The sequence below is a fragment of the Cupriavidus metallidurans CH34 genome, assembly GCF_000196015.1.
In the GTDB taxonomy this organism is placed as follows: Bacteria; Pseudomonadota; Gammaproteobacteria; order Burkholderiales; family Burkholderiaceae; genus Cupriavidus; species Cupriavidus metallidurans.
The window spans coordinates 3,260,567-3,316,704 of sequence record NC_007973.1; the positions used below are offsets into that span (position 1 = coordinate 3,260,567).

Consider the following 56,138-nt stretch of genomic DNA (forward strand, 5'->3'; position numbering starts at 1 on the left):
ATTGAACAACGATTGAACGGAGGGGGAATGCGGGTATTGCTTGTCGAAGACGATCCCATGATCGGTGACGCGATCCAGGGCGCATTGAAGGATGCGTCCTACGCCGCCGACTGGGTGAAGGACGGGCAGACGGCGCTCACCACGCTGGGCTGCCAGCATTACGACCTGGTGCTACTCGACCTCGGTCTGCCCGGAAAGGATGGGCTGGAGGTGCTGGCCAGCATCCGAGCCAAGGACAACCCGGTTCCCCTGCTCATCATCACGGCTCGCGATGGTCTGGATGATCGCCTGCGCGGCCTGGATGGCGGGGCCGACGACTATGTGTCCAAGCCCTTTCAGATGGCGGAACTGCTGGCCCGGATGCGCGCCGTCCTGAGGCGCAAAGGTGGCACGGCAGCTCCCGTGCTCAGCAACGGCGTGGTGACGCTTGACCCGGCCACCAAAGAGGCTTGTGCCAATGATGGCCCCCAAGTGCAACTGTCCAACCGCGAGTTCTCGTTACTGCAAGCCTTGCTGGTTCGGCCTGGTGCCATCCTTTCGCGCAGCGAACTGGAGGATCGCATCTATGGCTGGGGGGAAGAAGTCGAAAGCAATGCCGTCGAATATCTAATCCACGCACTGCGGCGCAAGCTCGGTGGCGAGGTCATCAAGAACGTCAGGGGGGTCGGATGGATGGTCTCAAAAGGCGCTTGAACGAATCAGTTCAGCTCAAGCTGTCCTTCACCTTGTCGCTGGCCATCCTCGTGGTGGCCGTTGTGGCGGGCGTATTCTCGTTCCTGTCCGCCTTCGATGAAGCGCACGAACTACAGGACGATGTACTGCGCCAGGTGGCGCAGCTCATGGATCGCCAGCGCTTGTTGCCTGCCGTGCCAACCACCGATATCCGTCTCAAGGATGTCGATGAAGAGTCGCGCGTGATCGTCCAGCGCTTGGGTGAGGTCAGTCCCTCTACGGTAGGCGTGGATGCAGGAGGCGTGCTCCCGCTCCCGGCGACCTTGGCGGATGGATTGCACACGCTGGAAGTTGGTGGCGAGACGTTTCGCGTGCTGGTCAAGACCACGGCGAGCGGCGAACGCATTGCTGTGGCTCAGGAGTCCGGTTTCCGCAATGAAATTGCCCGCGACGGGGCACTGCGCACGGTGATGCCTTTCTTGATTCTCGTGCCGGTGCTGCTGTTGATCGTTGCTGACCTGGTGCGCAAGATGTTCCAGCCCATCGCGGCGCTGTCCAAGGAAATAGACCAGCGGGCAGAGCAGGAACTGCATCCCGTCGAAGACCGCCACCTTCCGGTCGAGGTACGTCCGTTTGTCGTGGCGATCAATCGCCTGCTCGCTCGTGTCAGCCAGTCGATGGAATCTCAGCGCCGCTTTGTGGCGGATGCCGCGCACGAGCTACGTTCGCCGCTGACAGCCATGTCGCTGCAAGCAGAACGGCTCGCGGAAGCGGAAATGTCCAGCGTGGCGCGCGAACGGCTGACGGTTTTGCGCCAAGGGATCGAGCGCGGCCGCAGCCTGCTCGATCAACTCTTGACCTTGGCCAAGGCACAGTCGGCCACCGACCTGCCGAAGTCGCCTGTATCTGTCCAGAGCATCTACCGCCGCGTGCTGGAAGACCTCATGCCGCTGGCCGAGGCCAAGCACATCGACATCGGTGTCGAAGGCGCGCTGGACGCCGAAGTGTGGGCAAGCGAGCTGGACATGATCGCTGTGGTCAAGAACCTAGTCGATAACGCCATCCGCTACACGCCAGAGGGAGGGCGTGTTGATCTTTCTGTGGGTGTTTCGGAAGGGAAGGTCGTACTACGTATTCAGGACAGTGGGCCTGGCATTCCGTTGGCTGAACGGGATCGAGTGTTTGATCCCTTCTACCGCACGCTGGGGAGCGAGCAGATCGGCTCGGGTCTGGGACTATCCATTGTCCAGACGATTGCCAATCGCATCGGTGCTGAAATCCGCCTCGACTTCTCAGATCAAGAGAAGCAAACTGGCTTAAATGTTGCCGTTATCGCTCCCATGCGGTAGCGGTTTGAGAAACGCGGAGGCAGGCTAAATGGTTAATTCGGCGGGGTGGTTTTATTGGGCTTTGCTGTCCGCTATCCTTGCGGCACTGACGGCTATTTTTGCCAAGGTTGGCATTCAGGGAGTTGATTCCGATCTGGCCACCTTGATCCGCACGGCCATCATCATCGTCGTCCTGTCGGCGTTTGTTGCCTACACGGGGAAATGGACCAACCCCTTGGAGTTATCACCCAAGACATGGCTTTTTCTCGGGCTGTCCGGCTTGGCGACAGGGGCATCGTGGGTCTGCTACTTCCGCGCACTCAAGATTGGCGATGCATCCAAGGTTGCGCCAGTGGATAAACTCAGTCTTGTCCTGGTGGCGGTATTTGCTTTCGCCTTTTTGGGCGAACGCCCGTCACTGAGGGAGTGGTCCGGCATTTCGATGGTCGCCGGAGGCGTTCTGTTATTGGCGTTCAAGTGATAACAGGTAGGACATACTGACTCAACCAGTCGTCACGATTCGTCTACAGTAACCGCTGTCCTGTCATCAAATTTGACTGAGCAGTTTCTCGCCATCAAGGCGCAACTCGCCCTTCGGCGAAATGTGCCGATACAAGGTCTGTCTTGTGATGCCCAGTTCCTGACATAGATCGCCGACCTTGGTTTCGGGCTGCCCCATAGCGGCCATCGCCAGCCGCAACTTGGCGGCAGTCATCTTGAAGGGCCGGCCGCCCTTCCTACCGCGCGCCCTCGCCGAAGCCAATCCTGCAATCGTGCGCTCGGTAATCAGTTCGCGCTCGAACTCGGCCAGCGCGGCGAAGATGCCGAAGACCAACTTGCCGGCGGCCGTCGTGGTGTCAATGGCTGCACCGTGCCCAGTCAACACTTTCAGACCGATGCCTCGCCCGGTCAGGTCATGCACGGTGTTGATGAGATGCCGCAGATCGCGCCCGAGCCGGTCAAGTTTCCACACCATCAACGTATCCCCCGGTCGTAGCGCCTTCAGGCAGCTCAACAGGCCGGGACGATCCTCGCGTTTGCCCGACGCTTGATCCTCGTAGAGATGGGCCGGATCGACGCCGGCAGCGATCAGTGCATCACGCTGCAAGTCGGTGGCCTGTGAGCCGTCTGCTTTCGATACCCGCATGTAGCCAATCAGCATCTTGCACCTGTCACATATACGTTCGATTATGTGACAGTGTGCACCGGAAAGTTCTGGTCGTCAAAATTTGTCACTTAACCCGTCATTCTGTCTAAGACATGCAAAGGGTCCATCAGCCTCGTAATGTGACAGAAATTCCGGGGGAATGCCTTCCTTTGCAAAGGTGGCGCGCAACTGTTCCAGGGAAGCGGGATCGCGCCGACCATAGGAAGCCAACGCGAACAGCGAGCGTGCCGTCTCGGGGTCGTGCCGGGCTTCAATGATCGCCTCACTGATAGCTTGGACCGCCCGTTGCCAATGATTGACGGGTTCGGGCTTCGGCGGTTTCGCCGGCAGACCACTGGTGAACCCGGTTTGGAGCTCGGACCAGAACAGCTTTGCATGCTCGCCTGGCGGGCTGATATCCCTCACCTCGATCAAGCTGATTGCCGTTGCCGCCGCCTCCAGCATCTGCAACCGTATTGCCGGGTTCAGGGTTTCATACGGTCGCCACAGACTTTGCCCAGCACGCAGCGGATGCCCGCAGCCTTGCCAGACTTGGCGGAGATACCCCGCGTAGGTTCCGCACGCCGAAAGCGGGGTGTTCAGCTCATCGAGCAGCGTGCGTAGCAGTCGAAACCACAATCCAGCGTGGATGCGTCGGCACGGCAGTTCCACATGGCCGGTCGTCAGTGCCTGCCAGGTACGCCGGTCCATCACTGCAATCGCGTCGCTGGCGGTGCGCGACGCAGTGTCGGCGTTCTCCCAGCCGAGAAACCGCCCAGGCACGCCCCAATAGGATTCCAGCCAGCAGCCATGCAGCGGGCAGCTCAGCATCAGGGGCAGCTTCCATGCAAGCAGTACGGCTTGGTTTGCCGGGTCGTTCAGACAGAGAGGACAGGCGCGATGTATCGGCTGGCTGGGCAGCCAGGCACGCCAGCTCGTGATGGATCGCGTCCTACGGCGGAGTTTCGGCAGCAGCACCGAGAGCTGGAACGCATAGGTTTCCAATGCGTCTGGAATCTGATCATCAAGGCTGTCCAGTAGCCAAGGCACCCAGCCGGCGAAACTCATGCAACGCAGCCGGTCCGGCTCGATGCCGCTCCGCTGGGAGAGCATCGCCAACAGCGCCAGTGGTGGCGCGGTATCCAGGTCATCAACCTGAGCGTGACCAAGATCGTGCTCCAGCAGCTCGGACACCTCCATGTGATAGCAAAGGGCCACGCGGTTGAGCCACGAAGACAAGGCTTCGCCTTCTCTGGGGGCCGGATGCAGTGGCCAGCGTGGCGCTGGCTTCACATCAGTTCCCGCTCGAATTGCCGCCGCCGCTCGCTGGGACCGGTGTAATCGGCCATGCTCAGCGTGCGATGGTTGATCGCTTCCTCGCCGCTCTCCACGGCGACGATGGCCGCCGCCATCAGCAAGTGCGCCAGTTCGCCGATGGTGCCCTCGCTGCGTGTGAGCAGGTAGCGGGCCATGTCCAGCGTGGCAATCGACGAGGGTCGCCGCAGTGGAAGCGAAGCGGCGAAACTGGCCAGCAGTGAGCAGCAATCGTGATTGGCCTCCCATACCGGCAGCATCATCGGCTCGAAGCGATTTTCCAACTGGTCATCGGAGCGGATGGCCAGGTAGGCGTCGCGCGTGCCGACCCCGACCAGTGGGATGCGCAGTTCATTGCCGAGGAAGCGCAGGAGATTGAGGAATTCCCGGCGATTGACGCTGTTACCGGCCAGGACGTTGTGCAACTCGTCGATCACCAGCATGCGCACGCCGACCTTGCGCAGCAGTGCCAGCGCCAGTTGTTCCATTTCTGGCAGCCGTGGGCGCGGTCGCAATGGCGCACCCATCGCCGCGAGCAGCGCGACGTAGAAGCGGATTACCGACGGTTCGGATGGCATCTGCACGACCAGTACCGGAATGTGCTCCTGGTCGGCGTCGGCTCTGGCCGGATGCGTGCGCCGGAACTTCTCGACGATCATCGACTTGCCGTTGTTGGTCGGGCCGACCAGCAGCAGGTTGGGCATGCGTTGCTTGTTTGGCCACGTATACAGGATTTCCAGCCGGTTCAGCGCCTCGACTGCTCGCGGATAGCCGATCCAGCGGTCGGCGCGAAGGCGATGGATGCGTTCGTCCGCCGGGAGACGGGCCAAGCCCTGGGCCGCCGGCAGCAGGTGGGACAAGTCGATGATGGGATATTCTTCCACGGCTACCACTCCTCAATCTGGTCGAACGGTTTGGCCGGCGGCTGGTTGTCTGCCTGCTGCCCATCCATGTCAGCGCCCGGTGGTGGCGTGGTTTTGACAGGCGTTGCCGTTGCCTTGAGATGCTGGCGTCGATCCGCGTCGCGCCGCGCCTTGCGCGTAGCCTTCTGCGCGGTGGTAACGATTTCGCGCATCTGGCCGATCATGCGGAACAACGCCGACTCATCCACCTGTTCGCGCCCTTGCTGCCGCAATTTCGCCAGCGCCTGTCGTTGTTCCCAGAGGGTGACAGCCGGGTGCGACAAGGTACGGTAGGGAATTTCCAGGTAGTGCTGCCCCTCTGGTTCCAGCACCCATATGCGGCTGATGTCGCGCGGGTCGCGCCGGATCAGGAACGCAGGCAAGCGGTCCCGCCGAGCTATCCACGGCTTGAGCGCATCGGCGTAGTAGTGGATGTGGTCGATGACGAAGCCGGTGCGGGTCAGCGTGCGGCGGATGATGGGCAGAAAATCGACCAGAAAAGCCGTAGCGCGAGTGATGACGGTTGGCACGCCGGTCCGCGTGATAGCTTCGGCCCAGCGCGCGGCCGGCGGTTGGAGCAGGCCGTTGTGCACGGAGCCGTGATAGGTGCCGACCGCCAATGTGAGCCAGCGCTCCAGCTCGCGCAGTGTCAGGGCGGCCATCTTCTCGGAGGCGTATTCCCCGCGCTGGTCAGGATTGGAGAAGGTCGTCCCCGGCAATTCGTCGTGGATCATCTGCATCGCCGTGCCGATGATCCGTTCCACGATACCGCCGTAGTGCGGCTGCCCAAGCGGGCGATAGTCCAACCGGATGCCATGCTGCTCGCAGCCACGGCGCAGCGCCTCGCTCTTGAACTCAGCCGCGTTGTCCAAGTAGAGCAGTCTGGGCTTGCCGCTCATCGGCCAATCCATCTCTACGTTCAACCCTTCCAACCAAGGGCGCTTGTCGCAGGCGGCATGCACCAAGCACAAGCCGACCGAGACGGCGGACGGGGCTTCCAGCGTAACGACCATGCCAACCACGCAGCGGGTGAATACGTCGATGGCGAGGGTCAGGTATGGACGGCCAATCGGTTGCCGGTCGCGCTCGTCCACCACGATCAGGTCGATGACTGTGTGGTCGATCTGCACCTGCTCCAGCGGCGCGGAGACGGGTGGCGGAACACCACCAACACCTTGCAGGTCGCGGGCGGCATCTTGTCCTTCCCGGCGGTGAGTGACCTCGCGCGGATCGAGGCCGGCGATCCGCAGAGCCACCGTGTTGCGCGCCGGCACCCGCAGCTTTTGCAGCTTGCACGCCCGCACAACTTCGCGGTGGAACGCCGCCAAGCTACGCTTCTGCTTGGTCAGGAAGCGCTTTTGCAGTAACTCGCGGATGATTCGTTCGACCGACTCCGGCAAGCGGCCTTTACCTTTGCCACCGCTCGACTGCCCAAGAGCCAAGTCAGTGACCAGCCCCGATCCTAGCCGGGCACGGCGGATCAGGACGTAGACCTGCCGCCGGGACAGCCCCAATGCCTGGGCTGCCGCGTCGGCCGCTTCATGCCCAACCGTCTCCGACTGCGCCAACGGCCCAATGATCTCCGCGCGACGACGCGCACGCTCCCATGCCTGTTCTGGCAGGGTGGCCACGCCGTGCTCGGTAATCGGTGCGGTATCGGTCGCCATGCTCATCTCGCTTTGGTGCACACGAGTATTGAGCATAGACGAGTTTCGTGCAGAGGAGTCCTGATATCTGGCTGTCAGGAGCCGTATGCACAAGAGGCTTCAAACCGCGCTGAATGGTGCAGTCGTCTTCTGAAAATGACACGACCGAAGCAGGCACCGACAGGTACTGCCCCGACAGCCACAGCGCCGCCACGCCGCCGACCATGGCAAACGGCACGTTGCCGAGGATGAGCGCGGCCTGCCGCACCGAGCCGAAGGTCATGAACAGCACGAAGAAAATCAGTCCCAGGGCCACCGGCACCACCATGCCAAGGCGGGCCGCTGCGCGTTGCTGGTTCTCGAACTGCCCACCCCATTCGACGCGGTAGCCGGGCGGCAGCGGCACGTCGCGCACCACGGCGGCGCGCGCTTCATCCACGAAGCCGACCAGATCGCGCCCACTCACGCTGGACTGGATCAGCGCGAAGCGCGAGCCGTTCTCGCGCCGCACCAGCACGGGGCCATCAGTGGTGGCGATGCGCGCCAGCGAGGTCAAGGGGATTTCGCCCTGATCGCCACGGGCGAGCTGCAAGTCCTTGAACCGCTCGGCCGATCCGCGCAGCCGGGCATCCCCGCGCACCACGATGGGCGTGCGCCTGTCCGGCTCGATCACCAACCCGGCCGGCACGCCTTCGAGCTGCGCGCGCAGCTCGTCCTGAACCTGCGTCACGGCCAGTCCGGCGCGCCCCGCCGCCTGCGCATCCACCTTCACCTGCAGGTATTCCACGCTGTCGCTGGCCTGGGTGAGCACGTCGCGCGCACCGGGCACTTTCTCGATGCGAGCGGCCATGCGCTGCGCCAGATCGCCCAGCGTTTGCAGATCAGGGCCGAATAGCTTGACGGCCACGTCGCCCCGGCTGCCGGTGAGCATTTCCGAGATGCGCATCTCGATGGGCTGGGTAAAGCCGAATTCCAGGCCGGGGAAGGCATCCATCACCTTGCGTATCTCGGCACTCAACGCGTCCTTGTCGGCTGCATGCCAATCCTTGCGCGGTGCGAGCTGCATGAACAGGTCGGTTTCGTTCAGGCCCATCGGGTCGAGCCCCAGCTCGTCGGAGCCCACCCGCCCGATGCTGTGCCGCACCTCGGGCACCGCCGCACCGATGGCCTTCTGCACTGCCAGGTCAATCTCCAGCGAGCGCTGCAACCCGATGGACGGCGGCTTTTGCAGTTGCAGCAGGATATCGCCCTCGTCCATCGTCGGCATGAACGCCTTGCCCGTGCCGAGGTAGGCCACCACACCCAATGCCAGGGCCGCGATGGCGACCGCCGATGCGCGTAGCGGGTGGTGAAGCGCAGCCTCCAGCAGCGGTTGGTACAGGCGCGTGGCCCAGCGCATCACCCACGGCTCGGTGTGAGCGTGTTCCTTGAGCAGCAGCGAGGCCAGCACCGGCACCAGCGTGAGCGACAGCAGCAGCGAGACGCCCAGGGCGAATACGATGGTCAGCGCCACCGGCACAAACAGTTTGCCTTCCAACCCTTGCAGAGTGAGCAGGGGCATGAAGGTCAGACAGATGATGAGGATGCCCGAGGCCACAGGCATGGCGACCTCGCGCGCCGCGGCGAATATGCGGTGCAGGCGCGGCTGGTGCGCACTGGGCGCGTGCGGGTCGAGCCGACTGACGGCGTTTTCCACCACCACTACGGCAGCGTCCACCAGCATGCCGATGGCGATCGCGAGGCCCCCCAAGCTCATCAGGTTGGCGCTCATGCCGACCAGACGCATCAGCAAGAAGGTGCCCAGTACCGCCAAAGGCACCATCACCGCCACAACCAGCGCGGCGCGAAGCTCGCCGAGGAACAGAAGCAGCAGGATAACGACCAGTACCGTCGCTTCCAGCAAGGCGCTTTCCACCGTGCCCACGGCGCGCTCGATCAGCGTGCTGCGGTCATAGAACGGCACCACCTTGACGCCGGGCGGCAGGCTGGGAGTCACCTCGTCCAGCCGGGCTCGAATGGCTTTGACCAGCGCCGAGGCATCGGCCCCGCGCAGCGCCACCACGATGCCTTCCACCGCTTCGCCCGCGCCGTCCCGGGTGACTGCGCCATATCGCGTCACGCCTTCGATGCGCACCTGGGCCACGTCGCCCAGGCGAACTGGGGCCGTACCATTGGCCCCCGCGCGCAGGATCAGACGGGATAAATCGTCCAAAGTGTGGATCGCGCCTTCGGCGCGCACGATCAGCGTGTCTTCGCCTGCATCCAGGCGGCCCGCACCGTCATTGCGGTTGTTGCGGCCGATCGCCGTGATGACATCAGAGAAGCTGAGGCCCGCAGCGGAAAGCCGTGCGCGATCCGGCACCACAGCAAAGCTCTTGGCTTCTCCACCCAGCACGTTGACATCAGCAACACCGGGCAGCGTGCGCAGGGCCGGGCGCAGCGTCCAGTCCAGTAGGGCGCGGCGCTCGCTCAACGTGAGGCCACCGCCTTCGATGGTGAACATGAACACGTCCGACAGCGGTGTCGAAATCGGCGCCAGCCCGCCGCTGACGCCTTCGGGCAGGCTGCCCGAAACGCCGGCATAGCGTTCAGCCACCTGCTGACGCGCCCAGTAGATGTCGCTGCCTTCGGCAAAGTCCAGCGTGATGTCGGCTATGGCGTACTTGGCCGTGGAGCGCAGCATCACGCCCCGCGGCACACCGAGCAACTCCATCTCCAGCGGCGTGATCACGCGCGACTCCACCTCCTCGGGCGTCATGCCAGGGGCCTTGATAATCAGCTTGACCTGCGTGGGGGAAATATCCGGATAGGCGTCGATCGGCAATTGCAGGAAGGCCGCCAGGCCCGCACCCGCCAAAGCCAGCACGCCAAGCAGTACCAGCGCACGTTGGCGCAGGGAAAATTCAATCAGACGGGACAACATGCGTGGTCGCCCCTCATTGCAATGGAATCATGGATTTAAGCAGTGCCGTACCGCGCACGACGACCTGCATGCCTGCCGCAAGCGGCGCAGTGTCTGGCGAGACGGCACGCACGGCGCTTGACGCATCTGATTCGTCTTGCCCCAGCAGTCGCACCGGAACAGCGCGGACGCGTAGGTCGCCGTGCTTGTCTTGCGATGACGGCTCAGCAACGTAGACCACGTGGGCGCTGCCCGCTGGCAGCAGTGCGGACGATGGCACGCTCAAGGTGCCCTGCGGTGCTGGCAGCAACAGCGCGACACTGATCTGCTGCCCGGCCGCATAGCGGTCTGCCCCTGCCTGATCTGCATCGACGCGGGCACGTACCCGCAGGCTCTGACTACTGAGGTCAGTGTCGCCACCAACAGCCGTCACGCGAGCGATCGTGCCATCGGGAAGACGCACTTCCAAGCCTGGGTGGAGATCCGAGCGCCAGCGCAGCGGAACCGCGACGCTGACATCCAGCGGGCCAGGCTGAGCCACTATGAAGGCGATGTCGAGCGGCGCGACCGCCTGCCCGAGGCTCAGGTGACGACGCATCACCCGCCCGGACAAAGGCGCCAGCAATTCATACTCGCCGGCCTGCCCGCCGCTAACGGGTCGAAGCCGTGCGAGGGCGCCATTGGCCTCTTGCAACGTACTTTGCGCAGCCGCCGCGCGCGCCTGGGTTTGCTCGTTGCGCGTGGCTGGGATGATGCCCTCGGCCAAGAGCGTGGCATCGCGCCGGGCCTGCGCCGTAGCCACCGCCGCTTCGGTGCGGGCACGCGCCAGATCAGCCTGAGACGCCAGAACGTCCTTGCTCTGGATGCGCGCCAGTGCCTGACCTTGGCGCACTGCGGCGCCTTCATCGACCAGAACGCGCGTCACCACACCGCCATATGGCGCCACGACCTGCGCGCTAGCCGAGAGTGGTGCCACCGTCTGCGCGGGTAAGCTATCCAGCGGTATCACTGCAGCATCCTTGACGAGTGCGGTTTCCACACCCTGCGCGCGAAGCTGAGTGGCATTGAGGTGAACGCCGCCAGCGTTCGGTTGGGCGACAGCTTCGCTCGCGTCTTTATCGGCTACGGTTGTCTGCTGGGTTGCCCAAGCCCACCAGCCGTACCCTACGGCAGCCAGAACTGCCACACCGACGGCGGACAGGGCCAAGGTCTTGGTTCGGCTGGAGGTGCCCGCCGCTTTCAAGGTCGGGAAGCTCATGCTTGTGCCGCCCCAAATGACGTAGAGCAGAGTAGAGAGCACACAGCGCGAATTGAAAATTCGTCGCATATGAAGCGGTGCGCGAGGTTAATGAGGCGAAACATGCGGTCGATCTCTTGTAAAGATCAGCTCATGTTCTTCGGTGAAGCTTTGAGAAAGCTTTGGAGAAAGCGAAATTTTCTCTGTACGATCTATTCAGAAAAAAACCGCTTGTCTTGAGCCACAAGCTGCCGGTAAGTTGACTTCTCAGTCACTTGATCCGATAGCCAGGATAGCCAGCGGTTCGCTTTTTTGCCATCTCAAACATCGGGGCCATGCGCCATGGACATCAAGAATTCCGAATACCGTTTCAGTCCCTTGGTCATAGGCTTGCACTGGCTGACCGTGATTCTCATCATTGCGGTCTATGCGAGCATGGAATTGCGCGGACTGGCACCCAAGGGAGCCTTGAGAGACGCCATGAAGTCCTTGCACTACCTGCTGGGCCTCAGCGTTCTGGTGATCGTCGTGATCCGTATCGGGGTGCGCATCCAGGCGGGCGTGAAGCCCGCGATCCAACCACCCATGCCACGCTGGCAGGCCACGCTCGCCGATGGCATGCACTATGCGCTCTACAGCTTCATGCTCGCCATGCCGCTGCTCGGATGGCTCACCTTGAGTGCGGCGGGCAAGCCGATTGTTCTGTTTGGCTTGCCCGTTCCCTCTCTGATCGGCACCGACGTTGCTTTGTCGCGCCAACTCAAGGATGTCCATGAGGCGCTGGCGACATTGGGCTATGTCTTGATCGGATTGCATGCGATGGCGGCGCTGTTGCACCACTACGTCATGCGTGACAACACAGTGGTTCGCATGCTTCCCGGTCGACGCCCCTGACCTACTGGCCTCAGGCTGCTTTACATGAATTCGAATCTCCAATGACCAAATTTCACCACCGCGCCCACCCTGAAAGTCACCGCACTGAACATATCGGATGGCTGCGCGCCGCTGTTCTGGGTGCCAATGACGGCATCATTTCCACGGCCAGCCTAGTTGCAGGCGTGGCTGCTGCCCATGCAAGCCATGCCAGCATCATGACCACGGCCATCGCGGGGTTGGTAGCCGGCGCCATGTCCATGGCTGCAGGCGAGTTCGTGTCGGTCTATTCACAAGCTGATACGGAAAAGGCAGATCTGGCGCGGGAGCGTGATGAACTGAAGAACAGTCCGGAAGCCGAACATCGCGAACTCACGGCCATCTATGTTCGGCGTGGCTTGGATCATCGACTCGCGGATCAGGTCGCCACGCAATTGATGGTGCATGATGCGCTAGGCGCGCACGCGCGCGATGAATTGGGCATCTCTGAAACCTTGAGCGCTCGCCCGCTGCAAGCCGCCATGGCGTCTGCTGGAAGCTTCGCCGTTGGTGCGGCCATGCCGCTGGCCGTGGTTCTGTTGGCGCCGGAGCAGAGCCTGCTCTATTGGATCGTCGCGACGGCGATTGTCTTCCTGGCCCTGCTCGGCGCTGCGGCTGCTGCCGTGGGTGGTACGCCGCTCTTCAAAAGTGCGCTGCGCGTCGCGTTCTGGGGCACATTTGCCATGGCGGTGACAGCGGGCGTGGGAGCCATGTTCGGCACCGCGGTGTAGATCTGTGTCAATGTCAGAGCAGCGGTGGCCAAGGGCCAAGCCGCGCGGACAGCCGACCATTGTCCAGTGAGAACGCCAGCGGTAGGTCTATGGCATGCGCGAGCGCCAGGGCCAGTGCAAGTCCCAGCCCAGCGTGGTGCGCCGTGCCACCTTCGGAATCCTTGCGCCAGAAGCGAAGGCCGAATTGCTCCAGATCGGATGCCTGCAAATTGGGAGCTGTGTTGACGATGGTCAACATCCAGCCGGAAGCCTCGCGCTCCAATCTACATTGAATGTCGTCGCATTCGGGCGCGTATTCAATGGCATTGCGCAAGAGGTTGGAGACGATGCGTTCGATCACGCCCTGATCACTTTGCACCCATGCCGATTCAGGCAAAGTCACGCGGATGGGTGACTTGGGTGCCATTTGCTGGACGTTGAGTCCCGCCAGCAACTCTTGTAGCAAAGCTGTCAGATCCAGAGGATCCAGCGCAAGTGTGTGTTGGCCGGATTCAAGCCGCGCCAACAACAGCAGAGTGTCCACACTGCGCTGCATGCGCGAACTGGCCTGGATCATTGCATTCAGGGCGCGCTGGATTCGGGTCGGGTCGGCATCGATCAAAGCGTTTTCTGCGCTGATGCGGATTTCCGCCAGGGGCGTGCGCAACTCGTGGGCCACATCGCGGGAGAAGCGGCGCTCGCGGACAATGGCCGCATACAGGTGATGCAAGCCCTGATTGAAGGCTTCGGCAAACGGACGCAGTTCACGGGGAAAGTCCGCTCCGATCCGCGCAATCGGCCGATCCGAACGCAGATCGGCCAGTTGCTCGCCGACCCGCTCCAGCATGACCACGATATGCCGAACCATGAGCAGCGCCAGGCCCGTCGCTAGCAGCGTTGCCAGCACAATACCGCCCAAGAGCGCAAAGTGGATGCGCCGCTCGGTTTGATCCCAATCCCGGCGTTCTGTTGCGACGACTAATAGCTGAGACCTCTCTCCAGTTACCGACACGCGCGTCGCCAGCGCGCGGCCCGCGTGGCCATCCGGAAGTGTCACGTCGTAATAGCGCGGGGTGCCTTGCTCCACCGGGCCAAGCGATAGCTCGGCGCCTGCACTGCTGGGAGACCGTAGCAAGGTCCGGTGGGTCTGTGAATCGAAGATCGTGAAGAACTCGGTATGCCCGCCATGCTCATATTCCGGCATGAGGCTTTCGAGCTTTCTCGCATCCAACTCCTGCAGCACGCGCCCCACCGCCGCTGATCGTTGCATCAGGGTGGTATCCATCCGTCGATAGATTTCGTGGTCAATCCGGTAGTCGAGGACGGGAAACAGGATCGCGAAGGTTCCTCCAATGCAGATCACCAAGCTGGCAGCCAGCCGCCGCTGCAAGGACCAGGATCCGCCTTGACTCGCATCAGAAAGGGCTTCGGAATCGGGACGTACCATCGTTCAGGGCAGGATGTAGCCGAAGCCACGGCGTGTCACGATCAGTTCATCCAGGCCGCACTGGGCAAGCTTGGTTCGCAAGGTGCTGACGATCACCTCTACCACTTTGTCCGATGCATCGCTGCGGCTGTCGTACAAATGTTCAAAAATCTGCGAGCGCGACAGCGTGGCGCCGCGCCGACGCAGCAGCAAGTCGAGCAGTCCATACTCCTTCGGCGTGAGCCCAAGATCAATGCACTTGAACCTCGCGATGCGCGAGCGCGGATCGACCTCCAGATCGCCGTGGCGCAGAACTGGAACGTCCCGTTGCGGCGGACGCCGTACTAGCGCCCGCAGGCGAGCCAGCAGTTCGGCTAGCTCGAAGGGTTTTGTCAGGTAGTCATCGGCACCCGCATCCAAGGCCCGCACCCGGTCGTCGAGCAGTTCGCGCGCGGAGAGCACCAACACCGGTGCGGCATGGGCCTCCCGGCCCAATGCGCGCAACACGCCAAAGCCGTCCAGCCGGGGCAGCATCAAGTCCAGAATGATGGCGTCGTACCGGTAGCTGGCAAGAAACTTCAGCGCGGACACGCCATCGGCTGCTGTATCGCAGGCATAGCCTTCCGACTGAAGGCTCTGGCTCAGGGCTTCGGCCAGCGTTTGCGAGTCTTCCACGATCAATACGCGCATGTGCTTTCTTCCGTTCAGCGCATCTCGAAAAGCTCTTGGTGGAACGCCTCCGGCTCGAGCCCCTGGGCCAGCAGGTCGGCGCGCAACGCGCGGCCGAAGGCCGTGGGGCCGCAGAACCAGACGCTGGCGTCTTTCCAACCCGGCACCATGGCACGCAGGCGTTCACCCGTCAGGCGACCGTTCTGCTTGTCGATGAGCAGGTGCAGCACAACGCCGGCCGCCTGGCTGTCGGCGCGCAGTTTCTCGATGGCCTGCGGATCAACGTCGCTCGTAGGATGAAACAAATCGACCGGGCGTGCGTCTTGGCCTTTATGCTGCGCCAAATACTTCATGCGCGCAATGAATGGCGTGATACCGATGCCGGCGCCGATCCAGATCTGGCGGGCCTTCTCGTCGTCGAAAGTGAAGCAGCCGTAAGGCCCCTCGACCGTTACCTGGTCGCCTACCCGTAGGCGCTCAGGCAGCCGGCGGGTGTGGTCGCCCAGCGCCTTGGTGATGAAGGTAATGCGCCGGTCTTCCGGCACCCAGGCTGAGGCTAGCGTGTAGGGGTGCGGGCCTTCTTTCGGGTTGGACATGGCGAAGGCAAACTGTCCGGGCCGGTGGCCGGGCCAGCCCGGGTCCATCCGCAGGGTGGTTTCCAGCACGTTCAGCGCAGGGTAGGTCTGCAGCGATTCGATGACACCGTGCGCGGTGCGCTGCGCACCGACTCGGCCCAGCAGCACCCACACCGCCGATACCGTGCCGCTCGCCAGCAGCATAGCCAAAGCCCAGCCCACGGGCTGGGCCCAGTAGGAGAACTGCACCAACACCAAGGTGTGGAAGGCCAGCACCAAGTAGATCGCTGCCATCCAGTGGTGCGTCTTGGCGAACAGCCGGTAGGGAAAGCGCTTAACCAAAGCCAGCACCAGTAGCACGGCGACGGCGTAGAAGGCCCATTCGCCCAAGTCCTCGGCCAGTCCACGCCAGCCACGCAGCGCCGATTCAATGGAGCCCATTGAATCGGCCGTTGCGCGGGGCTTGCGCGCGGGGCGCGTCAGCCAGCCCCAGCCTACGGCCCATTTAGTACCCTGCGCCCACAGCCAGTGTACTGTTGCAGCGGTCAGAGCAGCGATGCCGAGCCACTTGTGCAGGCGGTATATCTTGTCCAGTCCGTTCAAGCTGGGCTCCAGCCACGCCGGGCGCGTGGCCAACATCATCGCCACGGACATCGCGCCGATGGCCAGTACGCCGCTGTATTGAATCCATACCGTTCGCAGGGCGAAGTAGTTGGACTGTGCAGGCCAGAGCGTATCGGTAAAAAGCCATAAAGCGCTCAATGCCAGCGCAAAAAACCAGAACGTCCAAATTATTCTCTTCATCGTGGATTTGCCCCAAATTCTGCGGAAGGCGCATGCGGCACTGGTCGGAAACCATCAATCCATATACGCGATAGCGTGCCTTTGAATGTGGCCGTGTATCCGAAATTACAGATAATTCTAATTTTGGCATCCCAACCTTTGGTAACGCTTTGGATTGATCACCCATCTATGGATAAAATCTAATTTTGCCCACCGGCTTGTGGCTTTACCTTGACTCAAGAAATGGTTGGCCCCCGATGCCGCCCAATCTCCCAGGACGCCCCGCCGCCGCGAACCGTCGCGGAAAGCTGCTGCCCCAATCGCTGTTCGATCACCGGCTTCCACGGCACCAGCGAGAAGCCCATGCCGTCATCAAGCATCGCGTAGCGCCCGCTGGCGAGCATGACGCTGCGCCGGTAGATGCCGGCCACGCGCTGCCCGTCGGCCACGGGCCGATGCTCCAGGCCCGTTTCGCCTGCAATGTCCTTCGCGGCCTGCGCCAGCTCCCGGTTGCGCAGCGTGCCCAGCAGGTTGCGCGCCAGGATCACGCGCTGCCCGCGCCGCTCGGCCAACCCCTGTTCGGCCAGGAAGTCGGTGCGCTGCTGCATGGCCTGTTTGGCCTCGCCGCCAAAGCCCAGGTCGCCCAGGCCCGAGCCGCCGCCGATCAGTTGCTGGTCGAGCCAGGTGGCCCCGATCACGCGGGCCTGCCGCTCGATGGGCAGGTGCGATTTCAGTTCCACGGCCACGCTTCCCAGGCGCTGCGCGTCGTACTGACGGCCACGCTCGGGCAGATCGTCCGGCACCTTCCATAGACCTTCGGCCACACGCTCCACGATGCCGGCGCGGCGCAAGGCTTCCAGTCGGCGGACATGGGCCGCGACGACTTCCTGCGGATCGCGGCCGGGCACGGCCTGCCCCTGGGCGATGGCGAGGTGATGGTCGGTACGGTACAAGCCATCGCTCGCCAGCGCGGCGATGTTCTTGTCCGCCGCGCGCACGTCGGCCGATCCTTTCACCTCCACCACGGCGCCGCTGGGATAGTTCGCCAGCTCGTCGCGGGCATTGAGCGCGACGTAGTGGGCCTTGCCGTCCACGCCGTCGATGACCAGATAGCCCCGGTCGCGCAGTTCGTCGGCCAGCCCCTTCGCGGCTACGCGGCCGAGAATAGTTCGGCCATCGTCGCCCGGCTCGAACACCGCCAGCTCGCGCGGCTGGCCGCTCATGGCCCGCTGGATGGTGCGGATGATGTCTCCACGCTCGCCCAGGGCGCGCAAGGTCTTCTCGGCATCGGCATGGACGGCCCAACTGCCGGGCTGCGTCTCGTCGACCAGGCCCAGGTGCTGCAAGCGTTGCAGGCGGCTGATCAGCAGCAGGCGCTGGCGTTGCAACGTCGGTTCGTTGAAGCGTTCGATCTGTACCCGGCCATCCTCGCCGGCCTCGCGTTTCAACGTGCGATCCAGGCTAGTCCACCGCTCTTGCTCCACCTCGCGCTGCAAGGTCTGCTGGATCTCCAGCTCGGTGCGTGGCCCCAGCCATTCGGTCGCCAGCTCGGCGGCGCGATGACGAAAACCATCAGTGATGTAGTCGCCCGCGATGATGAGGTCTTTGCCGGTGTCGTCGCGCCCGCGCACGATCAGGTGGGTGTGCGGGTTGTCGGTATTCCAGTGATCGACCGCCACCCATTCCAGCCGCGTGCCCAGGTCGGCCTCCATGCGTCCCATCAGGTGCCGCGTGTAGGTGCGCAGGTCTTCCAGCTCGGCCCCTTCCTCGGGCGAAACGATGAAGCGAAAGTGGTGCCGATCATCGGCGCAGCGCTCCTTGAATGCGTTCAGATCAGCTTCGTCGGTCTGCGGCCCATAGGCCCGACCCGGTTCGCCGTCGCGGCCCACGCCGTCGCGCTCGATGTAGCGCAGGTGCTTGGCGAGCGACTGCGGACTGGCCCGCTGCTGGTTGACCAGTAGTGTCTTGATGGTCACGCGCCGCGACATAGGCGTGAGCTTCGCCCCTGCGAAGCGCGCCGCCGTGTGGCCGCGTCCCAGGCGCGATCCGGGCCGCTGGCCGGTGCCCTTGCCACTGCCGCCAGGACGGCGCACCGTGGACTTGCCGCCGCTGGCCTTGCCTGCCTGCTGGAGCACCTTGGATACGAAGCCCTGGCCCCGGTTCTTCGGTGCGCTGGGGCGGATGCGGAAATCATCGTCGCGGCGGTTGGTCATGCCTGCGCTCCCTGCAAACTCTGGCGTGTCCGGGCGTGCGAAGCACGCGGACATGCCTGTATCGGTGCGTGCCTCACGCCCCAAGCGGCACGGCGGCAAAGCCGCTGCGTGCCTCGCCCCCCCACGTGCAGACTGGCTTTGCGGGCCGACAGGTGCCGCCCCCTTTTGTCTTGCCTTCCGCATTTGCCTCCCCCTGTCCCCCAGGTTCTCGATCCCGGCAACTGCGGCCCGGTGGCAAGGCTGCACCAGCAGCCAGCGCACCGGCGAACACGGCAATGGCCGCAGGCCAGCCGTGTTCGAGGCAAGACGCCTGCACGTGGGACGGCTGCGCCGGAGGCAGCGCGAAGTGCAGCGCGGATGCGCTCGCACTGCACGCGCGACGACATGACAACGGCCAGCAGAACGACACGCCCGATAGCACGATGATGCGCAGCGAATCGGTGGCCATCATGGGCGCGACTCCAGCCAGACGGGGCGCGCAACGCCGATCACGGAAGCTGCGCTGACCGGCCCGAAATACCGGCTATCGAACGACGCCGGATTGGTCACACTGAGGAGGAACAGCTCGCCATGCCGCAAGCGGTGGCATTGCTGCCGGGATGGCAGCGGCCGGCCCCAGCGATCGGCAGACAGCACGGCGGCTGAAGGCACGCCGTCGATGCGGACTTTGCCGTCAGCGATGCACACCTCTTGCGGCGCCACCGCGCCCACGCGCTTGAGCAGAGGAATGCGCGTCGGCAGGTAGCCGCGCTGCGCAGCGAGCGCGGCAGCCTCGGCAGGCAGCGGCACCAGCACGATGCTGCCTACCGACAACGGACGTGGTGGCGAGCTGGTGCGATGGTCGAGCGGATCGATGCGATACCAGCCGACCTCCACGCTGTCGGACGGGTTGTAGGTCAGGCGTGGCAGCGGATGCACGAAGGACGCCCAGGCCAGCGCAGCGAGGCCGCAGGCGGACAGGCCCGCCAGCACGAGGCGAGCGCGCACGCGCAAGCGAGGGTGCGGCGCGGTGCCGGAAGTGGAAACTGCGGTCATGGCAGCGCCCTCCCGGCCAGCCAGGCGGCGTGCCGCTCGGCGGTGTATTCGGGCAGCGGCAAGTGCGCTGCGAGCCGGTTGGCGAGCGTGCGCCAGTACGCGGGCGAGACGCCGACAGGCGTGATGCCCAGCGCCTCGATGGCGTCGATGCGCGCCAGCACGGCACGCACCGATTGCTCACCCTCGGCGTGCAGCAAGAGGCGCGCGCCGGGTTGCACGCCGGAGATGCGCTGCGCGCCATCCATCGGCATGCACGCCTGCATCACCATGAGCTGCCAGCGGATCGTGCCGTAGTCGTTGGCCTGCCAGCGGATGCGGCAGAGAACCGCATTCGGCGTGAACACCGCGCAGCGGCGCCAGCGGTCGAACCGGATGATGCGGGCAGGATCACCGAAGCGCAGGTAGAGGTCGAAGCGTTGGTCGATGTATGCGAGCGCAACGCGCGTCAGCGGTACGCCGTCGGCCACGCCGACAGGCGGGATGGACGGCGGTGCCGAAGCCGTCGAGGCGGGTGTGTTCATGAGGACTTCTCCGGGAATTCCCGCTCCAGCAGCGCGCGCAACAGATCGGCCACCGTCACGCCTTGCGTGAAGGCCGATACCTTGATGCGCGCCCGCATGGCGGGCGTGATGTCGAGGGTCAGGCGGGCCGTGTAGAGGTCGCCTTTCTGGAGGTCATCGGCACTGCCCTGGCGAATCCACGCCTCGGCGTGCGGATTCGCGGGCGGGCGAGCGCCGATGCCGATGCGCTTGCCCGTGCGCTTGCTGGCAGGAGTGCTCATGACGGCCACCGCAGCAGTTCATCGACCAGCGCGGTGATTTCGCGCGCGGCGGCGCTGTCTGGCGCCGTCTCGCGTGCAAGCCGGCCGGCGGCCACGCTGTCGGCAAACACGATGCGCTGATGCACTTCCGCGCGCAGCGCAGGAAGCGGCTGCTCGGCCAGCGCGCCGCGGGCCTCGCGTCCGATCACGGTGGTGCTCACGCGCCGGTTGATGACGAAGGCCGCGCGCAGCGCAGGCCGGAACACCTGCGCCTCACGGATCAGCGCCACCATCTCGGCGCTGGCCCACAGGTCGTAGGGGCTGGGCTGCACCGGGATCAGCACCCGCTCGGCCGCCAGCAGCGCGGAGCGCGCCAAGGCAGCGATCCTGGGTGGCCCGTCGATGACGACGTGATCGGCCCGCCTGGCGAGTTCTGGCGCTTCCTGGTGCAGCGTTTCGCGTGCGAGGCCCACGGCGCTAAATAGCCTTGGCAAACCTTGCTGGCTGCGGCGCTGTGTCCAGTCCAGCGCGGAGCCCTGTGGATCGGCATCCAGCAGGATGACCGACTGCCCGCGCATCGCCAGCTCGCCGGCGATGTGGGTGGCGAGCGTGGTCTTGCCCACGCCGCCTTTCTGGTTGAGCAGCGCGACGATCATGACCGGACCCTCCGTGTCGGAAAGCCCGCCTGTTGCCGCTGCGCTTCGCGTCCTGTGGCGGTTGTCCACCGAGGCGCGGCGCTGCTACTACCAGTTAGAGTATTTAAGTTAGGGAAGTTAGGAGAGGCCGAAACCCGCGCCAGTATTAGCTTTGCGGCCGGTTTTGTTGCCTGATAGCACGAGGATTCGTTGCCTGATAGCACGATACCTCTGTTGCCTGATAGCACGAGTCCGTCCACAGGCTGCGCAGCAGTTATCCCCGTGCCGTGGACGGCACGGGCCGGAACGTCAGCAGCGGCGAGGCAATGCCCGAGACGTACTCGATGCCCAACTGGTAGCCAGGCAAGGCTTGCCGCACCACCAGTGCGCGCAGGTCGGCGGCGAAGTCGTAGTACCGCGCCACGCTGCCCGACTTGCGGTACAGGTGCTGGAAGTCGAACTGCCAGCCGCCAGGCTGTCGCCCGCCGTGCTTGCGCACCAGGCGGTACAGCCATCGCTCGATCCCGCCCGTCAGCCGGAAATACGCCGGGTCGATGGTCAACACGAGGGCAGCATCGAGCACGCCCGCATAGAACCAGTCCGGCAGGATCAGTTCCAGCCCCAAGGGGGTGCCCTTGGCATCGGCCAGTTCCTTCCACTCGTTGATCCATGAGAAGCGATGCAGGCGCCGCCCGGTCGTCTCGCGGATCGACGTGGCCACGGTCGTGGACTGCAGCCGATCCAAGGCCGCCTTGAGGCGCTGGTAGTCGCGCAGCGACGTACCGCGCCCGATGAAGCGCAGGATCTCGTAGGGCGTGGCCTGCATCAGCCGCGACGGGCGCAAGCCCGCATCGCGGGCTTCCACAATCTGGCTTGCAGCCCAGATCAGGATGTCCGCATCCCAAATCGTGGCGATGCCATGCTCCTGCGTGCCCTCCACGCGGATCGTGATGCCGCTGGCGCGGAAGTCGATCGGCGCCGTGCGCCGCGACTTCGCCAGCGAGAAGAACGGAAAGGCCATCAAGTCCTGGCTGTCGCGCGGCGCCATGTCGCCCGGCAAGGCGCGGAACAGATCGAGCTGTTCGCGCTCTTGCATCGGTCGCTGCCGCATGGGCAGCGCGGGGCTGGACATGGCGAAGGCCACCCGCGCGCCAGCGATCAGCGCGCACGGCTGTCCGCCGAATGCTGCTCGGCGTACTCGGGCTCGGACGTGCTCTCGAAGCTGCGCTCGGCGGCCCAGGCATCGAGGTCGACCACGGCGTACATCACGCGGCGGCCGAACTTGCGGAACTTGGGACCGCCTCCCAGCACGCGCTGCTTTTCCAGCGTGCGCGGCGACAGGCGCAGGTACTCGGCGGCTTCGTCGTTGGTGAGATAGCGTTGGGGCTGCGCGGCAGCGGTCGAGACAGTAGCGGCAGGCCGCAAGGGAGCAGGACGCATGGTGAGAACCTCCATCGGTTGCAGGGCTCCGGCCACACAGCGCAACCGGATGAAGGCAGTCTCAGAAAACGAAGCCCTCCTGCTCAGGGTCGTTTTGCGCTCTCTTCAAAACGACCCTTCTCAAGCGGCGGCAGTTGTGCTAGGCGGCGATAGCCGCCGCGCATCAACGCATCGCCGCGCCGCACCAGGCGGCGCACCTTGGAGCGCAGGCCGCCGTCGCTGTACCAGCCGGCTGCGGCGTCCGCACCGAACAAGCCCTCGGCGACGTCGCGCAAGGACGCGCCCGCCAGGGTGGCGTCGAGCGCCTGCAGGGTGTGTAGCTCCAGCAGCGCCGCAGGCGGTGGCCTGGGCCGAGCCATTGACGCAGGCGTACCAGGCATAGGGGCCGCAGGGGCGGCGTGACGGCCACGATAGGCATGGGCCACGGCCATGCCGTCCTCCAGGCCAGGCGCCAGCGCATAGCGCTGGCAAAGGCTGGGGCTGCGCGCGATCAGCGCCAGACCCTTGCCGTCGTGCAGCAACTGCTTGTGGCCGGGGATGCGCCAGAACGCGAAGGCGGTGGCATCCGGAGGCGGATCGGCATCGGGGTGAAGCTGCACCACGGCCCCATGGCCGGGAAGCCAGGCCGGATGCGCGTCACGCGCATCCACGTCCGGGTCTTCCAGCAGACGCAAGCCCCAGCGATGCGCGGCATCGGGGCAGCGCGCACGGCGCAGCCAGTCGATCCGGTAGTCGGGATGGCGGCGCAGGTACTCCCAGGCCAGTGCGAGCGTGTCCAGACACAGGACGTAGAGGTAGGCGGCGGTCGGATACCAGTGCGCGAGGTGGTGCGGTTCGGCCATGACGCAAGCTCCCGTAGAGCAGGACGGCCGTCACTGGTTTCACACGCCAACGTCACCGCATCGAACTAGCATCCAATCGTGAATAAGCTGGTAGATTAGTAACTTGCGTGTCAAGACGAAAAGCATCCGATGGATTGCGCGGATCGTCTGAATGCGACGGTGGCGCGCGAGGAAATGCGGCCTCCTGCGCTATCCACCGTGCCCGATGGCACGGCTGGCGTCATGACCGTTTGCGTCAGGGTGGCACTGGTTTGGTGCAACAGTGCGGATTAAGACCTGACGGGTCTGGAGCAAGACCGAAATAGCCTCAATGCGCCCGGCTTGGCCGTGGCGCGAACGGCTCAATCGAGGACGGAACCGTTCTCCTGGGCCAGCCGCAGGTACTCCGACAACGGGCGCACCGCCCGGAAATACCGATCTCGCATCACGGGCTGTTTGCTCGGCCCGACGATGGATGCGAGGTCGGACAGCTTGATCTCGCCCAGCTCAGGCATGCTGATCCCCAAGTCGATCAGGCCATGGGCCGTATCGCCGTCAGCGGGGTCAAGCGACACCAGCAGCCAAGTGGCGTGTGCGTCCGGCGTGAACAACCGCACCACGGGCAGCGGGTCGATGGCCCGGCCAGCGGCCCGGACCCGGCCGTGTTCCAGCAGTTGCTTACGCTCGTCCTCGGTCATGAGTTGGTTCATGGGCGTCACCTCATTCGCACAAAACCGCCGAAGCGTGAAAGCGCAAAACCGCATCGGCGGGTTTGTGGAAAGGCACGGATGCGGTTTTGTGCTTCTGTGAGAAGCTGCAGATACGGATTTCCGTAAAAGCACGAAAGCGGCAGGCGGGCATAGTTGAACACTATAGATTGTAGCCCTATAGGGCTCAATCGGATGTCATCTTGGATTTTGCGGAGATCCAGGGTTGGCAGCGAAACATACATTGTCGGAGGCACTAAAGACCATCAGGAAAGCACGTGGTTTGAGCCAGGAAGCGTTCTCGGACGTGTCCAGCCGCACCTACATGAGCACGCTGGAACGCGACCTCAAAAGCCCCACCTTGAACAAGCTGGCCGAGCTGTGCGAGGTCATGGAGGTGCACCCGCTCACGCTGCTGACGCTGGCCTATGCCGGCGACGACCTGCAGCAGGTCGATCAGCTGCTGGCGCAGGTGCGCCAGGAGTTGGAGACTGTGGCGAAGAAGAGTGACACGCCATAGCGTGCGACCGCGCTGGCGTGGCCGATCCGGTGCAGCCGGTTCGGGGACTTCAGGGGCGCCAAGCATCGCGCGGCGGGGAGAGGCCGCAGGGTTTTCCCCCGGAGGCAAGCGAAGCGCGCAGCTGCGATAGGGATTGAAGCCGAATGGCCATGACGGCGAAGTCGGCATGGGGCGCAGCCCGCAAAGCCCGGTCGGCGCAGTGCGCCGAATCGCCCTGTATTCGCCCTGGCAACACGAAGTCATGGTGATGCTGCCCGACCACCACCATCACGAAGCTGGGAGAGCCAAGCCTTCCAGTCTGCTGATCCAAGCAGTACAGCGCCCCGCCGCAGTGGGCGGGGCGCTGGCGGCCGTCAGGCCGCCTGGGGCTTGCTGCGCGACCAGATCAGGTCGTGCGTGCCGTTCTCTCCTTCGATCAGGCGGGCATAGACCGTGGCCGGGAACGAAGGATCGTCGAGGGTCACGGAGATGTACTCCCGCCCGGCCTCGCTGGTCTTCTTCCACGCCGCGCCGATGTCGTGGCTGGCGGCCTGCAGGCGGAAGTCCGGGGCCTTCTCGTTGTCCCCCTTGTCGTTGGGCACCAGCTTGACCTTGACGTTGAGCGTCAGGGTGCGAAGCGTGCCGGTGAAGCCGTCTTTGTCTGCGGTGAAGGTGCCGATGTTGGCCATGATGAAACTCCTTTTGGTGGAACAAGGTTCGCGCCCATCGCGTCCTTGTTGTGATCCGGCCGGCGGGGGACGGGCGGGCTGCACCGCTTGCGGTCGCAACGCAGTGGAGAGCCGGGAGGCGAAAAGAATTTGTCCCGCGAGGAATGCGCCGAACGCAGTGACAAAGCAGGGGAAATTGTTTTCGCCGGACGGTTGCAGCCATGAAGCCCGAGGCGCAGCCGCGCCACCGCTAGGATTCACAACAACACAAGGACGCCTTGGGCCGAACCGCATCGAAAGGAGGCAGGGCCGGCTCGGCATCCCCGCACGAAGGCAGCACCGGCTCGCCCACTGACGCGGGCCAGGTCAACCATCCGACGACAAGCGAGAACGCCCCGGCCGCACCTTGCGGCGCCGGTCTTGAGGCGTGGCGTGGAAGCTCCATAGCGATGCCGGGCGGGATGTCCGTGAACCGTCCTTCGTGACGTGATGGGCGAGAACCGCCAGCGTTGAGGACGGCACGCATTCGCACAACCTGCCGCAGCAAGCACCAGCGTGTTCGCCAGCTCCGTCCATTGCGGCGGGGCGCTGGCCGGGCCGATCCGGCATCGACGGTTCGGCGGCATCGAGGGGCGCCAAGCTCGCGCGGCGGGGATGGGCCTTGCGCCGATCCCCCGGAGGCAAGCGCAGCGCGCAGCGCCGCAGGCGCGAAGGCGTGAGTGGATTGAAGCCGAATGGCCGTGACAGCGAAGTCGGCACGGGGCGCAGCCCGAAAGCCCGGCGGCGCTACGCGCCGACACGCCCAGGCCGTTCTATATTTTGAGCAGGGAACGCAGAACACCATGACCATCCAGCTACGACACGAAACCACGAACGACATTGCCGCTATCGAGGCCGTGACCATTGCCGCCTTCGCCGATGCGCCGCACACCAGCCACACGGAGCAATTCATCGTGCGTGCATTGCGCGACGCTAGCGAACTGACGCTTTCCATCGTGGCCGAAGAACACGGCCAGGTCGTCGGCCATGTGGCTCTGTCGCCGGTGACTATCACCAACGACCACGGCCACAAGGCCAAAGGCTGGTGCGGCCTGGGGCCGATCTCCGTCCTGCCGCAGAGGCAGGGGCACGGCATCGGCTCGCGCCTGATGGAACAGGCGCTGTCTGAACTGCGGGCCATGCAGGCCGAAGGCTGTGTGCTGCTCGGAGAGCCCGCGTACTACGGGCGCTTTGGCTTCCAGGCCCATGCGGGCCTGCAACTGCCGGGCGTGCCGCCCGGCTATTTTCTCGCACTGGCCTTCCATGGGCCAGTGCCCGAAGGCATCGCGCAGTACAGCGATGCCTTCAACGCCGCCGCCTGAGTGCCAGTGAAGGCGGCGGCGTAATGCCCCGGCTATTCGGCTTCAACACCGGGCGCGGCCACCGCCGCGCCCGGATTATGCGTTTCACCGCGCCCAGGGCGGAACGGCCTGGGCGCGGTGCTGACGATGATCATTCCTTCGTTTCGATGATCCACCACACGGCACGCGGCAAGGCGCGGCCCGTGATGGGATGTATGTCGGTGAGGTCAGCGCGGGCCGACCAGCCCGAGGGCGGTCGGTAGCCGCGCACGTCGCCATCGCCGTGCCAGCGGCGGGCGCGCACCGTGCCGGGTGCATAGACCGCCGCCATGCGCGGGCGGTTGGTGGTGGTGCGGGTCATGGGGGCTTCTCCTTGCAGCGAAGCGCCCCGGTCGAAGCCGGGGCGCTTGCCTTCGGCGTGGGTCAAGCGGCCAGCGCCTCGGCGGGTTCATCCGCCATTGCCTCGGCATCCTCCGGGGCGTCCTGCTCCGGGCCTGCCTCCTGCGCGCTTTCCTTCACTGCCTGCTGCGGGCCTTCGACCTTAAAGATGGCAGGCATCCAACCCGCGCCATCGGCCAGCCGCTCGGCTTCGCTGGCAATGTCGGCCTTCTTCAGCTTCGCCAGCCGGGAAACCTGATCGGGCGCGTACTCGCCCACGGCTTGCAGAACTGCCGCCTTCGGAACGTGCTTGAAATACCCCTCGGCGGTCGGCTGCCACCATGCGGCCATGTCGAGGCCCACGGCCTGCGCCAGTTCCTCGCCGGGCTGGTGCGGTGTGGCGCGAGGCGTCACCACGTCCACCGTGGAAGCCACGCACACGGCCAGCAGCTTGACCAGTTCGCCTTGCTCCATCGCCAGCAGCGCGGCAAACAGTTCGGCGCTGTCCTCGGGCAGCTTGCCGCTCCACGCCTGCTGCAATTCACGCAGCGCCACAGCGGCGGGTGACTCGGGCCAGTCCGGGGCCATGCCGTCCAGCCGGTCTTGGACTTTCAGGCTCACGCCCAGCGGCAGGTCGCGCCCGTAGTAGCGGCCCTGCAAGACGGTCTGCACCATGCCATGCACCAGCGCGGCCACCGCCACCTGCGGATGCCGGGCCACCTCGATTTGCAGCGCGGCGGTGCGATGGGCGCTCAGGCGCTGGGCCAGTCGGTCGGAAATCGCTGCTGCCTTGGGCGGCTCGTCGTCCTCGCCTTCGTCATCGTTCGCGGCATCTGGGTCGCTGAACCCTTGGCGCAGCTTCTCCAGTGTGCGCAGTGCCTTGGCCTCGGCCTCGCGCAGCAGTCCGCGATGAATCACCACCTCGCCGTTGCGGCCGATGGTGACGATGGCCCCGGCTGCGGCCTTCACGTTCGCGCCGTACCCCTGCAAGCCGTCTTCCAGCGCCTGCAACTGCTCGCCCAGCCGCTCGCCTTCCTCTTGCAGCGCATCGGCCTTGTCCTCGTCGTCGGCGTCCGTCGCGGCATCAATGGCTTCGGCCACCTCCTGCATCTTGGCTTGCAGCCTCTCGATGCGCTGTGCTTCGCGCTTGTTCGGCTCGCGGCGCTCCCTCGGCGCACGCTGGAAGGCGTGCAGATCGGCATGGGTCACGCCCGGCGTGGCATCAGCCCAAGCCCAGCCCTCGGCCTTCACCTCTGCGGCGATGCCCGCCAGCTTGTCTTGCGCCAGTCGTTCCAGCAGCGCGGCGTCGGTCAGGTACACGCCTGCATCGCCCTCCGCGAACAGGTCGCGGCGGATGCCGCCGCCCGCCTGCTCGTAGGTGTCCAGCCCGACGAAGCGCACCAGCGGATGCCGGTAGGCGTCAATCTCGCGCTCCGTCAGACGTTCGCGCAAGTGCGAGGGTTGGCGCTGCCATTGCGGCGCATCGTAGAACGCGCATTCCTGCGCGGCGTGGTCGTCGGTGATGGAGAGCGCCATCAGCTGATCGAGGCTCACGGCATCGGCCCGGTAGTCCTCCATCAAACGCGGCGAGACATTGGCGAGCTTCAAGCGGCGCTGCACCACCAGCGGCGTAACGGAGAAATCCGCCGCAATGTCCTCAATCGGTCGGCCTTCGGCCACCAGCGCGGCGAAGGCTTCAAACTGGTCTGCTGGGTGCATGGCTTCGCGCTGCACGTTCTCGGTCAGGCTGGCGGTGCGGGCCGTGCCATCGGCCACCTGCAGGCAAGGCACGTCCCAATCCTTGGCGATACGGTGCTTCTTTGCCAGCAGCTTGAGGGCCGCAAAGCGTCGGCCACCTGCCACCACCTCGTAATGCAGGTCATCGGCGGCGGGAATCACGATCAGGTTTTGCAGCAGGCCCACGCGCTGAATGCTCGCGGCCAGCTCGGGGATGGACATGCGCGGGACGGTCTTGCGCACGTTGCGGCCCGTGGGGCGCAGCACCAGCCGCGACAGCGGAACCAGAATCATGTGCTTGCTCGGGTCGGCGGCTTGCAGCACGTTTGCGCGGCTGTCGAGGGCTTGAGCTTCGGTGTAAGTAACGGCGTTCATGGTGAATCTCCAATCAAGTGAAACAAGGGAATGGAGGGGAAACCGCCCCTCCGGCGGGGAACACGTCAGAGGGGGTCAGGCCTTGAGGGCGCGCATGCCATCGGCCAGCAGCCACAGGGCGCGGTTCAGGCGAATGTCCGAATCAATGCCCTGCACGGGGCGGGTCTGCTGTCTGCGGCCATTGGCGGCGCGGCCATGCAATCCGCCCTTGGTCAGGTTCTCCTGCGTGCGGTTGAACACGCTCCACAGGTCGGGGCGGCGGTCGTCGAAGCGGCGCGGCATCAGGATTTGCGATTCCGTGACGGGCGCGGGCTTGGTTGGGTCGTCGTACTTGAGGGCCAGCGCGGCGCGGGCGAACACTTCCGATTCCCCGGCATCCAGCGTGATGGCCTGCATGGATTCGCGCGATTCCTGCGCATGCTCGAAGCCGCTCAGCACCTGATAGGCGCCCTCGATGACATGGCCCGCCACGTCGCCCTTGTGGGGCACGCGCACATCGCCCACGGTGTCGCCGCAGACAAGGCCATTGCTGCAAACGAAGCGGAACATGCCACCCAGTAATTGATAGCTGCTCGTGCCGTCGTGCGAGTTCAGCAGGATGATTTCATTGGCTTCGCGGGCGTTGATCTGGTTGGCGTGGCGCAGGCGCAGCATGTGTTTCGTGTGCTCGCGCCGGCCCTCGTTGCGAACGCGGGTCTGGCACACCATGAAGGGCTGAAACCCCTCTTTGCGAAGCTCGGTCAGCACGGCGGCGGTGGGGATGTAGCTGTACCGCTCGGAACGGCTTTCATGGGGGGCATCCGCGAAGATGGACGGGGCCACGCGGCGGATCTGGTCATCGGACAGCGGGGAGTCGCTGCGCAATGCGGGGGAATGGGAAGCGAAGCGGGATGCGAGTTGCATGGTCTTTCTCCTGAACAAAAAGGCTGTTGAAGAAAACCGCACACCGGATTCCAAGATTCGAAGCCCAGCCTTTCGGCTGTTCGGTGCGGTCGGCGCGAGGAACCCGGTTGGCCCTGTTGCCACCGTCTTTCCTGAGTTCATCGCCCGCGACGAAAGGGAGCGCGCGGACGGGGGCCGTCAAGGAAACAAGCGCAGGGTGGGGCGGCCCGCAGGCGCAGCCGAGGACACGGCCCTGCGCGCCTTGACGGCACACGGCCGCGGGCTACAGTCGCGGACAAGGTGATGAAGTCAGGGAAGAGGACTGGACATGGCAACGGCCATCCCACAAGCCGACCGCACGGCAAGCGAAGCGCGCAGGCTCGAAGCTGGAAGCCGGGCCGGAGGCGTCAGCCGAACGGAGTGAGGGAACGATCGAAGCCCGAAGGGGGCGAGACGCCGCAGGCGGCTCGATGCGCTAGCACGAGAGCGCGACCGGCCATCTCCCAGGTGGCCGGGGACGCCCACATGACTTCAATGAAATCCCCGTGGACAGCTACCCACCCAGCCATCGGCAAAATGGCAATGGCATGGACATACGAGCCCTACAAGACGATGAACTGATGGCCCAGGCCCGAGACTGGCGGCAACGGGCACTGCGCGGCGAGAAGGACGCACGCGGCCTCGCGCACGAACTGGAATGCGAAGTGCGCCGGCGCTTCCCCAGGAACAATGCGCCCCATGCACTGCCGCCGATCCAATTGCTCGGCGCCGTGCCGCAAACACCCCAGCGGCGCTGGAAGCCCTGGTAAGCACCGGCTCAAAGGCAGCCCGCCCGCATGACTGCGCCACGGCCGATCGGCGCTGATCCCGAAATCCCCCCGAAATAGCGCGAATTTCGAGTGGCCCGGTCACGGGCCAATGCCTACCGTGGAATCTCCACCTTCTGGAGAACCACCATGAGCGATCCCATGCAACCCGGAACGCCTGCGCCTGGAGCAGAAGGGCCTGGCATCTTTCTGCCGACCCTCATCTGGACCACCGACCGCAAGACGGTAGGCAACGAGATGCAGCGCCTGCTGGGACGGCGCGCACAGCTCAACGTCCTGCTGTCCGCCTCCGAAGAAACGGACGACGGCACCACCTGGTACGCAATGGCCCAGGCCACGCTGAACCAGCTGGACTGCGATATCGAACGTCTCTTCGAGTGGCTGGGCGACTACGAACCCGACACACCCACGCCCGAAGTGCCATCGTAATGTCCGGCATGAAGGGAGCGATCCGGCACCAGCCGGTTCGCTGCGCGAGAGGGGCGCCAAGCCTGCGCGGCGGGGATAGCCCGCAGGGCTTTCCCCTGGAGGCAAGCGCAGCGCGTAGCGCCCCGCCAGGGGCGCGAAGGCATCAGGCCGGGTCGTCGGGGCGCAGGCTGGCTTCCGACACCAGCATCCACGGCGATGACGAGTCCAGCAGGTAGCGCGCACCGCGCGCGTACAGGCCCGAAAGTCCGCTGGGACGATAAAACCCGGTGACGCGGCACCGGAACTGTGCGCCAAACCCGTTGGTATAGATCACCGCGTCGCCGAGCGCAAAGCGCAAGGGCTGGCCGTTCTCCGGTGGGAACGGCTTGAACGCATCATGCTCTGCCGTGATTTCGAGGATGTAGTCGTGGTGGCTGCTCATGGCCTTGACCTCCTGAAATGATTGAGAACGCTCAGGAGCGCCTTGCGGCGCCCCAGAACCAGGTCAGACAACGACACGCCCCGCCAGCCGCGCATCGCGCGCATAGGCGCTCAGCCGCTTCTCGGCACGAAAGTGCAGATCCCGCTCTACCGGCAAGCCCAGCCGCCCGCGCACGGTCGCCAGTTCGGAAAGACTGACCCAGCCGATTTCCGGCATCCCTAGGCCCAGGTCGCAAAGACCGAAGGCGTGATCGTGGTCATCGGGATCAATCTCGGTCAGCAGCCAGGTCGCGCCGGCATCCGGCGTGAACAGCTTGACCACTGGGGCCGGATCGAAGTCCGGGTTCTCCAAGGATTCGCGGCCGTTGGCCAGCAGCACGATGCGCTGCTCGTCCGTGATGAATGCGTGGTTCATGGTGAACTCCTGTAAGGTTACCGGGCGGAATTGCCCAGCCCTTGCAGGGCACGGCGCAGCGCAAGCAGTCAAAGATCGAAGACGGCCGCCAGGCCGCAAGCGCCGAAGGTGCGCAGTCATTGACGGCGAGCACGCCGTGGCACGATGAAGGGAACAGCAAGCCGCCACACCTCACCACGCAGCCACCCCGGTATTGACAAGCGTAGCGCGCAGGTCCGAAGCGTCAGTCCAGATCAGAGCGTCCGGGCTTGAAGCCGGATGACTGCGATTCGGCACGAAGCTCGGGGCGCAGCCCATGAGCCCGACGAAGGAACGTCGGGATGCAGGCCAAGTTGTCAGCAGGCAGTTGAAAAGTGGTGCTGGCCTTCAGGCGCTGTCAATTTTCTTGATCTTCCGGATACGCCGCCTGGGGAATCGGCACCCAGCCATCGCGGGTGATGCCTGCCCCGATGCGTATGTTCTGGCTTTCAGTTGCCGCCCAGTGCCCACCCCGGTGCAATACGGCGCGAATCACCGACTTCCGCGGATGATCCTCATCCGCCTTGGCAGAACTGCATATGGCATTCCAATGGTGCTTGTCCGGCATACTGTTCAACCGTGGGCCGAGCAGTTGATCCAAGACTTCGGTCGAAACGTTGTGTCACCCGCCGTGATGGGGCACTTGGAAATACCGAATACCTGGCAGCGCGAGTCCCACGAAAGGTGCGTAGTCGATCACCTCCTGCAGTGCTTCACGCCCGGCATCGCCAGTAAGCATGACGCGATGACCGTTCAAGACAGCCGACTGCACCACACTCATTTCATTCTCACGACTGGTCGGCTCAGGCGGGAAATATTCCTCGCCCCACAGGGACTTGATGTAGGCGGTCGCGGCCTTCACTGCCCGGAATATGCTGCTCAGCGCGCTATCAAAAGCACTTTCTTCGACAGCTTCCGGTGTCTTCGCGGAGTCCACGATCAGGTCCAAGTAGCGCCCCAGGGTAGGTGCCATGACCGCGAACGGACCGATGCTCTGCCCCTGAAGGGGGGCATGGATTGGAATTCCCTTCTCCACCGCAATATCCTCAAGAATTGCCGTGGCATCGTAGATTGAGCGCAACTTCCGTCGCAGGGCTTCAACCGATTCATAGGTCTCAAAGCGATCGATCAACTGGTCCGCGTATATCCACGGCCGGTTGATCCAAAGATTCCTGACCGTGCATTGCTCCAGGACTTTTCGTAGTCCGTTGGCGTGATCGCGATCTGGGTGCGTGAGGATCACATGGTCGATGACTGTTGTTCCATAGTACGTCTTCAGATGCTCGACTATCTGATCACCCGTATCCAGATACCCACCGTCAACAACGTGCACGCCCTCGGTGCCATTCACCGAGTAGCGCAGCGTGATCGCGTCCCCGCTTTTCGCTGTTTCGACGCCAAGAAAGTCGATCTCGAAGTAGTCAGCCATACATCCCTCTTGTTTTATGCCAACAAAGTGCCGGTGGCTTTGCACCTACCAGCGATCCACCGCACACGTGAGTCCTGTCGGAGTCCATACCAACGACACGGCCGGAAGGCCGCCAGCATCCTCGGCGATGCCGCGCAATGTATTTCGGTCGATACCCGAATGTGCGCCGCCTTTCGGGTGGCTGTGCCACGTTCCTATAAAGGCGAGATACCCCAAAGAGGCCGCGTTTGCGGCGCGCAAATTTTGAACAAGCCCGTTGGTTCCGAGGACGAAGCGGGCGGCCTCTCGAACACTGTCAGGCGGTGCCTCAACAAGGCCTGCAATGGTGATGGTTCGATTTTCAAACGAGATGCGGCCGATCAAGGCGCCGCCTGTTTCCAGAGCACCCCAGCGCAGCGCATCAGCATGGATTGCTTGCGCAACTGGGGACAGGACCCGAATGTTCCAGCCACCATCGTCTGCGACTTCAAGCGCAGTGGTCGGGCCAAGGCTGGCGCGGGTCCATGCCATTCCAAGGCCTTCGGCATCTGAGATTCCGGCGCAAAGCGTCGCTTCCTTCGGAAGCCCATCAACGAGCCATCGTTCCAGTTGCAGGCCGGCCAGTGACGTCGACCGCGAAACAACGGCGTCAGACATAGGCATCGTCAGCGAATGACAGTTGTCACCCACGAAAATCCGAGTCGGCTCAGACGTCTCGCCGGCAATCGACGCACGCAGTTCCGGTGCAAACCGGCAGCACTCGAACAAGAACGCCGTGAGGTCGTCAACTCGGCCGGCACGGCCAGCTCCTTCGAGCAATACCGCCACACAGCGCCCCTGACCATACATCGCGATCCGTGCCAATCGGGCTGGGGATTGATCCAACGCTGCCGATTGTGTTTCTGCAGCCAGCACCTGAAGTGACGCCGTCGCATCCACGATGAGGGCCGCATCCTGCGGAACGGTTGCCGCAAACTGTTCCGGATCGACCAAAAGAGTCACTGCGTCGGTGTCGAACGCTCGCGATTGAAGATGCGACAGCGATTCAAAGGCTGTCTTCATCAGCGCCGACTTCCGAGGCGGAACCAGAACTGATGCCCGCTCAATGAGTGCATGCCGCGCGGCGTTGTGAGGCGACATGGGTTCGTTGTCGACGAAAGTCATCGAACCAAAGCCCGCTCGCCCCAGTTGCATCGCGACTTTCGATCCCACGCTTCCGCAGCCGAGCACGACCAGCGGCTGTGATGTGGCTGCGTATGGAATGCCGGACGTCCTTGCCAGCAGTTCAGGAGACAACGCATGCGCGTGAAAGGCCGGGTGAACCGTGGCGTTACGCTCCAGGAGCGATTGAGCGTTGAGTTCATAGCGCACCACATAGGGCAATACCTCGACACTCCTCCCTGGCGAGCCCACAAGCGACGCTGGCCTTTGCACAGCCAGAATCACAATCGCGTACAAACCATGCACCCAGCCATGCGAGTCCTGTCGCATATCCAGGATTGAGCGTCCGAAATAACCGTCCACTTCCTGGGCCAAAGCGTCGCGATCAATACCAAGCTCCGCTGCTCGATCGAGCAGCGTCGCGAGATCGACAACTGTCTCTGGTTGATAGCGTCCGATCACATGCGGGAGGCCGTCGGTCATCGGAGCGCGCGCGATGAAGGCCGCGGCATGGCCGTTCCCCCATTTGCCCAGCTTGTCGTTGTGAACATCCTGATAAAACACAGGATCGACTTGTGCGGTCAGTTCGGCGTTGATGATGGCGTACAGACCGCCATCGATCGTCACGTAGCCTGCGGGAACCACCAGAATCGTGCCGTCAGCGGGAGCGGCGGCCGCGACCTTCTCGGCACTGAATACAACGGTCGAAGGACAGCTGTCTCGGCGCGTTGGTTCCCACCCCTGCTCCAGGTCCAGGAGTGTTCCGGCCGCGGCCTTGTGCAGCCAGTCGATCAACTGATCGACAACGGCGTCCAGGCCAAACCGATGCAGCAGCTCGTTCAACGACCCTTCGAATAGGCACGGCGAGACTAACTCGCCTTGGCGATGGGGGTTGATGTGCGGCAAGTTGAGCGGGAAGTCCGCACGTAAGAAGGGCTCGGGTGCAGACAGGGGCCAGTCACTACCGAATACCAGCACGCACGTCTCGACGGTGCGCACTCCGGTCTCAGAGATACCATTGCGCCGAGACCTGTTCGGCAGTTGGACCGCAACATCGACTTCAATCTCCGTCGATGCACCAGTTGTCCTTGGCTCGCCAACGCGGATAAGGCCTCGATGCCGCTGAAGTTGATGCAGTGCGTCTGCGATGGTGCCCGTCATGATGCTCCGTGCGGCATGGGGGTGCGCGCAGAGGTCACCACGGCAGCGGCCTTCGATCCGGACTCCTTCTTCGAGGGAGGTTGCACACCCTGAGCGGTTACGGTGAAAACGAGCGGTTCCACGGACTTTTCGCTGGGGTACTCGCCTGTGCAGTAGAACTCGCCTTTTGCTTCGTCCACGATCGTCACGTACTCACGCTTCGCACGGATGCAGGGCGGATCGCTGTCATCATCTGCAATCGGCTTGCAGCTGGCGACGATGACGGCGCCGTCACGGGTCTGCGAAAGCGCCTTGCGAGCATCAGCATCGAGCTTGGCTTTTTCACGGTAGTCGGACCAGCTGTCATAGGACAGCGAATGCCAGGAACAATGATGAGGCGCCTGCATGATGTCGTACTCAAGCACATCTGCTTCAGCCTTGTGGCGTTGCCACTGGCGGTTCCAGATGAACACCTCAGCATCGCCACCAGTAAGGAATTTCGCACCATCCGGCGTCTGCGCGTCAGCCGCCAACGTGATGTTCAGAATAACGCTGGACTGGTTCTTGACCAGGCACTCTTCCTCTTCCTCGTCATCCTGGGCGTCCAGTGGAGCCAAAAGAAACGCAGAAAAGAATGCGGAACTCTTGCCATTGATCGTTGAAAAGCGCGTGTCCACCTTCCGCACAATCGAAGTGAGATCATCGGTTTTTCCGTCGATGTCCTCGCCCATGATCTGAATGCGGTCACCGTTCCCGACGGCGAAATTCTTGTCACGGTTCAGTTGCACGCGCCGACGCGCCTCCGTGTTGAATGCCTTGGCGTCGTCGCTCAAGGTGTGCGTCTTGCTGGCGCGTCGAAACACGATCGGGGACGACCACATCTCGCGGATCACGATTTTCTTGTCCTTGTCGTCCTTCTTGTCGTCCGGGTACTTGTCGAGTGGCCCTAGGTAGAAGTGTCGCTTCAACCCTCGGCAATGGTCTTGATCCGGGTGGCTCAGCAGGAACGCATCGACATACGGCCTGCCGTTCTCATCCTTCTTCAGTCGTTCGCGCAAATCCTTGGCGACATCGCGCGCCTCCCCGTCAGGGTCGTCGGCGTCTTGCCTGATGTTTACGTCGATCAGCAGAGTCGTCGCGTCGAGATCGCCGAACTTGATGAGGGTCATGTCCCCGTTGTCGACGGGAAAAAACGTGATGGTTGTAGGCACTGGGGTCTCCGGGTAGACGACCGAAGGATGATCGCGTATAGTTAATGTACGACGATTTTTTATATCCGTCTACTTTTTAGGCGTGACTAATGCAAAAACCTTCCGTTCCTGCCGCCGAACCTGCTGAGCCTAAGGGGCTAAGTTGGGGGCTGGAGAGCAGACTTCAATTCATCGATTTCCGTCTGCGCTGGGAGCGGCGCATCAACCGGATGGATCTCACCGAGCACTTTGGTATTTCGGTCCCGCAGGCATCGCTGGACATTTCCAAGTACATGGAGTTGGCGCCGAGCAACCTGACTTACGACCGCAGCTCCAAGACCTACACGGCAGCGCAGAGTTTTCACCCGCTTTACCAACGAAGCTCGGCGCAACGCTATCTAGCAGAACTGCTAGCGACAAAGATGGGAATTGTCGAGCCGACGGCCAGCTTCATCGGCTCCGCGCCGGAGACAGATTGGGCCCCGTCCCCTTGGCGCACGATCAATGAGCAGACCGTCGAAGCAGTGGTGCGCGCAATCCGCCAGCAGGAATCCATTCTGGTGAGCTACCAGTCCATGACGTCGTTGGATGAATCGGTTCGCTTGCTGTCTCCCCACGCCCTTGGCAATGACGGTTTTCGCTGGCACATGCGCGCGTTTTGCCACAAGCGCCAGCGCTTCAGCGATTTCGTCCTTGCTCGAATCCTGCGCATCGATGGCTTCGAGGCGACCCAAGTGGACGCCAACCAAGATTCGCATTGGCAAACTGTATTGACGCTGGTACTTGCACCGCATCCCGATTTGCCTGCAGCCAAGAAACGAGTCTTAGAGTTGGACTACGGCATGGAAGATGGAGAGGTCAAACTTCCATGCCGCCAAGCGTTTCTGTACTACACGCTGAGACGTTTGGGTTTGCATACCAAGGAAGCACCAGACCCCCTCGCACAGCAGATCACGCTAAAAAACCGCGATGAAATCCAACCCTATATCGACGCCTTGGCGGCACAGGCCTGACTTCACATGACAACAATTTTTGAACTGGTCAAAGACCCCTACGAGCGCAAGGCACGTGTTATCCCTGGCCTTCTTGTGGCCTTACCCGTGCTGGTGCCGCTGTTGTGCGTCTACGGGGCTCGGCACCCTGTGCTTACAGGTGTGATCGGCCTGCTGGGCGGCTGCGGCGCTATCTATGCACTCGCGAGCGTAGCGCGCGGACGTGGTAAAAAACTTGAAGAGATGCTGGTCTCAAAATGGGGTGGCATGCCCACGACCATCGCACTACGCCACCGCGACAAGTTCCTTGATGGTGTCAGCAAGCAGCGTTATCACACGGCGATCACTGCCAAGTTGGGTATCGCCATGCCAACGGCAGAAGAAGAATCAGCAAACCCAGACAAGGCAGACGACATCTACATCGGTGCCACTAAGCGGCTTCGCGAACTCACGCGTTCCAACAAGCAGCTCTTGCTGAAAGAGAACATCGCCTATGGATTTCATCGCAACATGCTGGCGATGAAGCCTGTCGGTATCCTGTCGTGCCTCATGGGCGTCGTCTACGGATTGTTGATTGCAAAGATTTTGCAGGTAGCACCTCTCCAATTTGACTTGGTGCACCTTGCCGATCCAGGGCTTGCCGCAGGCTTGACATTGCTCATTTCGCTGGCGCTACTTGCCGCATGGCTACTGTATTTCGATCAGGACGCAGTAAGGCGGATGGGATTCGTCTATGCGGAACGTTTGTTTGAATGTTTGCCGTCGTTGCCTTCTTCCTCCTCACGGAAGAAAGCCGTAAAACCGACTACAGACTGAGGTTCTGCCCAATCTCCAAACAGGCGTATAGCTCCGCAGGTGTGTCTACCGCTTCCACGTCTTGGGACGAATCGTTCCGCGAGACTCCAGCAAGAGCCGCGTGCTTTCCAGTTCCTTTTGCAGCACATCGGTATCCGGCAGAACCATCCGGTAGTTCGCCGCCATGACCTTGGTGGGTAAGCCCTCCAGCGCATACCGCGCCAGGGCGAGCCCCTTGTCGGCACAAAGAATCAGCCCCACCGGCGGGTTCTCCTCGGGATAGGCCCAGTGTTCCTTGGCATAGTTGCAGTACATGTGCATCTGGCCCACGTCCGCATGCGTCAGACTCCCCAGCTTCAGGTCGATGATGACCAGGCAGCGTAACTTGCGATGGAACAGCAGCAAGTCCACCCGATACCAGGTCTGGTCGATGCGCAAGCGCCGCTGCCGTCCAATGAAGGTGAACCCTTCACCCAATTCGAGCAGGAAGTCTTCCAGCCGCCGGATCAAGGCGGCCTCCAGATCGGACTCCGAATACTCGTCCTTGAGGTCGAGGAACTCCAGCACATAGGGGTCTTTGATGGCATCGCCGGGCGCGACGGCATCTTCGGGCTTGGCCACCGCGCCCTTGGCCAGCATCGCCGCCTTGTTTTTCGACAGCGCCGTGCGCTCGTAGAACTGGCTGCCGATCTGCCGATCCAACTGGCGCACGCTCCAGCCGCCGCGCAAGGCCTCGGCTTCATAGAACTGGCGCGCATGCTCGTCCTTGACCGACAACAGCCGCACATAGGCCGACCACGGCAGCGTGAAGACCTGCGCCAGCTCGTCCAGCCGCCAAGGCCGCACTGGCTCCGGGGAAGATTCGCCAGACACTGTCTGGCGAATTGGCCGGGTCAGAAAAAACGACCGCATCTGCTGCAGGTTCTGACGGCTGAAGCCACGGCCGAACTGCTGGGTGAGGTCGCTTGCCAGCCGCTCGATCAACTGCTCGCCATAACCCGCGCGCCGCTTGCCCTGTTGCTCGGCCTCCACGATGCGGCGGCCAATCTCCCAGTAGCTGGCCGTCATCAGCGCATTGACGCTGCGCGCTGCCGTCTGGCGCGCGGCATCGAGCAGATCCACGATGCCGCCGTGGATGCCGGCGTAGCCGGCAGGCACGGCGGCGGGTGCGACTCCCGCCATCGCAGGCGCCTTCTTGGTCATGCAGCCACCTCCGCAGGCCGCTGCGCCTCGGTGATCGTCTTGCGCCGGTTCGCCACCAGCTCGGCCGCCTTGCGCACCGGATCGTCCTCGGTGTGGACGTAGCGCATGAACATCGCCACGGTCTTGTGCGCCGTCAGCGCCATGCCGACCTTGACCGGGATGCCCGAGTTGGCAATGTCGGTCGCGGAGCGGTGGCGGATGCCATGCGTGCCGACGTGCGTGGCGCCCGCCGCCTTGAGGGCGCGGCTCCAGCCGCCGTAATACTCGCCCGTGGTCAGGTGCTTGCCGGGATGGCTTGGAGACGGCAGCACATAGGGAGTGCCTTCCTGCCGTGGCGCCGTCGAGAGCAGTCGATAGGCTTCCTCGCTCATGGGCTTGGACATGCCGCCCGTCTTGCTGTCCGGCCAGACCACGCGGCGGTTGTCCAGGTCCACCCAATCCCATCGGAGCGTCACGATTTCGGAGCGGCGGCCGGCGAACTCGAATTGAAGGCGGATCGCCAGCGGGATGACGTAGTTCTCCAGACCCTCGGCTTCGATGTGCTCCAGTCGCCGAAACAGCTTGCCCATGTCCTCGTCGCTGATGAGGTGGGTGGCCTTGCCGTTGGGGTACATCGGGACGTGGCGGCAGGGGTTGGTGCCGTCAGGCCGGTGGCCCCACACCTCGGCCAGGTTGAACATCTTGCGCATCACGCTGAAAGCACGGTTGGCCTCGGCCGGCTTGTGCGCCATCTTCTTCATCGCCGTGGCCACGTCCGGGCGCTTCACGTCCTGGACCTTCAAACGGCCCAGCATCGGAACGATGCAGCGGTCGATGACGGCCTGATACCCGCGCTGGGTGCTGGGCTTGTTGCGCTGCTTGGAGTAATCCTCCATGAACTTGGTACACAGCTCCTTGACCGTGGGGGCTGAACGGGCGGCGGCCTTGGCCGCGCTGGGGTCGCCGCCCCGGCGCACCTCGGCCAGCCATTCCTGGGCCAGCGAGCGGGCCTGCTCGACGGTCAGTTCCCCGTACAGGCCCAGGGCGGGCTTGCGCCGCTCGCCAGCGTTCGTGCGGTACTGGAGCATGAACACCTTGCGGCCCGCTGGTGTAACCTTGCACAGGAAGCCGGGCACCAGCGTGTCCCGGAGTTCGACGGCCTGCGCCTGGGGTTGTGCCGCATCGACTGCGGACTTGGTGAGCTTGAGTTTTGCCACGATGACTCCTCGGAAAGACCCGATTCCCAAGAGCCATGTAGGGGCCATCAGAGGGGAAGCCGGGTCAGGTTTCGGAAAGCACCGGCATATGTTGGACTCGCCTAAGTTATTGATAAACCTGCTGTATCGGGCTTCGGCGTAGTCCAGCAAAGTTCGGTGCTGGAGTCATGGTGAAATGAAAAAAGCCGGGCGAACCCGGCTTTTTTGGCACTGCATCAAGAAGGCTGAAACGCTTCGTCCGCTCAGACCTTGGCTGCCGCGTCCACGACCACCAGCGCGGTCATATTGACGATACGGCGCACCGTTGCCGAAGGCGTCAGGATATGGACCGGCGCCTTCACGCCCAGCAGGATCGGGCCGATCGCCACGTTGTTGCCAGCCGCCACCTTGAGCAGGTTGTACGAGATGTTGGCGGCATCGATGTTCGGGCACACGAGCAGATTGGCTTCGCCCTTGAGCGCGCTGTCCGGCACCAGCGAATCGCGCAGCTTTTCGTCGAGCGCGCTGTCGCCATGCATTTCGCCATCCACCTCGAGGTCCGGCGCGCGGTCGCGCAGGATCTTCAGCGTGTCGCGCATCTTGCGTGCCGACGGCGCTTCCGACGTACCGAAGTTCGAGTGCGACAGCAGACCCACCTTCGGCTCGATACCGAAACGCTTGAGCTCCTCCGCAGCCATGATCGTGATCTCGGCCAGTTGCTCGGCGGTGGGATCGACGTTGACGTGCGTGTCCACCAGGAAGATCTGGCGGCCGGGCAGAACCAGACCGTTCATTGCGGCGTACACGCAATTTGTGCCACCGATGACCTGGTCGATATAGCGCAGGTGGGCGGCGGTGGTGCTAACCGTACCGCAGATCATGCCGTCGGCTTCGCCCTTCTCGACCAGCATCGCGCCGATCAGCGTGGTACGGCGGCGCATTTCCAGCTTGGCGTACTGCGGCGTGATGCCTTCACGCGCCATCATGCGGTAGTACGCGTCCGAGTATTCGCGGAAACGCTCGTCGTGCTCTGGGTTCACCACCGTGAAGTCCTCGCCCATGCGCAGGCGCAGGCCGAAACGCTCGATGCGGTGAGCCAGCACGGCCGGGCGGCCGATCAGGATCGGGTTGGCCAGCTTCTCGTCGACGATCACCTGCACCGCACGCAGCACGCGCTCTTCCTCGCCCTCGGCGAAGACGATGCGCTTCTTCTCCTTCTGCACCTTGCGGGCGGCCGCGTAGATCGGCTTCATCAGCGTACCCGAGTGGTACACGAACTGCTGCAATTGCAGACGGTACGCGTCCATGTCCTCGATCGGGCGCGATGCCACGCCCGATTTGGCGGCGGCCTCGGCCACGGCCGGGGCGATCTTGACGATCAGGCGCGGATCGAACGGCTTCGGAATCAGGTATTCGGGGCCGAACGACAGGTCCTGGATGCCATAGGCCGACGCGACGATATCGCTCTGCTCCTGGCGCGCCAGCTCCGCCACCGCGTTTGCCGCGGCGATTTCCATTTCACGCGTGATCGTCGTGGCGCCGCAATCGAGCGCGCCACGGAAGATGAACGGGAAGCAGAGGACGTTGTTGACCTGGTTCGGATAGTCGGTGCGGCCCGTGGCGATCACGGCGTCCGGACGGACTTCCTTGACCAGTTCCGGCATGATTTCCGGATTCGGGTTGGCCAGTGCCATCACCAGCGGCTTGTCGGCCATCTTCTGCACCATCTCGGGCTTCAGCACGCCCGCAGCGGACAGGCCCAGGAAAATGTCGGCGCCTTCGATGACCTCGGCCAGCTTGCGCTTGTCGGTCTTCTGCGAGAAGCGCGCCTTTTCCGGGTCCATCAGTTCGGTACGGCCTTCGTAGACCACGCCGGCCAGGTCCGTCACCCAGATGTTCTCGATGGGCAGGCCCAGGTCGACGAGCAGGTCCAGGCAGGCCAGCGCGGCGGCGCCGGCGCCCGAGGCCACCAGCTTCACCTTCGAGATGTCCTTGCCCACCACCTGCATGCCGTTGATCACGGCGGCGCCCACGACGATCGCGGTACCGTGCTGGTCATCGTGGAAGACGGGGATCTTCATCCGCTCGCGCAGCTTGCGCTCCACGTAGAAGCACTCCGGCGCCTTGATGTCCTCGAGGTTGATACCGCCGAACGTCGGCTCGAGCGAGGCGATGATGTCGACCAGCTTCTCGGGGTCTTTCTCGTCGACTTCGATATCGAACACATCGATACCGGCGAACTTCTTGAACAGGCCGGCCTTGCCTTCCATCACCGGCTTCGACGCGGCCGCGCCGATATCGCCCAGACCCAGCACGGCGGTGCCGTTGGTGATCACGGCCACCAGGTTGCCACGCGCCGTGTAGCGGAACGAATTGGCCTGGTTGGCCACGATTTCCTCACACGCTGCCGCCACACCCGGCGAATAGGCCAGAGCCAGGTCGCGCTGGTTCGACAGCGGCTTGGTCGGGGTGACCGAGATCTTTCCGGGGGTGGGAAACTCGTGGTACTCGAGCGCGGCCTTGCGCAGCGCCTCACGCTGCTGCTGTTTCAGATCGTCTTGGGACGGGGACTGCTGAGGGCTTGTCATCTGCGCATCTTCCGATCGGTGGAGCCGCACTGAATAACGCTGGCGATTGAGCGCGGGCCGGCTCCACGAACCCGCTGTCTCCGCTGTAGGCGCTTTTGGAAGTGTGCATTTTATATTGTGAAATAGTATTTCACAATAAGCCTTTTGTTTGGGGCACCTTTGCGTTTCGGTACAATATGCCCCATGCCGATGGGCTTTACCAGCCGAGTCTCCAGCAGAATTTCCGCGGCATGTTTCCTCCCAGGTTCCCCGCCCCGTCATGCCCGAATCCTCCCCCGCGCTTTCCGAGTTTGACCTGATCCGACGCTATTTCACGCGCCCGGTCCACAAGGCCGCGCTGGGCGTGGGCGATGACTGCGCGCTGATCGAGGCGCGGCCGGGCCACCAGCTCGCCATCAGCACCGACATGCTGGTCAGCGGTCGGCACTTTTTCCCGGACGTTTCACCGCGCGCGCTGGGCCACAAGGCCCTGGCCGTGAACCTGTCCGATCTGGCGGCAATGGGCGCCGAACCCCGCGCATTCACGCTGGCGCTGGCGCTGCCCGAGGCGGATGCCGGCTGGCTTGCCGAATTCGCGGCCGGCATGTTGGCGCTGGCCGACGACCACGGCTGCGAACTGATCGGCGGCGACACCACCAAGGGTCCGCTGACGCTGTCGATCACGGTGTTCGGCGACGTGCCCCCGCGTCAGGCGCTGCGGCGCGACGCGGCGCGCCCCGGCGACGATATCTGGATCTCCGGCACGCTCGGGGACGCGCGCCTGGCCCTGGGCGACTGCCGCGGCGAATGGCTGCTGCCCGAGCCCGACTTCACACTGATCCGTCCCCGGATGGAAATGCCGACGCCCCGCGTGGCGCTGGGCCTGGCACTGCGCGGCGTGGCTCATGCGGCACTCGACATTTCGGACGGGCTGATCGGCGATCTCGGTCATATCCTTGAACGCTCATCGGTCGGCGCAATTGTCGATGTCGATGCCTTGCCGCGCTCGGAGATTCTTGACGCCCAGCCGGAGGAATGCCAGCGCGCCTGCGTGCTGGCCGGTGGCGACGACTACGAACTCTGTTTCACGGCGCCGGTGGGCGCGCGCGAAACCATTGCCGGCATCGCGCGCCGGCTTCACCTGCCGCTCACGCATGTCGGATCCATCACACCGGAGGCGGGCCTGCGGCTGGTGGATCGCGAAGGCAATCCCTACGTGTTCAAGGGCGCCTCGTTCGATCATTTCGCCGCGCCCTGACACGCGGCACGCAACCCATGTCATGATCCCCCATGCGCACGGGAGAAATATCTGAAAGTGCGCCCCGAAACCTATAAGACTGACGAGCCAATCCTTGATGTCCGCCTATCCCCCGGGGGCCGCGCCTAGCGACCCCGTTGACCCCGTCACGCTGGAAGCCGGCCAGACCGCCAAGGTCACGCGGCCAACCGGCCGGTTCATGCTGGGCCACCCGGCCCGTCTGATTGCGCTTGGATTCGGCTCTGGCCTGTCGCCGGTCAGCCCCGGCACCGTCGGCACGCTGCTCGGCTGGCTGTCGTTCATCGTGATTTCGAAGTGGATCGATCCGACCACTTGGCTGTGGATCATCGCCGGCGGCTTCGTGATCGGCATCTGGGCTTGCCTGCGTACGGCACGCGACATGGGCGTGTACGACCACGGCAGCATGGTCTGGGACGAGATCGTGGCGTTCTGGCTGGTGCTGCTGTTCGTGATGCCAACGGGCTTCTGGGGCCAGTTCGCCGCGTTCGTGTGGTTCCGGTTCTTCGACATCGTCAAGCCGGCACCGATCCGCTACTACGATCGCACGCTCAAGGGCCCGGGCTTTACCGGCGCCTTCGGCGTAATGTTCGATGACATCTTCGCGGCGTTCTACACGCTGCTCGTGTTCGCCTTGTGGCGTTCGATCTGACACGCAGAAACACCGAAACACCCCGGGAATTTCAGGAACCGCCGTTATGTCCGTCAGCCGACTGCTCGACCAGCTTGCCATCCAGGCCGGCGCCGCTCTATCGGAAAGCTCGCTTATGCTTGCCACCGCGGAGTCCTGCACTGGCGGGCTAGTCGCGGCCGCGATCACGGATGTTTCTGGGTCTTCGGGATGGTTCGAGCGCGGCTTCGTGACCTATTCGAACGAAGCCAAGACGACGATGGTCGGGGTGCCGGCCAAACTGATCCGAGACCATGGCGCGGTCAGCGAGGAAGTGGCGCGGGCGATGGCCGAAGGCGCGCTGCTGAACAGCCGCGCCCAGGTATCGCTGGCCATCACCGGGGTAGCCGGCCCGGGCGGCGGCACCCCCGAGAAACCGGTTGGCATGGTCTGCTTCGGCTGGAGCAACCGCATCACCACGCATACGGAAACGCAGCGCTTCAAGGGTGACCGCGCCCAGATCCGCCGCCAGGCTGCCGAACACGCGATGCGCGGTCTGCTGGAACTGATTCGCAACGAAGCCTGAATCTGCCCCCCTCTCCCACGACTGGGAAAGGGAAAACCGTTCACGCGGATCAGCCGTGACGATAGCGGTTGATCGTCTCGCGCGTCTGCAACGCCACGTTTCGCGCAGCCAGCGCAAAGTCCTTCTCGCGGCTGGCGTACAGGATGGCCCGCGACGAATTGATCATCATGCCCGTGCCGTCGGCCGTACGGCCGGCCTTGACCGTAGCCTCGATGTCGCCGCCCTGGGCGCCGATGCCCGGAATCAGCAGTGGCATGTCGCCGACGATCTGCCGGACCTTGGCGATCTCGTTCGGGAACGTCGCGCCCACCACCAGACCCATCTGCCCGTTGGTATTCCAGCGTTCGCGTGCGGCTTCGGCCACCACCTGGTACAGCGGCTTGCCGTCGACCTGCAGGAACTGCACGTCAGACCCACCGGGATTCGACGTGCGGCACAGCACGATCACGCCCTTGCCCGGATACGCCAGATACGGCGACATCGAATCGAAGCCCATGTACGGGCTGACGGTCACGGCATCGGCCTTGTAGCGCTCGAAGGCCTCGATTGCATAGTGCTCCGCCGTGGAGCCGATATCGCCGCGCTTCGCATCGAGGATCACGGGGACGCCGGGGTGCGCGTCATGGATGTACTCGACCAACTGTTCGAGCTGGTCTTCGGCGCGCTGCGAGTGGAAATAGGCGATCTGCGGCTTGAACGCGCAGACCAGGTCGGCCGTGGCATCGACGATTTCGCGGCAGAACGAGAAAATCGCGCCGCCGGTACCGGTCATGGACAGCGGCAGCTTGGCCGGGTCGGGATCAAGCCCGACGCACAGCAGGGAATCGTTACGCTGCCACGCGGCGGACAGCTGCTCGGTAAAAGTCATGGGATGCTCGGAATTCGGGTGAAGCCGGCGGCCCGGCTGTGAACCAGTGTCTACACAGCATAACGCGGGCAGGTGCCGACCGGTTGGCTGCAACGGCACCCGGACAGGTTCCGCACTGCAGCATATGGGGCGTTGGCGGCAATTTTACCTGTTGGCGTGATATTGTTTGCAGCTTCCGCTTAAAAAGAGCGACGGCGACGCCTGGGTTGCAGGACGTCCGCACGCCGCCAGTCTCCCGATTCATGAATCTCGACCGCCGCGGTCTCATCCTCCTCGTCATCCTGACCCTCGCCTGGGGCATCAACTGGCCGATCATGAAACTGGGTGTGGCGCACTTTCCCGCCATGGCTTTCCGGCTGCTGTGCATGGCCGGCGGGCTGGTGGCGCTGGGGCTGGCGCTGACCTTCCGGGGCGACTCCCTGCGCGTGCCGCGCGCGGCGTGGGGCACGGTCCTGAAGCTGGCGATCCCGAACATGGTGATCTGGCATCTGTTCGCCATCTGCGCGGTCAAGATGCTGTCATCGGGCCGTGCGGCAATTCTCGGCTACACCATGCCGATCTGGGCCGTGGTCTGGGGCCTGGTGATCTTCCGGGACCGTATTGCCTTGTCGGCCTGGATTGGCATTGGCTGCGCGCTGGCCGGCACGGTCCTGCTGCTTTCGGGCGAGATTGCCGCGCTGACCGGCAGCCCGGCCGGCACGCTGCTGATGCTGGTAGCCGCTGCCGGCTGGGGTTTCGGCACCCAGCTCATGAAGCGCACCCACACCGACGTGCCGATCGGCGCCATGACGTTCTGGATGCTGGCCATCACGCTGCCATTCCTCGGCGCGGGCACGCTGCTGTTCGAGAGCGGCTGGCGCATGCCGACCGCGATCGAATGGGGCGCCATCGCCTACAACGCCGTGGTGGTCTTCGCGTACTGCCATTTGGTCTGGTTCGCGCTGGCGCGCAGCCTGCCGCCGGTAGTCTCGAGCCTGTCGATCATGTTCATTCCCGTGGTGGGCGTGTTCTCGGGGATGTGGTTTCTCGGCGAAACGCCGCACTGGCAGGACTACGTGGCCATCGTGCTGATGTTCGCGGCGCTGTCCTCGGTCATGCTGGCGCCGCTGTTGCGTCGACGCATGTGAACCCGCTTGTGAGCAGCAGCGCCGCCGAGATTTCACTTAACAAGCCACCCCGCGTTGGGCTACACTCGCGGCCATCAGAATCCCGGAGAAAGTACGTGGGCAGTAGCATCGGGTGTTCGAGTTGCCGCGACAAAGTTGCGACACCGTCGAATGCCATGTCACTGCGGGCTGCGTAACGTCGATCCGTGTGGGGCACAGTCCCCGCCCGTCGCCGTCCTTGCCCGCAGACACCTGCGGGTGAGTGTCTTTCCGTTTCCCCCAGCGGCCGCCGCACCGGCTGCCGTGTCGCGTTCGGATCCTCCCTCCCCCGGCTTGCCAGCCAAATCCAGGCAAATCGCAGGCAAACGCCATCGCGTAGCGGCCCTTGAGTCGCAGCGCGATCACGCTTGCCCGGCCGCGCCATGATCACGCTGCTGGTGAGCCTTGCCTGCGCCCGTCTCCGACGTAGACCCAGCGCAATCGGCAGCACCATCGGGATGCATCGACGCATCCTGGCGGCGCCGCCAAGTAACAAGGAATCCAAGGGATGATCAACCTGTTCGTCCTGCAGAAAGGCCGGCTTGCCCAGGAGCAGGTCGACGAGCGCAACGAGCTGCTGCAGCACAAGCCCATCTGGATCGACGTGGTAAGCCCCGACGACGAGGAACTCGCGTGGATCAAGGAAGCCTATGGCGTGGTCCTGCCCGAACTCGAGGACCTGGGCGACCTGGAAGCCTCGGCACGATATTTCGAGGGCGAGGACGAGAACATCCACATCCGCACGGACTTCCTGCTGGCCGAGGACGACGCCTCGCGCAACGTCCGCGTGGCCTTCGTGCTCACGCGCGACGTCCTGTTTTCCATCCACGATGAAGACCTGCCCGTGTTCCGGCTGGTGCGGCTGCGCGCCCGGATGCGTCCGGGATCGGTGCGCAACGCCAAGGACGTGCTGATGGACCTCTACGCGACTGACGCCGAGTATTCGGCCGATTCGATCGAGGAGATCTACGAACGCCTGGAGGAAGCCAGCCGCCGTGTGCTGGCCGAGAACGTGACCGATGCCGCCGCCGCCGACGTGCTGGAAACCATCGCGCGCGAGGAAGACTTGAACGGCCGCATCCGCCGCAACGTCATGGATACGCGCCGCGCGGTGTCGTTCCTGATGCGCAGCCAGTTGCTATCGGCCGAACAGCAGGACGAAGCGCGCCAGATCCTGCGCGATATCGACTCGATCGAGAACCACACCGCGTTCCTGTTCGACAAGATCAACTTCCTGATGGATGCCACGGTCGGTTTCATCAACATCAACCAGAACAAGATCATCAAGCTGTTCTCGGTGGTGTCGGTGGCGCTGATGCCGCCCACGCTGATCGCCAGCATCTACGGCATGAACTTCAAGGTGATGCCCGAGCTCGACTGGGCCGCCGGCTATCCGTGGGCGATTGCGCTGATGGCGGTGTCCGCGGCGATTCCGCTGGTGTATTTCCGCAGGAAGGGCTGGCTGAGCTGATAGCCTTCCTGGTCCCCTCTCCCACAAGCATGAGAGGGGGGAACCGCCCCTAGTCCGGCAACGTTGCCGCGCCCATCCGCCTGGCGATGATCGACGCCTTGACGCGGAAGTTCACGTGCACGTTGGCGCAGTACTGCTTCTTGTCGAAGCACTTGGGCGCCGGTAGCGCGGCCGCGAGCCGGGCGGCCTGCCCCACGCTGAGCTTCGAAGCCGAGGTATGGAAGTAGTGCTGCGCGGCAGCCTCGACGCCGAACACGCCTTCGCCCCACTCCACCGAATTCAGGTAAATCTCGAAGATCCGCTGCTTGTCGAGCCAGAGCTCCAGCATCCACGTGATCGCCAGTTCCTGGCCCTTGCGCAGGTAGTTCTGCTCCGAAGACAGGAACAGGTTCTTGGCCAGTTGCTGCGTGATGGTGGAACCGCCGCGCACGATGCGTCCACGCTGCTTGTTGCGTTCCCAGGCATCGAGCATCGCATCAAGTTCGTAGCCGGGATGATTGACGAAGTCGGCATCCTCGCTGGCGATCACGGCGCGCTTGATGTTGCGCGAGATTTCGTCGTAGCGCACCCATTGCCGCTGCACCGGGCAGCTCCAGAAATTGAAGCCGCACAGCCGCCAGCGCTCGGCACGCATGAACGTGGTGGACGACGGATTGACGACCTGCCAGGCAGCGATCTGCAGGAAGAAATAGACCTGCATCGCCACCACGCCAACGATCAGGCAGCCGGCCAGATAGGCCAGCCAGCGCAACGGGTTCGCCCCGCCGGCGCTACTTGCCGACGATCGTGGTGACGATCTGGCGGATGCGCGGGCCACGCTGCGTCAACGCCGCCTTAGCGGGCGGCTTCGGCCTGCAGCGCCGCGCGCAGCTCGGCCAGCACGGGGGCGGTGCTGGGCCGCACGCCGCGCCAGTTGTAGAAGGCTTCGGCAGCCTGTTCGACCAGCATGCCAAGCCCATCCGCCGTGCGCGCGCCGCATTTGGCCGCATAGGCCAGGAACACCGTCGGCTGCGCGCCGTACATCATGTCGTACGCCAGCACGCCTTCGCCGAGCAGGTGCTCGGGCACGGGCGGCACTTCGCCTTGCAGGCTGCTGGACGACGCATTGATCACCACATCGCAGCGCTCGTCCTCGGACAGCGCATCGAGCGCGTCGAGGCCACCGGCCCACAGCTCCACGTTGTACTGGTCCGCCGCTTCCACGAATTCCTCGACCATGTCGCTGGCGCGCGAGGCGGTACGGTTGGCCACCACGATGCGCGCCGGGCGGCATTCGATCAGCGGCAGCATCGCGCCCATCGCGGCGCCACCGGCGCCAAGCACCAGAATGCGCTTGTCTTCGAGCAGCACATCAAGGTTGTCCTGAATGTCACGCACCAGGCCGATGCCGTCGGTGTTGTCGCCATGGATCAGTCCGTCCTCGATCCACATCGTGTTGACGGCGCCGGCAGCCTCGGCACGCGGCGTGAGGCGATCGGCCAGGTCATACGCTTCGAGCTTGAACGGCACGGTTACGTTGAAGCCATGGCCTCCGCCGGCCAGGAATTCGCGCATCGTATCTGCGAACGCATCGAGCGGGGCTTCGAGCCGGTCATACTGCACCGCCTCGCCGGTCTGGCGCGCGAAGGCGGCATGGATCGCCGGCGAGCGGCTGTGCGAAATCGGATTGCCCACCACCACGTAGCGGTCGACGCTATCGGCAGGTTCGGCGGTGTTGGGCTGGGAATTCTGGTCTGCGGTCATCAGCGGCCTTGCAGGCGGACATCGAGCCCGCTGCGGGTGAACTTGAAAGTGGAAACGACTTCGAGGATATCCTGCTTCGCCTGCATCTCCGCCGTGAACGCCCCGAACGGCGCGGCCGCACGCACAATGGCCACGGCCTGGCGGTCGAGCGCCGGGTCGCCGGAGCTCTTGGCCACGTCGATGGCCTCGACGTTGTAGCCGTCGCGGTTGTAGCCAAGCTTGCCCTGGCGATTCACGTTGATCACGAGGATCAGTTGCCCATAGATCGGCTTACCATTGCGCTGCGGGAAATCGCTCGTGCCCCGCGTCTCGATCTTGCGGCGCAGGCGGTCGTAATACTGTGCGTAGTCAACGCCCTGTGCGCTGGTCGCGGTCAGCTGCATCCGCTTCGGGCGCTTGGCGTAGTGCTCGAGATTACGGCCGATCTCGGCTTCGAGCCGGGCCATTTCATCGTTTGACGTGCGGTCGTCCTGGCCGCGCGTGGGCTGGTCGGAGCGCTGCTCGCCTGGCTTGACCGGCTGGCTGCGCACAGCGGGCGCCGCCTCGCGCGATTGCGTCATCAGCCGGCGCTGCTCTTCCTCGAGTTGCTCGACGCGCCGCTGCGTCATCTTGATGAGGTCGCCCTCCTTCGATTCGGTCTGCGCGGGCAGCGGCGTGGTAGCGCGCTGGGCGTCATGCTCGCCGCCACCGTCGAGATTGGCCTGCGCCAGCACGGTCGGATTGCGCGGCTTCACAGCCGATTTCGAATTGACCAGCACGACGTCGAGCTGCGGGTCGGAACGCTTGATCTCGAACACCTCGGGCGCTGCAACCCGCACCATCAGCAACAGCGCGTGCACGGCCACGGAGATGGCCAGGGCCTTGGTCAGCGTGCTGCTGGATTGCCACCATTCGCGCGGATGGCGCGGGAGACGGGGAGCAGGAAGGACGGCGTTCACGATTGGGATGGGCGGACGGCGGCAGGAATCGATCGAAACGCCGGCCACCCCACTGTCGGGGGGCGGCCGGAACAGGTTTCGATTGTAAGGGAGTCGACCTGTTTACCGAAGACTCAACGAAGACTCAGGCAGCCGGATTGGCGCCAGTGTCGCGTGGCGCAGACGCCTCGTCGTCCTGATCGCCCTCGGAAGCCTCGGAATCGGCGTCCTCCGGCGCAGCATCGGCCCCTTCCGCCGCGCCTTCCACGGCGTCTTCAGCCGCTGCCTCGGCGGCGGCATCGGCGGCCGCTTCCGCGGAAGCCTCGTCCAGTTCCTCGTCGGCGTCGAGATCCTCATCGGGCATCGCGCCCTCGCCAGCAAAGACTTCCAGCACCCTGCACGACACCTCGAGCGAGATCTCGTCCGTCGTGGCGATCTCCAGCAGCACCTGCGTGCCACGCACCGCCTGCATCAACTCCGGCACACGGGTGACCAGCGGGATGTCGGTAAAGCGCACCGCGCCATCCTTGAGCACCGTGGCCATCATCCGGTCACGATTCTCCTGCTTGAGCCAGCGCAGGCACCAGTAACGCTCCATGGTCGACTGGTGGTCGGCGTAGGCCGCATAGGTCCCTTCGAAGTCGGCCACGGCCGCCAGCAGGTCGGCGTCCTTGGGCTTGAACGGCGCAACGAGCTTGGCGGTCACGCCATGCTGGGCCACGGCCATGATCTGCCATTGATTGACCAGGTCGACGTAGCGGCGCAGCGGCGACGTACTCCACGCATACTGCGCGACGCCCAGGCCCTCGTGCGGCGCGGGGTACGTCTGCATCCGCGTGCGGTGCATCCCCCACGCCTTCTGCGTGCGGTAGATACCCGGCACGCCGTGGTCCGCCAGCAACTTGCCCCACGTGCTGTTGGCCAGAATCATCAACTCGGCCACGATCTGGTCCAGCGGCGAGCCACGGCGGCGCTGCTCGATACGCACGCGCTCGCCGCCACCCTCGATCTGATCGATGTAGAAATTGAAATCGGCGCGGTTGTGCGCCTCCGGGCGCAGGCCGCTGGCAAGACGCGCGCGCTGACGCTCGTCGTGCAGGTGGTTGGCCAGCCGGTACAGCTCGGTCAGTTCATCGCGGAACGGATAGTCGCCCGTGCCCGCGGCCAGCGCGGCTTCCGTCACGATGTCGTCGAGCAGGTTGTGCCGCAGGTTCGCGGCAATCGGCACCTGCTCGGCGCGCGTCTCGCTGCCGACGATTGTCAGGCCATCCACGCCGTTCGGGTCGATCGTCACGTAAAGCGACAGCGCCGGGCAGGTGCGGCCTTCCTGCAGCGTGTAGCGGTCCACTACGCTGTCGGGCAGCATCGTGATCTTGTCGCCGGGGAAGTAGACCGTGGACAGTCGATGGCGCGCGATGGCGTCGAGCGGCTCGCTGCGGCGGATGCCGAGCCCCGGCGCAGCGATATGGATCCCCACGCGCAGCTTGCCGTCGCCCAGACGCGTCACGGACAGCGCATCGTCGATCTCGGTCGTCGTAACGTCGTCGATCGAGAACGCCTGCACATCGGCCACGGGCAGGTCGGCGGGCGGCTCCGGCACATCGACGTCCGGGAAACCGGTGCCCTTCGGGAAACAATCGGCCAGGAACTTGGCCTCGTGCAGCGCGCGCGGGCTTTCCACGCCGCCAACAGCCACCATCAGCCGCATCGGCGTCATGCCGAGCGCGGTGCAGGCGGCATCCATGGCCTTGTATTCGAGACTGTTCTTGTCAGGCTTGAACAGCAGTTGCAGCGCCTTGCCGCGGAACGCTTCGGGCAGAGTCAGCGCCTTGAGTTGCTCCTCGTACTCGCCCTGCACCAGCGCCTGCTGCTTCTTGCGCTCCACCGCGGCCAGCGCGGCCTTGAGCTGGTCTTCCGGCGCGCGCATGTAGCGGCCCCGTCCCTTGCGGCGGAAATAGATCGGATTGCCATGCAGCGCCATCGCCAGCGCGGCCTGCTGCACCGGGCCCGCGTCGGCGCCATAGTATTCGGCGGCCAGTTCGGCAAAGCCGAATTCCTCGGCCGGCGCGCATTCCCAGAGGAAGTCGAGATCGATCTCGGCGGTCATTTCGCCGGTCTGCCGCACCATCTCCATTGCCGACGGTTGGGCGAACTGCAGCAGCACATCCTTGGCCTTGACCTTGGTGCGCTTGCCCGCAGGCAACTCGACCTGGTAGGCCTCGCCCTGCTGGGCGAGCACGGTGCCGGCGCGGATTTCGCCGCCTTCTTCGAACAGCAACTGCATTGGATTGGACTTTCAGAAGTGCCGGGCAAGGCATGAGGAATGCCCGGACGGATACTCGACCGGGGATGATACCGCACCCCGCCACCGCGGCCGCCGTGGCCGCATCTGACGGGGTGCTTCAGGTCAATGCGATTTCGGAGCCAGATTACAGCGACATGCCGCCGCTGGCTTCGATCGTCGTGCCGTTGACGTAGCTGGCGTCGTCGCTGGCCAGGAACGTGTAGATCGCGGCGATCTCCGACGGCTCGGCCAGGCGGCGCATCCAGCAATGTTCCTTCATGCCGTCGAGCACCTTCTCCGGCACGGTCTGCAGGATCTCGGTATTGACAAAGCCCGGGCATACCGCGTTCACGCGCACGCCCTTCGGACCCAGTTCGCGCGCCCAGGTCTTGGTGAAGCCGATCACGCCGAACTTGGAAGCCGCGTAATTGGTCTGGCCGAAGTTGCCATACAGGCCAACCACGCTCGATGCGTTCAGGATCACGCCGCTGCCCTGCTCGGACATGATGCTGGCCACGGCCTGTGAGCAGTTGAACACGCCCTTCAGGTTGACGTCGATGACCGCATCGAACTGTGCCTCGGTCATCTTGGCGAGGCGCGCGTCCTTGGTGATGCCGGCGTTGTTGACGAGAACATCGATGCGACCGTGGCGGGCCAGCGTGGCTGCCACCATGGCATCGACCTCGTCGCGGCGCGTGACGTCGACCTTGTGCGCCTCGACCTGCGCGCCCTTGGCGGCCAGCCGCTCGGCGGCCTCGCGCACGCGGGCCTCCTGCACATCGCACATGATGAGCTTCGCGCCTTCGGCGGCGAAACGTTCGGCGGTGGCAAAACCGATGCCGGCGGCGGCGCCGGTGATGATCGCTACGCGTCCCTGCAATTTCATGATTCGGGTCTCTCTTCCTGCTTGGATGGTGTGTGATGTGTGTCGATACGGCGGGGCAGTCTGGTGCCGCCCGCGCCGGTGTTCTCAGGCGCTGCCCGTGTCAGCAGGTCCGGCAAGAAGACCTCCGTCACGAGCATGGCGCCGCCGCCACGCCGGAACACCGACCGCCGCGCGGGCAACATCGGCTCCGACGACAGCGCCGGCAATACCCGCTGCAGCGCCTGACGCAGCGGGTGGCACGGGGTCAGCCGTGCAAACTGGAATGGGTCGCGCCGCACGCGCGGATCGACGAACAGCGCGCCGCCGAGCGGCCGGTTGCCGAGCCCGCGCAAGAACGGCCAGTCGCGCCGCGCATACCGGGGGTCGACGATCGTGTGAGCGAATACGGCTGGCGTCTCGTCGCAGATCAGCAGCACTTCGCGCGTGATGGCCGGCAGCGGACGGATCAGGCCGAGCGCCCGCCATTCGTCGGCGAGCGGCAACTGCGGCGCCTGCGCCAGTCGCCGCACGCGGAAGGCGGCGGACGCCGACATCAGCCGAGCCGTCAGTGAGCCTTCACCAGTGATCCAGCGGCGCTGGTTCAGCGGAATCGACGCGTCATACGGCAGATGCGCGTGCCATGCCGCACGCAGCTTTTGCATCCCTGTTACGCCACTCATGCCACGGTCTTTCCGTTGGGGGTATAGCCACAGAAAGCCAGTACGTCGTCGACGTATTCCTCGAACTCGCTGATGCCGTGATCGCTGCCCTCGATGACCCGGATGCGCGCGCCCGGACAGGCCGCGATCATCTCGCGATAGTCGAGCACTTCGTCGCCGGTGGCGGCCAACAGGTAGTAGCGCTCGGGTCTGGTGATCGCGTCCACCCGCAGGTCCAGCAGTTCCTGCAGGTGCTTGCGT

General features: G+C 64.1%; 57 protein-coding genes (2 of these 57 running past the window's edge). 17 read left to right on the plus strand and 40 right to left on the minus strand.

The genetic code is table 11. The annotated features are described in order from the left end of the window. The 4 genes in view from RMET_RS15050 to RMET_RS15065 are tightly spaced (at most 28 nt apart) and all read left to right on the plus strand, a layout consistent with a single transcriptional unit that may run on beyond the window. On the plus strand, positions 1-5 hold the 3' end of the coding sequence (locus RMET_RS15050; protein ID WP_005797954.1) for a COG4705 family protein. Its footprint begins 754 nt before the window's first position; the window shows 5 of its 759 coding nt (coding positions 755-759); the start codon falls outside the window, past its left edge; the stop codon is at positions 3-5. Between the two features lie 22 nt (positions 6-27). Next, the gene (locus tag RMET_RS15055) at positions 28-693 is read left to right on the plus strand and encodes a response regulator transcription factor (protein WP_005797956.1); all 666 of its coding nucleotides are present in this window, start codon (positions 28-30) and stop codon (positions 691-693) included. Then, on the plus strand, positions 669-2,021 hold the full coding sequence (locus RMET_RS15060; RefSeq protein ID WP_029310059.1) for an ATP-binding protein: 1,353 nt from the start codon (positions 669-671) through the stop codon (positions 2,019-2,021). The genes RMET_RS15055 and RMET_RS15060 overlap by 25 nt, the downstream gene beginning before the upstream one ends. 28 nt (positions 2,022-2,049) lie before the next feature. Then, positions 2,050-2,481 carry an EamA family transporter gene (locus RMET_RS15065; RefSeq protein WP_005797960.1) on the plus strand — a complete coding sequence of 144 codons (432 nt, stop codon included), beginning with the start codon at positions 2,050-2,052 and terminating at the stop codon, positions 2,479-2,481. A 66-nt stretch (positions 2,482-2,547) separates the two neighbouring features. On the opposite strand, the gene RMET_RS15070 is transcribed toward RMET_RS15065, so the two are convergent. From RMET_RS15070 to RMET_RS15095, 6 genes are read right to left on the minus strand one after another with little or no spacing between them, the layout of a single operon-like run. Further along, the gene (locus RMET_RS15070) at positions 2,548-3,162 is read right to left on the minus strand and encodes a recombinase family protein (protein WP_011517527.1); all 615 of its coding nucleotides are present in this window, start codon (positions 3,160-3,162) and stop codon (positions 2,548-2,550) included. Between the two features lie 60 nt (positions 3,163-3,222). Further along, positions 3,223-4,440 (minus strand): TniQ family protein, encoded by a 1,218-nt coding sequence (locus tag RMET_RS15075; RefSeq protein WP_011517528.1) that lies wholly within the window; start codon positions 4,438-4,440, stop codon positions 3,223-3,225. Next, on the minus strand, positions 4,437-5,345 hold the full coding sequence (locus RMET_RS15080) for a TniB family NTP-binding protein (RefSeq protein ID WP_009687862.1): 909 nt from the start codon (positions 5,343-5,345) through the stop codon (positions 4,437-4,439). Before RMET_RS15080 ends, RMET_RS15075 begins: the two co-directional genes overlap by 4 nt. Positions 5,346-5,347: 2 nt before the next feature. Beyond that, positions 5,348-6,994 carry a transposase family protein gene (locus tag RMET_RS15085; protein WP_231138509.1) on the minus strand — a complete coding sequence of 549 codons (1,647 nt, stop codon included), beginning with the start codon at positions 6,992-6,994 and terminating at the stop codon, positions 5,348-5,350. Continuing rightward, the gene (locus tag RMET_RS15090; RefSeq protein ID WP_011517530.1) at positions 6,903-9,932 is read right to left on the minus strand and encodes an efflux RND transporter permease subunit; all 3,030 of its coding nucleotides are present in this window, start codon (positions 9,930-9,932) and stop codon (positions 6,903-6,905) included. Before RMET_RS15090 ends, RMET_RS15085 begins: the two co-directional genes overlap by 92 nt. Before the next feature lie 13 nt (positions 9,933-9,945). Next, a complete protein-coding gene (locus RMET_RS15095) occupies positions 9,946-11,169 on the minus strand; it encodes an efflux RND transporter periplasmic adaptor subunit (protein ID WP_011517531.1) in 1,224 nt (407 codons plus the stop codon). A 321-nt stretch (positions 11,170-11,490) separates the two neighbouring features. On the opposite strand from RMET_RS15095, the gene RMET_RS15100 reads away from it, so the two are divergent. Continuing rightward, a complete protein-coding gene (locus RMET_RS15100; RefSeq protein ID WP_011517532.1) occupies positions 11,491-12,042 on the plus strand; it encodes a cytochrome b in 552 nt (183 codons plus the stop codon). Positions 12,043-12,083: 41 nt separating this feature from the next. Continuing rightward, positions 12,084-12,791 carry a VIT1/CCC1 transporter family protein gene (locus RMET_RS15105; protein WP_003056165.1) on the plus strand — a complete coding sequence of 236 codons (708 nt, stop codon included), beginning with the start codon at positions 12,084-12,086 and terminating at the stop codon, positions 12,789-12,791. Positions 12,792-12,804: 13 nt separating this feature from the next. Here RMET_RS15105 and RMET_RS15110 read toward each other — a convergent pair whose 3' ends face one another. The 13 genes from RMET_RS15110 to RMET_RS15170 form a co-directional block, all read right to left on the minus strand. Continuing rightward, complete coding sequence (locus RMET_RS15110) at positions 12,805-14,160, minus strand: sensor histidine kinase (protein WP_231138466.1); 1,356 nt, start codon at positions 14,158-14,160, stop codon at positions 12,805-12,807. 60 nt (positions 14,161-14,220) lie between these two features. Beyond that, complete coding sequence (locus RMET_RS15115) at positions 14,221-14,886, minus strand: response regulator transcription factor (RefSeq protein WP_011517534.1); 666 nt, start codon at positions 14,884-14,886, stop codon at positions 14,221-14,223. Between the two features lie 14 nt (positions 14,887-14,900). Continuing rightward, positions 14,901-16,244, minus strand: a complete 1,344-nt coding sequence (locus tag RMET_RS15120) for a ferredoxin reductase family protein (RefSeq protein WP_011517535.1) — start codon at positions 16,242-16,244, stop codon at positions 14,901-14,903. Positions 16,245-16,459: 215 nt separating this feature from the next. Then, a complete protein-coding gene (locus tag RMET_RS15125; protein WP_011517536.1) occupies positions 16,460-18,436 on the minus strand; it encodes a relaxase/mobilization nuclease domain-containing protein in 1,977 nt (658 codons plus the stop codon). A gap of 73 nt (positions 18,437-18,509) precedes the next feature. After that, a complete protein-coding gene (locus tag RMET_RS15130) occupies positions 18,510-18,887 on the minus strand; it encodes a hypothetical protein (protein ID WP_077176498.1) in 378 nt (125 codons plus the stop codon). Then, positions 18,884-19,471 carry a S26 family signal peptidase gene (locus tag RMET_RS15135; protein ID WP_011517538.1) on the minus strand — a complete coding sequence of 196 codons (588 nt, stop codon included), beginning with the start codon at positions 19,469-19,471 and terminating at the stop codon, positions 18,884-18,886. The genes RMET_RS15130 and RMET_RS15135 overlap by 4 nt, the downstream gene beginning before the upstream one ends. Beyond that, on the minus strand, positions 19,468-19,992 hold the full coding sequence (locus RMET_RS15140) for a DUF2840 domain-containing protein (protein WP_003056183.1): 525 nt from the start codon (positions 19,990-19,992) through the stop codon (positions 19,468-19,470). The genes RMET_RS15135 and RMET_RS15140 overlap by 4 nt, the downstream gene beginning before the upstream one ends. Next, positions 19,989-20,252: a hypothetical protein gene (locus tag RMET_RS15145; RefSeq protein ID WP_003056186.1), complete on the minus strand. Its 264-nt coding sequence runs from the start codon at positions 20,250-20,252 to the stop codon at positions 19,989-19,991. Before RMET_RS15145 ends, RMET_RS15140 begins: the two co-directional genes overlap by 4 nt. Continuing rightward, complete coding sequence (gene parA, locus RMET_RS15150; protein WP_003056189.1) at positions 20,249-20,887, minus strand: ParA family partition ATPase; 639 nt, start codon at positions 20,885-20,887, stop codon at positions 20,249-20,251. The genes RMET_RS15145 and parA overlap by 4 nt, the downstream gene beginning before the upstream one ends. A 253-nt stretch (positions 20,888-21,140) precedes the next feature. Beyond that, positions 21,141-21,998, minus strand: coding sequence for a replication initiator protein A (locus RMET_RS15155; RefSeq protein ID WP_011517539.1), 858 nt, complete (start codon positions 21,996-21,998; stop codon positions 21,141-21,143). Positions 21,999-22,024: 26 nt separating this feature from the next. Further along, positions 22,025-22,306 (minus strand): helix-turn-helix transcriptional regulator, encoded by a 282-nt coding sequence (locus RMET_RS15160; protein WP_023123353.1) that lies wholly within the window; start codon positions 22,304-22,306, stop codon positions 22,025-22,027. A gap of 83 nt (positions 22,307-22,389) precedes the next feature. Then, positions 22,390-23,148 carry a DUF2285 domain-containing protein gene (locus RMET_RS15165; RefSeq protein WP_011517541.1) on the minus strand — a complete coding sequence of 253 codons (759 nt, stop codon included), beginning with the start codon at positions 23,146-23,148 and terminating at the stop codon, positions 22,390-22,392. Positions 23,149-23,489: 341 nt separating this feature from the next. After that, complete coding sequence (locus tag RMET_RS15170; RefSeq protein ID WP_003056199.1) at positions 23,490-23,837, minus strand: DUF2958 domain-containing protein; 348 nt, start codon at positions 23,835-23,837, stop codon at positions 23,490-23,492. 223 nt (positions 23,838-24,060) lie between these two features. Between RMET_RS15170 and RMET_RS15175 the strand changes: the two genes are divergently transcribed. Beyond that, positions 24,061-24,354 carry a helix-turn-helix domain-containing protein gene (locus tag RMET_RS15175; RefSeq protein ID WP_003056202.1) on the plus strand — a complete coding sequence of 98 codons (294 nt, stop codon included), beginning with the start codon at positions 24,061-24,063 and terminating at the stop codon, positions 24,352-24,354. A gap of 353 nt (positions 24,355-24,707) precedes the next feature. Here the strand turns inward: RMET_RS15175 and RMET_RS15180 are convergent, their stop codons facing one another. Continuing rightward, on the minus strand, positions 24,708-25,022 hold the full coding sequence (locus RMET_RS15180; RefSeq protein WP_003056203.1) for a DUF736 domain-containing protein: 315 nt from the start codon (positions 25,020-25,022) through the stop codon (positions 24,708-24,710). An 821-nt stretch (positions 25,023-25,843) separates the two neighbouring features. On the opposite strand from RMET_RS15180, the gene RMET_RS15185 reads away from it, so the two are divergent. Then, a complete protein-coding gene (locus tag RMET_RS15185) occupies positions 25,844-26,362 on the plus strand; it encodes a GNAT family N-acetyltransferase (RefSeq protein ID WP_011517543.1) in 519 nt (172 codons plus the stop codon). A 130-nt stretch (positions 26,363-26,492) separates the two neighbouring features. On the opposite strand, the gene RMET_RS15190 is transcribed toward RMET_RS15185, so the two are convergent. From RMET_RS15190 to RMET_RS15200, 3 genes are all read right to left on the minus strand, one after another. After that, on the minus strand, positions 26,493-26,702 hold the full coding sequence (locus tag RMET_RS15190; protein ID WP_003056207.1) for a hypothetical protein: 210 nt from the start codon (positions 26,700-26,702) through the stop codon (positions 26,493-26,495). 62 nt (positions 26,703-26,764) lie between these two features. Next, complete coding sequence (locus RMET_RS15195) at positions 26,765-28,831, minus strand: ParB/RepB/Spo0J family partition protein (RefSeq protein ID WP_003056209.1); 2,067 nt, start codon at positions 28,829-28,831, stop codon at positions 26,765-26,767. 75 nt (positions 28,832-28,906) lie between these two features. Continuing rightward, the gene (locus RMET_RS15200; protein WP_003056211.1) at positions 28,907-29,734 is read right to left on the minus strand and encodes a DUF932 domain-containing protein; all 828 of its coding nucleotides are present in this window, start codon (positions 29,732-29,734) and stop codon (positions 28,907-28,909) included. A gap of 566 nt (positions 29,735-30,300) precedes the next feature. On the opposite strand from RMET_RS15200, the gene RMET_RS15210 reads away from it, so the two are divergent. Beyond that, positions 30,301-30,522, plus strand: a complete 222-nt coding sequence (locus RMET_RS15210) for a hypothetical protein (RefSeq protein ID WP_049799789.1) — start codon at positions 30,301-30,303, stop codon at positions 30,520-30,522. A gap of 147 nt (positions 30,523-30,669) precedes the next feature. After that, positions 30,670-30,969 carry a hypothetical protein gene (locus tag RMET_RS15215; RefSeq protein WP_003056213.1) on the plus strand — a complete coding sequence of 100 codons (300 nt, stop codon included), beginning with the start codon at positions 30,670-30,672 and terminating at the stop codon, positions 30,967-30,969. 142 nt (positions 30,970-31,111) lie between these two features. Here RMET_RS15215 and RMET_RS15220 read toward each other — a convergent pair whose 3' ends face one another. The 6 genes from RMET_RS15220 to RMET_RS15240 form a co-directional block, all read right to left on the minus strand. After that, entirely contained in the window at positions 31,112-31,390 is a 279-nt protein-coding gene (locus RMET_RS15220) for a hypothetical protein (protein ID WP_011517545.1), read from the minus strand. Positions 31,391-31,453: 63 nt separating this feature from the next. After that, complete coding sequence (locus RMET_RS15225) at positions 31,454-31,804, minus strand: DUF2958 domain-containing protein (protein WP_003056217.1); 351 nt, start codon at positions 31,802-31,804, stop codon at positions 31,454-31,456. Between the two features lie 376 nt (positions 31,805-32,180). Continuing rightward, positions 32,181-32,423, minus strand: coding sequence for a hypothetical protein (locus RMET_RS34600; protein WP_231138465.1), 243 nt, complete (start codon positions 32,421-32,423; stop codon positions 32,181-32,183). Positions 32,424-32,444: 21 nt separating this feature from the next. Then, entirely contained in the window at positions 32,445-33,251 is an 807-nt protein-coding gene (locus RMET_RS15230; protein WP_231138464.1) for a ComEC/Rec2 family competence protein, read from the minus strand. A 45-nt stretch (positions 33,252-33,296) separates the two neighbouring features. Continuing rightward, on the minus strand, positions 33,297-35,552 hold the full coding sequence (locus RMET_RS15235; protein ID WP_011517546.1) for a Mov34/MPN/PAD-1 family protein: 2,256 nt from the start codon (positions 35,550-35,552) through the stop codon (positions 33,297-33,299). Beyond that, a complete protein-coding gene (locus RMET_RS15240) occupies positions 35,549-36,742 on the minus strand; it encodes a ComEC/Rec2 family competence protein (protein WP_003056221.1) in 1,194 nt (397 codons plus the stop codon). Before RMET_RS15240 ends, RMET_RS15235 begins: the two co-directional genes overlap by 4 nt. 89 nt (positions 36,743-36,831) lie before the next feature. On the opposite strand from RMET_RS15240, the gene RMET_RS15245 reads away from it, so the two are divergent. Together RMET_RS15245 and RMET_RS15250 are read left to right on the plus strand one after the other, a co-directional pair. Beyond that, entirely contained in the window at positions 36,832-37,734 is a 903-nt protein-coding gene (locus RMET_RS15245; RefSeq protein ID WP_011517547.1) for a WYL domain-containing transcriptional regulator, read from the plus strand. A 6-nt stretch (positions 37,735-37,740) separates the two neighbouring features. Next, positions 37,741-38,529: a hypothetical protein gene (locus RMET_RS15250; RefSeq protein ID WP_003056223.1), complete on the plus strand. Its 789-nt coding sequence runs from the start codon at positions 37,741-37,743 to the stop codon at positions 38,527-38,529. A gap of 45 nt (positions 38,530-38,574) precedes the next feature. Here RMET_RS15250 and RMET_RS15255 read toward each other — a convergent pair whose 3' ends face one another. From RMET_RS15255 to RMET_RS15265, 3 genes are all read right to left on the minus strand, one after another. Further along, the gene (locus RMET_RS15255) at positions 38,575-39,711 is read right to left on the minus strand and encodes a PDDEXK nuclease domain-containing protein (protein ID WP_003056224.1); all 1,137 of its coding nucleotides are present in this window, start codon (positions 39,709-39,711) and stop codon (positions 38,575-38,577) included. After that, complete coding sequence (locus RMET_RS15260; protein ID WP_003056225.1) at positions 39,708-40,907, minus strand: tyrosine-type recombinase/integrase; 1,200 nt, start codon at positions 40,905-40,907, stop codon at positions 39,708-39,710. The genes RMET_RS15255 and RMET_RS15260 overlap by 4 nt, the downstream gene beginning before the upstream one ends. 242 nt (positions 40,908-41,149) lie before the next feature. Further along, a complete protein-coding gene (locus RMET_RS15265) occupies positions 41,150-43,474 on the minus strand; it encodes an NADP-dependent malic enzyme (RefSeq protein WP_029307165.1) in 2,325 nt (774 codons plus the stop codon). Positions 43,475-43,733: 259 nt separating this feature from the next. Here RMET_RS15265 and thiL point away from each other — a divergent pair, with 259 nt between their 5' ends. The 3 genes from thiL (at position 43,734) to RMET_RS15280 (ending at position 45,925) form a co-directional block, all read left to right on the plus strand. Further along, the gene (gene thiL / locus RMET_RS15270; RefSeq protein ID WP_011517550.1) at positions 43,734-44,711 is read left to right on the plus strand and encodes a thiamine-phosphate kinase; all 978 of its coding nucleotides are present in this window, start codon (positions 43,734-43,736) and stop codon (positions 44,709-44,711) included. A 97-nt stretch (positions 44,712-44,808) separates the two neighbouring features. Then, positions 44,809-45,381: a phosphatidylglycerophosphatase A family protein gene (locus tag RMET_RS15275; RefSeq protein ID WP_011517551.1), complete on the plus strand. Its 573-nt coding sequence runs from the start codon at positions 44,809-44,811 to the stop codon at positions 45,379-45,381. A gap of 46 nt (positions 45,382-45,427) precedes the next feature. Then, complete coding sequence (locus RMET_RS15280; RefSeq protein ID WP_011517552.1) at positions 45,428-45,925, plus strand: CinA family protein; 498 nt, start codon at positions 45,428-45,430, stop codon at positions 45,923-45,925. Between the two features lie 49 nt (positions 45,926-45,974). Here the strand turns inward: RMET_RS15280 and pyrF are convergent, their stop codons facing one another. Next, positions 45,975-46,793: an orotidine-5'-phosphate decarboxylase gene (pyrF, locus tag RMET_RS15285; protein WP_011517553.1), complete on the minus strand. Its 819-nt coding sequence runs from the start codon at positions 46,791-46,793 to the stop codon at positions 45,975-45,977. A 242-nt stretch (positions 46,794-47,035) separates the two neighbouring features. Here pyrF and RMET_RS15290 point away from each other — a divergent pair, with 242 nt between their 5' ends. Both RMET_RS15290 and corA read left to right on the plus strand, forming a co-directional pair. Then, on the plus strand, positions 47,036-47,920 hold the full coding sequence (locus RMET_RS15290) for a DMT family transporter (RefSeq protein WP_011517554.1): 885 nt from the start codon (positions 47,036-47,038) through the stop codon (positions 47,918-47,920). A gap of 526 nt (positions 47,921-48,446) precedes the next feature. Beyond that, positions 48,447-49,409, plus strand: a complete 963-nt coding sequence (gene corA / locus RMET_RS15295) for a magnesium/cobalt transporter CorA (RefSeq protein WP_008645609.1) — start codon at positions 48,447-48,449, stop codon at positions 49,407-49,409. Between the two features lie 49 nt (positions 49,410-49,458). On the opposite strand, the gene mtgA is transcribed toward corA, so the two are convergent. The 7 genes from mtgA to RMET_RS15330 all read right to left on the minus strand — a co-directional run. Further along, the gene (gene mtgA / locus RMET_RS15300; protein WP_011517555.1) at positions 49,459-50,160 is read right to left on the minus strand and encodes a monofunctional biosynthetic peptidoglycan transglycosylase; all 702 of its coding nucleotides are present in this window, start codon (positions 50,158-50,160) and stop codon (positions 49,459-49,461) included. Between the two features lie 83 nt (positions 50,161-50,243). After that, positions 50,244-51,152, minus strand: coding sequence for a shikimate dehydrogenase (gene aroE / locus RMET_RS15305; RefSeq protein WP_011517556.1), 909 nt, complete (start codon positions 51,150-51,152; stop codon positions 50,244-50,246). Continuing rightward, a complete protein-coding gene (locus RMET_RS15310; RefSeq protein ID WP_029307164.1) occupies positions 51,152-52,090 on the minus strand; it encodes an energy transducer TonB family protein in 939 nt (312 codons plus the stop codon). Before RMET_RS15310 ends, aroE begins: the two co-directional genes overlap by 1 nt. 124 nt (positions 52,091-52,214) lie before the next feature. Next, positions 52,215-54,353 carry a ribonuclease catalytic domain-containing protein gene (locus RMET_RS15315; protein WP_011517558.1) on the minus strand — a complete coding sequence of 713 codons (2,139 nt, stop codon included), beginning with the start codon at positions 54,351-54,353 and terminating at the stop codon, positions 52,215-52,217. Positions 54,354-54,498: 145 nt separating this feature from the next. Further along, the gene (gene fabG / locus RMET_RS15320; RefSeq protein ID WP_008645603.1) at positions 54,499-55,239 is read right to left on the minus strand and encodes a 3-oxoacyl-ACP reductase FabG; all 741 of its coding nucleotides are present in this window, start codon (positions 55,237-55,239) and stop codon (positions 54,499-54,501) included. Then, complete coding sequence (locus RMET_RS15325; RefSeq protein ID WP_029307163.1) at positions 55,236-55,880, minus strand: chorismate--pyruvate lyase family protein; 645 nt, start codon at positions 55,878-55,880, stop codon at positions 55,236-55,238. Before RMET_RS15325 ends, fabG begins: the two co-directional genes overlap by 4 nt. 14 nt (positions 55,881-55,894) lie before the next feature. Continuing rightward, on the minus strand, positions 55,895-56,138 hold the 3' portion of the coding sequence (locus RMET_RS15330; protein ID WP_011517560.1) for a YqiA/YcfP family alpha/beta fold hydrolase. The gene runs 356 nt beyond the window's last position; the window shows 244 of its 600 coding nt (coding positions 357-600); its start codon lies beyond the right edge, outside the window — the gene reads right to left on this strand; it ends in the stop codon at positions 55,895-55,897.

Coding starts and splice junctions, on each gene's coding strand:
- RMET_RS15055 (WP_005797956.1), top strand. CDS start 28: ATGCGGGTATTGCTTGTCGAAGACGATCCCATGATCGGTGACGCGATC.
- RMET_RS15060 (WP_029310059.1), top strand. CDS start 669: ATGGATGGTCTCAAAAGGCGCTTGAACGAATCAGTTCAGCTCAAGCTG.
- RMET_RS15065 (WP_005797960.1), top strand. CDS start 2,050: ATGGTTAATTCGGCGGGGTGGTTTTATTGGGCTTTGCTGTCCGCTATC.
- RMET_RS15070 (WP_011517527.1), bottom strand. CDS start 3,162: ATGCTGATTGGCTACATGCGGGTATCGAAAGCAGACGGCTCACAGGCC.
- RMET_RS15090 (WP_011517530.1), bottom strand. CDS start 9,932: ATGTTGTCCCGTCTGATTGAATTTTCCCTGCGCCAACGTGCGCTGGTA.
- RMET_RS15095 (WP_011517531.1), bottom strand. CDS start 11,169: ATGAGCTTCCCGACCTTGAAAGCGGCGGGCACCTCCAGCCGAACCAAG.
- RMET_RS15100 (WP_011517532.1), top strand. CDS start 11,491: ATGGACATCAAGAATTCCGAATACCGTTTCAGTCCCTTGGTCATAGGC.
- RMET_RS15105 (WP_003056165.1), top strand. CDS start 12,084: ATGACCAAATTTCACCACCGCGCCCACCCTGAAAGTCACCGCACTGAA.
- RMET_RS15115 (WP_011517534.1), bottom strand. CDS start 14,886: ATGCGCGTATTGATCGTGGAAGACTCGCAAACGCTGGCCGAAGCCCTG.
- RMET_RS15120 (WP_011517535.1), bottom strand. CDS start 16,244: ATGAAGAGAATAATTTGGACGTTCTGGTTTTTTGCGCTGGCATTGAGC.
- RMET_RS15125 (WP_011517536.1), bottom strand. CDS start 18,436: ATGACCAACCGCCGCGACGATGATTTCCGCATCCGCCCCAGCGCACCG.
- RMET_RS15130 (WP_077176498.1), bottom strand. CDS start 18,887: ATGATGGCCACCGATTCGCTGCGCATCATCGTGCTATCGGGCGTGTCG.
- RMET_RS15135 (WP_011517538.1), bottom strand. CDS start 19,471: ATGACCGCAGTTTCCACTTCCGGCACCGCGCCGCACCCTCGCTTGCGC.
- RMET_RS15140 (WP_003056183.1), bottom strand. CDS start 19,992: ATGAACACACCCGCCTCGACGGCTTCGGCACCGCCGTCCATCCCGCCT.
- RMET_RS15145 (WP_003056186.1), bottom strand. CDS start 20,252: ATGAGCACTCCTGCCAGCAAGCGCACGGGCAAGCGCATCGGCATCGGC.
- parA (WP_003056189.1), bottom strand. CDS start 20,887: ATGATCGTCGCGCTGCTCAACCAGAAAGGCGGCGTGGGCAAGACCACG.
- RMET_RS15155 (WP_011517539.1), bottom strand. CDS start 21,998: ATGTCCAGCCCCGCGCTGCCCATGCGGCAGCGACCGATGCAAGAGCGC.
- RMET_RS15160 (WP_023123353.1), bottom strand. CDS start 22,306: ATGCGTCCTGCTCCCTTGCGGCCTGCCGCTACTGTCTCGACCGCTGCC.
- RMET_RS15165 (WP_011517541.1), bottom strand. CDS start 23,148: ATGGCCGAACCGCACCACCTCGCGCACTGGTATCCGACCGCCGCCTAC.
- RMET_RS15170 (WP_003056199.1), bottom strand. CDS start 23,837: ATGAACCAACTCATGACCGAGGACGAGCGTAAGCAACTGCTGGAACAC.
- RMET_RS15180 (WP_003056203.1), bottom strand. CDS start 25,022: ATGGCCAACATCGGCACCTTCACCGCAGACAAAGACGGCTTCACCGGC.
- RMET_RS15185 (WP_011517543.1), top strand. CDS start 25,844: ATGACCATCCAGCTACGACACGAAACCACGAACGACATTGCCGCTATC.
- RMET_RS15190 (WP_003056207.1), bottom strand. CDS start 26,702: ATGACCCGCACCACCACCAACCGCCCGCGCATGGCGGCGGTCTATGCA.
- RMET_RS15195 (WP_003056209.1), bottom strand. CDS start 28,831: ATGAACGCCGTTACTTACACCGAAGCTCAAGCCCTCGACAGCCGCGCA.
- RMET_RS15200 (WP_003056211.1), bottom strand. CDS start 29,734: ATGCAACTCGCATCCCGCTTCGCTTCCCATTCCCCCGCATTGCGCAGC.
- RMET_RS15210 (WP_049799789.1), top strand. CDS start 30,301: ATGGACATACGAGCCCTACAAGACGATGAACTGATGGCCCAGGCCCGA.
- RMET_RS15215 (WP_003056213.1), top strand. CDS start 30,670: ATGAGCGATCCCATGCAACCCGGAACGCCTGCGCCTGGAGCAGAAGGG.
- RMET_RS15220 (WP_011517545.1), bottom strand. CDS start 31,390: ATGAGCAGCCACCACGACTACATCCTCGAAATCACGGCAGAGCATGAT.
- RMET_RS15225 (WP_003056217.1), bottom strand. CDS start 31,804: ATGAACCACGCATTCATCACGGACGAGCAGCGCATCGTGCTGCTGGCC.
- RMET_RS15230 (WP_231138464.1), bottom strand. CDS start 33,251: ATGGCTGACTACTTCGAGATCGACTTTCTTGGCGTCGAAACAGCGAAA.
- RMET_RS15235 (WP_011517546.1), bottom strand. CDS start 35,552: ATGACGGGCACCATCGCAGACGCACTGCATCAACTTCAGCGGCATCGA.
- RMET_RS15245 (WP_011517547.1), top strand. CDS start 36,832: ATGCAAAAACCTTCCGTTCCTGCCGCCGAACCTGCTGAGCCTAAGGGG.
- RMET_RS15250 (WP_003056223.1), top strand. CDS start 37,741: ATGACAACAATTTTTGAACTGGTCAAAGACCCCTACGAGCGCAAGGCA.
- RMET_RS15255 (WP_003056224.1), bottom strand. CDS start 39,711: ATGACCAAGAAGGCGCCTGCGATGGCGGGAGTCGCACCCGCCGCCGTG.
- RMET_RS15265 (WP_029307165.1), bottom strand. CDS start 43,474: ATGACAAGCCCTCAGCAGTCCCCGTCCCAAGACGATCTGAAACAGCAG.
- thiL (WP_011517550.1), top strand. CDS start 43,734: ATGCCCGAATCCTCCCCCGCGCTTTCCGAGTTTGACCTGATCCGACGC.
- RMET_RS15275 (WP_011517551.1), top strand. CDS start 44,809: ATGTCCGCCTATCCCCCGGGGGCCGCGCCTAGCGACCCCGTTGACCCC.
- RMET_RS15280 (WP_011517552.1), top strand. CDS start 45,428: ATGTCCGTCAGCCGACTGCTCGACCAGCTTGCCATCCAGGCCGGCGCC.
- pyrF (WP_011517553.1), bottom strand. CDS start 46,793: ATGACTTTTACCGAGCAGCTGTCCGCCGCGTGGCAGCGTAACGATTCC.
- RMET_RS15290 (WP_011517554.1), top strand. CDS start 47,036: ATGAATCTCGACCGCCGCGGTCTCATCCTCCTCGTCATCCTGACCCTC.
- corA (WP_008645609.1), top strand. CDS start 48,447: ATGATCAACCTGTTCGTCCTGCAGAAAGGCCGGCTTGCCCAGGAGCAG.
- aroE (WP_011517556.1), bottom strand. CDS start 51,152: ATGACCGCAGACCAGAATTCCCAGCCCAACACCGCCGAACCTGCCGAT.
- RMET_RS15315 (WP_011517558.1), bottom strand. CDS start 54,353: ATGCAGTTGCTGTTCGAAGAAGGCGGCGAAATCCGCGCCGGCACCGTG.
- fabG (WP_008645603.1), bottom strand. CDS start 55,239: ATGAAATTGCAGGGACGCGTAGCGATCATCACCGGCGCCGCCGCCGGC.
- RMET_RS15325 (WP_029307163.1), bottom strand. CDS start 55,880: ATGCAAAAGCTGCGTGCGGCATGGCACGCGCATCTGCCGTATGACGCG.